This is a genomic window from Neobacillus sp. K501 (assembly GCF_053749995.1).
The window spans coordinates 57,672-100,609 of record NZ_JBSLYA010000013.1; the positions used below are offsets into that span (position 1 = coordinate 57,672).

Below are 42,938 nucleotides of genomic sequence, written 5' to 3' on the forward strand. Positions count from 1 at the left end.
ATGGCAGTATTGGCTGCATCGACCGTATAGGCTTCCCCATAAGGTGGTTTAGTGTAATGAGTGACTGGTTCGGCAACACTCCAATAAACAATCCCAATTCCCATACCAGCACCGAACAGCATCGCCAGCCAGGAAGCCGTGTTAAAATCCGGTCTATCCGTTTTTTTACCTAATCGAATATCTCCGTATTTAGAAAAAAGTAAATATACGGAGAAGATGACAAAGAAGAGGGTTGCACCTAGATAAACCCACCCGAGATAATCAATGGAACCGTTATAGATGATGTCCGTTACTTTAGCAAGATTATCTGTGAAAAAGACTCCCCAGATAATAAATATAAGTGTTAGTAATAATGAGATACTAAAAACACTGTTTCCAGTTTGTGTTTTGCTGCTCATATAAACCTCCTGCAAATTTTGTTTAAGGACCGATTACTTATCAAGGAGATGGTAGAGATATTCCCACTTGTCAGGGTCCAGCAACTCCTCCTGTGACACCGCTAAACCGCTTCCTAGGTAGACCGTTTCGCCCTTTATTGCCACGACCATTGCTTCTAATTCTTCATTGTTGCCGATCTTTTTATAAATGTCCCCTACGGATGGAAGTTGGTTACTATTCATTTGTTTTATATCATTATTGGGATTATCGTGTAAGTTTTCTGGTTCTGTATCTCCCGTATTTTGATAATCGATAGGATGGCTGTTAGGAGTACGCCCAGGTACCATTAATAAATACTCATTATGCTTAATTCCGTGAGAATTACTGGTAACGACTCCTTGTTTATCAACTGTTTCCACCACATCTATTTCATTTAACGAATAGGTATCCAAAGAATCAGGCATGGGATTATGAATTAATAGGAGATCCCCTTCTTCAGCCTTTCGATTCCCACTAAGCGTATAGGCCTTATGGTTAAAAATAAAACTGTCATGCTCCTTTGGTTTGTATTTTTCCACACTCGCAGCATTTGTTATATGCTGTGTTAAATCCCTTAGTCGTAAAAGATGGACCGATAGTTTATACATTGGTTTTATCCCGTATACCTTATGTAACTCGTTGTTATAATAAACAAATTGGCCTTTTCTTACTTGATATAGTTTCACGAAATGGTCCCCCTTCAAAACATAGATATACTCTTGTGTAATAGCCCATTGGATAACAATAGAATGATGGCAGACTGTATGATGGATCTCTTTTACTACTAGGTTGCCTTATTTTAGAAAAATCATAATACCGATAAATCTTTTTCTGAAATAATATTTTATGTTTCTCATAAATATATTGAATTATAATTTCAAAAAAGATATACTATTGGTGGAGTAACCGTTTTCAACGTAGAAAGGCCACAGGAGGTCATGAAGTATGAAAGAAAATCTGGAAATATTAACAACTGAATCTCGCAACGTGGATTCGATGCATATAGATACAGCTAGTCCGATGGAAATTTTACGCATTATGAACGAGCAAGATCAATTGGTAGCTTTAGCGGTTAACAAAGTTTTACCGGACGTAGAGGCTGCTGTCCAATATGTGGTTGCATCCTTTCAAAAGGGAGGGCGGTTGATTTATTTAGGCGCCGGTACTAGCGGCCGATTAGGCGTTTTAGATGCAGTAGAATGTCCGCCTACTTTTAGTACTAGTCATGAAATGGTTCAAGGACTTATGGCAGGTGGAGAGGGTGCCTTCCTTAAAGCTGTTGAAGGAGCAGAGGATGATCCTGAACTAGGTGTAGCTGACTTGAAGAATTTAGAACTGACCGAAAACGATACCGTTATTGGCATCGCGGCCAGCGGAAGAACCCCTTATGTGATTGGCGCGCTTCGCTATGCTCGAAGAATCGGAGCGAAAACCGTTGCTCTTTCATGTAATGAAAATGCGGCAATAAGTAAAGAAGCCGATCAAGCAATTGAGGTGATTGTCGGGCCTGAGGTTCTAACTGGTTCCACTCGATTAAAAGCGGGAACGGCACATAAAATGATTTTGAACATGATCTCGACATCAGCGATGATTCTAATCGGGAAGGCTTATGAGAATTTAATGGTCGATGTCCATGTAAGTAACTTGAAATTGAAAGAACGGGCCATTGGCATCATTCGTAAAATTACCGGAGTTTCCTATGAAGTGGCATTGGATACTTTAGAAAAGGCGGATTTACAAGTCAAAACAGCGATTGTCATGATTATGACGAATACATCGAAAGCGGCAGCAGAAAAACGATTAACCGAAGCAAATGGCTATGTAAAAAAAGCAATTCAATAAATGAAAGAAAAAGGTGGCATGGATATGGCAGCAGGCGGATTAAAAATGATTCAAAATATGCTTGAACAGCTTCCAGCATCTGAACGAAAGATTGCCCAATTTATTCTTGATAACCCTCAAAGTATCTTAAACAGCACGGTCAATGATATTGGGATTCAAGCAAAAACAAGTGGAGCAGCCGTTATTAGACTGTGTAAGTCGCTTGGTTTGACGGGTTTTCAAGATTTAAAAGTAAGAATAGCTGGTGATCTCGTGAAGCCGGTAGAACAAGGATATCGTGATATTGAACCAGACGAGTCCTTTTTCTCCATCGTTCAGAAGACAACAAGCAATAGTATTCAAAGCATCCGTGATTCTGAGGAAATCATCAATTATGAAGAATTGGAACGTGCTGTCCAAACCTTGGCACCAGCTAAGAATGTTCATTTTTTTGGAATTGGGGCTTCTAATATTATTGCAAAGGACTCTCAACAGAAATATCTTCGAATTCAAAAAAATGCAACCGCTTTTACAGATACTCATCTAGTTGCCACCTTAATTGCGAATGCTGATGAGGATGATGTTGTGTTTGGGATATCCCACTCAGGAGAAACACAAGAGGTAATCAATGTGATGGCTCTGGCAAAAGAGCGTGGTGTGAAAACAATAAGCTTAACGAAATATGGGCAATCCACTGTCTCCTCCTTAGCTGATATAAAATTATTCACTTCTTATTCAGCGGAGGCTCCCTTTCGGAGTGCAGCGACGTCTTCACGTCTTGCGCAATTATATATGATGGATATCTTATTTTTGTCGATGGCGACGGTTCAGTATGAGCAGACGATTGACTCCATTGATCGAACGAGAGAGGCCATTCGTTTTATCAAAGGGAGAAAATAACTTGTAAGGGGTGATGTGTGTTCCATATAGAACCTTGATGATGGGGAAATGAGTTCACTAGAAAAAAACAACAGAGAGAAGGAGAGTTGACATGGCGGGAGAGAATAAAATTTTAGCAGAAAAGATTCTTGAGCAATTAGGCGGACCAGCGAATATTAGCAATTACACACATTGTATGACAAGACTTCGTGTAACACCAAAGGATGATTCCATTGTCAATAAGTCTGCTATCAAGAAAATTGACGGGGTACTTGGAGTCGTTGAAGAAGAAACCCTTCAAATTATTCTTGGACCGGGGAAGGTCAATAAAGTAACAGAAGAGTTTGGTAAGCTAATAGAAGCATCAGGTGGAATCAATTTAAAAGAAAAAGCAGCAAGCACAAAGGCAGAAATCAACAAAAAGAATGCAACGCCATTTAAGTTGTTTTTACGTAAAATTGCCGGTATTTTCATCCCATTAATCCCTGCCCTTGTAGCATCCGGATTAATTACCGGGATTACAAAGGCAATCATCCAAGCTGGATGGCTCGCCGGTGATTCACAGCTTGCGACGATTCTATCTGTCATCGGTGGTGGATTATTCGGGTATCTCGGCATTTTAGTTGGTACGAATGCAGCGAAGGAATTTGGCGGTTCACCAGCACTCGGGGCAATTGCCGGTATTTTAATTATTAACCCAGCTGTTGCAGGGATTCATTTATTTGGTGAAGATTTACTCCCTGGCCGTGGCGGTTTAATAGGCGTTCTGTTTGCAGCTATCTTTATTGCTTTAGTAGAAAAACGAGTACGTAAGTTTGTTCCAACGTCTCTAGATCTTTTCATCACACCGACTGTGGCTTTATTGGTTACTGGTATTGTTACTTATCTTGTTTTTATGCCGCTTGGTGGTTTCGTTTCAGATATTATCACAAAAGGATTAACATCCTTACTTGATATGGGTGGAGTCGTTGCTGGATTTGTTCTTGGAGCAACCTTCCTTCCACTTGTTGTAACAGGCTTGCATCAAGGTTTAACACCTATCCATTTAGAGTTAATTAATACGATTGGTGATGACCCGCTTCTTCCAATCTTAGCAATGGGTGGAGCAGGTCAAGTAGGGGCTGCATTTGCCATCTACTTCAAAACAAAGAAAACACGTTTAAAAAGAGCGATTGCCGGTGGTCTTCCTGCAGGTATTCTTGGAATCGGTGAGCCGTTAATCTTCGGTGTTACCCTTCCGTTAGGCCGTCCGTTTTTAACAGCCTGTTTAGGTGCTGGTATTGGTGGAGCGTTCCAAGCAGCGTTTGGTATCGCAACAATTGCCATTGGAGTATCAGGATTGCCACTTGCGTTTCTGGTAGTCGCAGGTCAAGTACTTCTTTATTTAGCAGGTGTACTAATTGCTTATGCAGCAGGCTTCCTGTTCACCTATTTCTTTGGTTTCAAAGATGAGATGGCTGGTGAATTCGATTGATTGGTATTTCCTTCTATTTAAACGATCCTTTAGCGGAACAAAGGATTGCATTAGCAGGGAAAATGGGTGTGAAGCGGGCGTTTACCTCGCTTCACATTCCTGAGGAATCCGGGGATTTAGCCAGCCTTGCTAAAAAGCTGCTTCAAACGGCGAAGGAATATGGAATTGATGTTTATGCAGATGTGTCTTTAAGAACACCTGGTCACTTAGGCTTAGAAAGCTTATTTGATTTAAAATCCTTAGGGGTAATCGGTCTTAGACTTGATGATTTTTTTGAAAATGAACTAATTCTAAAGTTGGCTAAAGAGTTTAAGCTAGCGCTGAATGCGAGTATCTTGTTTGAGGAGGATATCCATGCGCTGATAGCAGGCGGTTTAGAACCAAGTCAATTACTGGGCTGGCATAATTTTTATCCAAGATGTGAAACAGGATTATCGGAATCTTTTTTTCAGATGCAGAATGAACTCTTTAGACGCTACGGAATTCCTATCAGTGCATATATCCCAGGAGATGGGGAAAAACGCGGCCCGCTGTTTGCGGGACTGCCAACCTTGGAGGATCATCGTGCAATGGATCCATTTACTGCGTCAATGAAGCTTTTCCATTCGGGTGTCGAAGATGTTTACGTTGGTGATCCAGAGGTTAGCGAGGATCTTCTTAAGAAATTAATCGATTTTGATGTTCATCATCTTGTATCGATACGAGTGAAAGGGAATTTGGAGGGTGAATTCAAGCTTCGCCCTGATTTTTCTCGTGATGTCCTCAGGTTCATGGATACAAGAAGTGCTGGTTCCATCCCTCCTGAGAACACCGGGGCTCGGCCGGTTGGTACGATTACCAGAGACAATGATCGTTATGGAAGGTACCGGGGAGAGGTGCAAATCGCATTGCGGGACTTGCCAGCGGATGAGCGGGTCAATGTGATTGGACATGTAGGGAATGAGGATATCCCTCTTCTTTCCTATTTTAGGCCTGGTCAAAAGATAAAGTTAATACAGAAATAATACGAACTGCCTCAATGAGTAATTGAGGCAGTTCGTTTTTTCATCCATGTCTACTTAAGATGAAATTTTTTGTACCAATCGACAAAATGGGTTAATCCGGTTTTGATAGATGTGGCAGGATAGAAGCCAATATCCTCTCGCAAATCAGTAATATCAGCATAGGTCTTCTTAACGTCGCCTGGCTGCATTGGTAAGAATTCAACCTGTGCCCGTTTGCCAATCAGTTCTTCTAAGGTTGCGATAAAGTCCATTAACTTTACGGGATGATGGTTGCCAATATTATAAATTTTATAAGGGGCAAGGCTCGTACTTGGATATGGAAGTTGGTTATTCCAGTGGCTGCTGGTTTTCGGTGGTTTATCTAGTAATCGGATGATTCCTTCAACGATGTCATCAATGTAGGTAAAGTCTCGACTCATATCCCCATGGTTATAGACCTTAATGGTATTCCCTTCGAAAATATTTTTCGTAAAAGAATAATACGCCATATCCGGTCTGCCCCAAGGGCCATACACAGTAAAAAAACGCAAACCAGTGGTTGGAAGCTGAAATAAATGACTATAGGTGTGGGCCATTAATTCATTCGCTTTCTTTGTTGCAGCGTAAAGACTTACTGGGTGATCAACGGTATCATCCGTCGAGAAAGGGGTTTTGGCATTTGCACCATAAACGGAGCTTGATGAGGCATAAATTAAATGCTTTACATGATAGTGCCGACAAGCCTCTATAATATTGATAAACCCTATTAGGTTGGAATGAACATAAGAATGTGGGTGATGAAGACTAAAACGAACACCCGCCTGAGCAGCTAAATTGATGACAATATCAATAGAATGATTGTCAAAAACTAAATTTAATGATTCTCCATCAGCTAAATCTATTTTATAGAATTGGAAATTAGTATTTTCATTCAAAATCTTCAACCGCTCTTTTTTGAGCTCGACATCATAATAGTCATTCAGATTATCAATACCTAGCACATCATAATCTAGGTCCAATAGACGTTGAGAAAGATGGAATCCAATAAATCCGGCAGCGCCTGTTACTAAAATCTTCATCTTCTTTTACCCGATCTTTCTCCATGCGCATGTTCTTTTTTCCGTTGATGCTCGCCTTTAGGGTTCTGGCCGTTTTTACGATTGTGCTCACCCTTTGAGCCGTGTCCTTTTTTACGATTATGCTCTCTTTTTTTGTCGTTCCCCTTTTTATACTCGTCTCCCTTTTTTCGACCCTTATCTTTCTTAGATTGATTCCCCTCATCTGCCACAGTGCCTGGAGTTGTTAATGGAATCGGCGTTTTTGTCCATTCAGCATGGATAGTAGGATCCATGGACTTTACATGTTCAAGAAAGGTGTCGAGGAAGCCCCTTTCGTATAGGTTTTGAAATAGTTCTAGAGGTCTTTCTTGTTCCCGGGAGAAGGAATAAACATGGTCCACCATTTTAAAGCCTTTATTAGTAACGATAATATGACGTAACGGAGCATCAATTTGCTTAAACCCTGAATTTTTTTGGGTTATCAGGATATCAAGTAATCTTCTTGAAATATCCTCTGATAAAGTTGATTGTTTTTTTAGAAAGGTATTCAAATCCGGCCCTAGCAAGTATTCCATTACTACATAATTTTGTCCGGTTTCAAAGACCTTTGGAATAAAAGATAGATTCTGGCTAGATAGCAAAACCTTTTTTTCCTGATCAGCATGCTCTGGTTTTCCATAGATCTTCACGCATTTGTTTTCCTCTATACGGTAGACAGCCCCTTGATGCCCTTTCCCAATTAAAGGTTGTGTAACAGCACTTTCGACTTTTACTCCTTGTCCAGAACCACCTGAAGTAACAGGGATATTTTGGTAGTCAAGACGGTTTTCTGTGAAGTACTTATCCCAGGCTGCGAAGGTTTCGGGTTCTAGACTTTTGACTTGGGCTAAAAATGACTGCTTTAAGAGGATGATGTTTAAATCTCTTAATAATTTTAGCGGGACTGGGTGAATTCTTTTGAAGGCATTTACGTGGTCAACGACTTTTAGTTCTTCATTTTCTAGGACGAAAATATGACGTAATGGGGCATCAATCATTGTGAAATTTGCTTTCTTTAACTCAGAGAGGATATTAAGCAGTTTTTTAGCGATTGAATCTGGGATGTAAGTGCAATTTCTCAAGTACTCTTTTAAAGTAGGAGCATTAAAATATTCCATGACGACATAGTTGGAGCCTGTTTTAAATACTTTCGGAAAAAAGGATAAATGTTGACCGGCTTTTAAAGCTTCTGCTTCCATGGATGCCTGCAGGGGATCGGAGTATATCTTGACACATTTATCCTCAGAAAGTTTAAAAACAGCACCTTGTGCCCCCATCCCAATTAAAGGGTAGCTAGTTGGGTTATCGATTTCTAAGGTTTTTAATCCTTTAGTTACTTGAATGGATCTAAAGTCTTCCATTCCCTTGTCTTTCTTTTTCTTATCCTTCATTTTTTTGTCTTTCATTTTCTGCTCCCCCCTAACAATTCCTCATAATATTTTGCCTGGAGTAGAAGCTGTTGAGCGGAATCAAAGGATTTCTCAACTTTTTGCCGGGCTGCAGCCGTGTAAGTTGCCCAAAGATGTCGATTGGTGAGCATGTATTCAAGCCCGGCTGCAAGCTCATCCACGTTGTTTTCTTGTACTAAAAACCCCTCCTGATTATGAGTGATCAACTCAGGGATGCCTGCATGATAGGTTGAGAGAACGGGTACTCCGAGGGCCATTGCTTCTTTAAGTGTATTCGGAATTCCCTCTACATCGCCATCTGAGGCTACCAGGCTTGCCGCACAAAATAAATCAGCATTGCTCATATGCTCGCGAACTTTATCTTTATGAAGATGATTTAATAACCGGAAGGAATCACCTAATTTCAGGCGAGTGGCTAGAGAAATAAGCTCTTGCTCTAGCTCCCCTTTTCCGATAATCGTCAGTGTCGCATGAGGAAATTTATCTTTTATTTTCTGAAAGGACTGCATTAAAATATGATGTCCCTTTTTTTCTACTAATCTGCCAACAGAAAGGATGTTTTGCGAATCCTTCATTACCGGTGGCCGGTATTGGTACTTACCTAGGTCAACCCCGCCATATAGCACTTTAATTTTTTCTGGAGGACAGCCCCAGGCGATGAGCCGATCGGCTAAATACTGACAAACTGGGAAGAAATACTCACCTTTGTTAAACAGCCTTTTCATGTTCGCTAAATAACCAACAGGCTGATTGGCTAAGGTGGCGTCTCTGCCGCGAATACTGGTCACTAGTGGAAGATTCGTCTCCTCTTTAAAAGGGAGTAATAGGATTCCTAATTGCCCGTGGTGGGCATGCAAGAGTGACACTTGATTTATTTCTACAAATTCCTTTGGGGAAAAAATTTCATTGAGATAATGGACTTTTTCATTAAGAAGTGATAGATCGGTCATGTACTTTGGCTGGCGGACCAAATGAATATAATCATAATTAGGAACATCCCGAATTTGAGAAATATATTGCGTTGGGTCAACTCTTAAATTTAAATGAATAGCTTTTGGCAAATTATTCTTCTCCTTTCGACATAATCATTGGATTTTCTATCCGTTTCAAAATAATTTATTCCAATTGGAAAGGAGGGGCTTGGACAATTCATAAAACAAATGAAAAATGGGACAAGTTTTATCATTTCGGAGTGATAAATGTTATGTTGGCTATATAAAAATATAGTGTTTTCATATGTAAATAGACCTTAAAGGTAGAGATTGAACAGTTTTGTTTGAAAACTGTTCAATCCCTACTTTTTTTGGGGATCATGAAAAATTTGTTAAGAATACTCTAATGCTTAGAACCTTTGTCGATTTGGAAAAACATTAAAGGATAATTCTGCCTATTTAGAGAAATTGTGGTATTGAAAATTTTAAAAAGATAGGTGGGAGAGATATGGGACCAGCACCCCATGATAAAGTGGAAAGTAAGGCAGTTCCATCAAGGAAAAACAACAGTATTCTTGAATGGGTAAAGTTTTTAGCAGGTGTGGTAGTCGTTTTTCTGGTGGTTTTTTATTGCATTGGAATTACAAAGGTAATCGGCCATTCGATGGATCCAACATTAAAGGATGGGAGTTTTTTATTTGTTAATAAACTCTCAACCTTTATTTCAGAACCTTCCTATGGAGATGTTGTAATCGTGAAGGAGGGCGACAGAAACATAGTTAAGCGTGTTATCGGAATGGCAGGTGATACGGTTGCGATTAAAGGCGGAGTCGTCTATGTCAATGATGAACCAATTACTGAGGACTACATCCTTGGAACTTCCAATGATATGGAGGTAATCACTGTTGCAAAAGGTGAACTCTTTATTCTTGGAGATAATAGGGCTCCAGGTGAGAGCTTAGACAGCCGTGATCCGAATATTGGCCCGATCTCAGAAGAGTTAATTGAAGGATATGCTGTTGTCTCATTGTATCCATTTTATACGATTAGCAAATAACAAGTTTGCTGCCCCTTTCAAAGGGGTTTTTTTATGGAAAAAGGCAGGATCGTGTAAATTCGAGAATTGTCCAGCTCCACCGCCTAGCTTAGGACACTACAACTTTTCCTGTTTGTTCTTTAAAAAGTTTGAAAATTGTTGAAAATTTGAGAATAACGGAGTAAAGTCTAATATAATGAACAAAACGAGTGCTTTATAACGAAAAACGGTCAAATTTGACTGTTTCTATTACATTCTATGTTCTATATAATGAACATATCAATCTGATAAATCTACTATTGAAAGGAGGGGAAATGATGCTTAAAAAGCTTTTGCTTACATTTTTATTGTTCCATACCGCAACAGTGGGATTAAACGTCGCATATGCAGAGGAACCAGTTATACATAATGACTTGCCTGCTGAAACGACAGAAAGTTTGACAGAGAATTCATTAGAAACTGTAGCAGAGGAAACGGCTGTTGTCGAAGATCAAAATCAATCAACAGACAATCCAAGTTATCAGGAAGAAATACCTGCTGAAAATGTCGATCAAGACCAATCGACCGATCAGAAAGTAACACAAGGTCAGGATGTTAAGGGCGATGCAGAGGAAGAACAAGATCAAACGGCTGATATCATTGTTTGCCAAGAACAAATGGTCAACGCATCTGTTTCCTGCGAAGACAAGATTGAAAATGATTCAGAGGAGCTGGCTGAGCAAAAACAGACGACAACTGTCGAAACTGGTCAAGCTCAAGATGTTGATTCAGTAGGAGCCGTTAAGGCGGAACAAAAGCAAGGCACTGAGATTGATTCTAAGCAAAGCCAAGAAGTTACTACACCTGAAGGGGACAGTGTTTCCCATAATCAGGGCACAAATGCCAAGACAAAGCAAACACAAACCGTTGTTACAGAGAACCCGGGAGATATTATTCAGGGTCAGCAATTAGAAGTTGTCGTTTCCCAAGCCCAAGAGCTATCCGAAAAGCAGGACAAGCAGAAACAGGAAACTGCAATAGCTGCGGATCAAACACAAGTAATCAGCACTTCCGGTTCATCCAAAATGGAACAGACTCAAACCGCAGAAGTGAAAGCCAATATGGTCGACGCTTTAAAGAACATAGTGGATGTTGGTATCAAAGTAACAAGCAGAAACTATCTTGAAGTTGTCAAAGACACAACGTCTAATGTAGTGAAATTCATTCAGGAAATTTTCGTCAATGATGAATTGGTGGATGTGATTGATGAATCCTACACACTTGATGGAAATGATACGGAAGTAAAAATGCAAAGATATGAGAAGCAGTATGACTGGGGCAGTCTTGTTGTTGGGAATTCTGCGTCGATTATCTTTAGTGAGTCATTGCAAAAATATACTTCAACCATGAGTAGTTTCCTTTCACTTGTGTTTGGTTTGGAGCGAACTAACGTACCAACACCTGAGAATCCAGACCCTGTGGATCCAACACCGGAAAACCCAGAGAATCCTACACCAGAAAACCCGGATCCAGAGAATCCACAGCAACCAGAAAATCCTACACCAGAGAACCCAAATCCGGAGAATCCACAGCAACCAGAAAATCCTACACCAGAGAACCCGAATCCAGAGAATCCACAACAACCAGATGAAAATCCTGTAACACCTGTAGATAATAATGGAGGAGAGAAAGGCAATACCACTACTCCGCCTCAAGTGCTAAAACCCGCTGATCCAGTCAAAGTACAACCCATTGCTGCTACTGGGGATGGAAACCAAATTCCTGACACAGCCACAAACAGTTACAATTACCTGTTGGCGGGATTGCTTCTAACTGCAGCTGGAGCCACTATATTCTTTAAAAGAAGAAGGATTTAACGAGAAATCCTTATGCAAGCGTTAATGTTGACGATGTCTCCATTAACGCTTTCTTGATTTTTAATAATTGTTCTTTTTAACGAACCAAAACGTTCTTGTAAAAATACGAAAAAATGAGGAAAAAGAAGAAAGTACGTAATAACGAACGAAAAACTGCTGTTATATGGAAAAAATGACCGATTTTCGGGTTTTAAAAACAGCGTAATCCTCTCGTATACTAACGGTGGAAGGATTTCCAAAATCAGTTAGTAAGGTGGAGGTAGGTAGTCGTATGAAAAATTACAAAGAGGTAAAAAACGTATTAAACTGGAAAAAAATATTGGGTGTAGGTGTTGTAGCAGGAACTATACTAGGTTCAACCTCTGCTTTTGCAGCACAGGGAGTTACACAAGATCAGAATGTAAATGATTTTAAATATCAAAACCATGCTGCTTTAGGTGCTTTGATTGGCCAAAATCAAGGTGCGGAGGATGTCTCCTTTGTAGGTCAAGGATATTCCGTTTTAGGCTCAAAGTGGTCTTCTCAAAGCCAAACGGCTTTAAAAGGAACCCTTCAGCTTCAAGGAGCAGCTGGTTTATTAATTGGTCAAAACCAAAGCTCTTTAAATGGCTCTAATCAACAACAAAATGTATACGTTGATAGAGGTTCGGATCAAGCCCAAACATCTGTTAATCTTGCAGGTCAATTACAAGGTGCATTAGGTTTATTGATTGGTCAAAACCAAAGCTCTGGTAATGGAGCTCTTCAATCGCAGCAAGCTGCAGGTAAGTGGAATGACCAATCTCAAACAGGTGTTAACACTAACCTTCAAGGTCAATTAGCTGGCGGAATCCTAATTGGCCAAAATCAAGGAGCAGCTAACTTAGGCCAACAGGACCAACAAACTGCTGGTGTAGGAAATGACCAATCTCAAAGCTTTGATAATACAAATCTTCAAGGTCAAGCAGCAATTGGTGCATTGATTGGTCAGTCTCAGGGAGTTGAGAATGTATCTGATCAAGGTCAGGTTTCAACTGGCTACTTTAATGATCAAAACCAAAGTGCTAGTACAACAACAGCTCAAGGCCAATTGGCAGCAGGTCTTCTAATCGGTCAAGAACAATCAGCAAGCAATGGTTCACAACAACTTGCAACAACTGATGGTTTTGCAAATGACCAAAACCAAGCGGTTGTTGGTGAAACAGCACAAGGTCAATTAGCGGCTGGTGCCTTAATCGGTCAATCTCAATCTTCTGATAATGCTACTGTCCAAGGTGCTACATCTTCAGGTGCATTTAATGACCAAACTCAAGTTTCAGGTTCTGGAACAGCTCAAGGTCAAGCAGCTGCTGGTGTAGGTGTATCTCAAGATCAAGCTTCTTCCAATGATACAACTCAAGTATCTGATGCGGATGGTTTTGCTAATGACGTAGTTCAAGTTGGAGTAAATGGAACTGAACAAGGTCAAGCGGGCGGTTCTGGTGCTGACCAATCCCAATCTGCTTCTAACGAAACTAGCCAAGGAGCAGCAACTGAAGGCGCATTCAATGACCAAGTGCAAGTAGCAGCAAATGGTACTTCTCAAGGTCAAGAAGGTGAAGATGCTACTCAATCTCAAGAGGCTTCAAACACTACTGATCAAGGTGCAGCTTCTGAAGGCGTGAACAATGATCAAGCTCAAGTGGCAGTAAATGGAACTGAGCAGTCACAATCTGGTGAGTGTGATGTCGATCAAGCACAATCTTCTGATAATACAACTTCTCAAGGAGCATCAGCAGCGGGCGTGAACAATGATCAAGCTCAAGTATCTGCTAATGAAACTGCTCAAACTCAAGCTGGTGTAGATGGTGCTAATCAATCTCAAACTGCTGCCACTGATACTACTCAGGGAGCTACTGCAGTTGGTGCTGGCAACGAGCAAGCTCAAGCAGCAGCAACAGAAACTCAACAAGTTCAAACTGGAGCTGGTGATGTCACTCAAACTCAAAACTCTAGCAATGCTACTAGCCAATTAGCATCTGCATTTGGCGCTGGCATTAGCCAAGGTCAATCTTCTAGCTCAACTGTTGTTCAATCACAATCTGCTAACTAATAGTATAAGAGAATTAGAATTCAGCTCCATCTGGTGTTCTGCTGGATGGAGCTTTCTGTTTGCCGATAGGAATGTATTACTTCCCTATCAGGCATAAGTACAACTGGGCAACCGCGCCTGCGCAAACGGTTTGGTGCTAGCCAAGTTTTCTTTAAAAATATGCAGAATACTAGCTTATATTAACTAGTAATCACGGGAGGGCAAGACGAGATGAAAAAGAAAATCGGTTCTTTATTAGCAGTTACAGCAATTGGTTTAGGTGTATTTGCAGGAGGAGCTTCTGCTGCATCAAATGCAGAACAATCTGGCCCTGGTACGGGTAGTAGTGTAGAAACAGGCACTGCCGTGAACGGACAAGGTGCTTTCACTGCCGGCTATCAATTCCAAGCTGGGAAAACTTCAGGAGACGCTACGTTTAGTCAAAGAATTAAGTCTAACTTAACTCTTACTAGCCCTGGTTCATCGACTACTGTAGAAAGTGAAACGGCTCAAGAAACATCTACTACACAACCAACCCATGTGGTCCAAAACCAAGTAGACCGTACTTCTGGTATTCAATATGAGAAGTCATTTAAAGGCGGTCCAACTCTTCAATTCCAACAGCTACAACGTACTTCTATTAACTATTCAGTTGGAGCTAAAACTGTTAATCCTTAATAAAGGATGAAAAGTCTATAATAAATATAATTTGGGAGGGATTCCGTATTCCTCTCTCTTTCTTGGTCTCTAGGGGGCAATGTATTGGTACGGCTATCAAATTTTTTACATAGAGCCTGAAGTACTGGTTGAAATCCGGTATTTCAGGCTTTTTTTAATTGAAAAGGTTAGATTTTCAATTGAATTGGAAATAATGTTTTAATGTTCAGATAGAGAGGAGAATTTAAACTGACTTATTATACAAAAAGAAGATTTATTTCGATCGGCAGTTTTGTTCTGGGGTTTGGTTTTATGGGGGCGATGGATGGGATCGTGTTCCACCAATTACTTCAGTGGCATAGCGTTGTGATGCAAACGAATCGTTCCGGACAAATTCTAAGTGATGGGTTATTTCATTTGGCTGTAACGATTACCCTGGTGGTGGGTGGTATTCTGTTATGGCTTGCCGGTAATCCTACTGATTTATCAAGGGGAATTCGGTCATTAGTGGGTGGTTTTTTCATCGGGTGCGGTATATTTAACCTAGTTGAAGGAATCATCAACCATCACCTTCTCCAGATTCACCGTGTGAAGCCAGGAGACCCTAATGCCCTATTCTATGATCTATCATTTCTAGCACTTGGTGGGTTATTGTTACTAATTGGTCTATTGATCAAACGGACAAAAGAAAATATACAGACGAGAGGTATGTGATGTATCGAGTAATCAGTTTTATCGTCATTTTTTCATTTGTTTCGATTATGTTGTATTTTCACTTTGAATATGGTCATCATCCTGCAACTACCACTCATACAGAGAGCCATTCTCATTCTTAAGTTGTCTATGTTATGATGTTGGCGGATAGGTAAAATAAAAAGGCGGTGTTTGATGATGACAGAAGCAGCTTCAGTGATTAAAAAGTTAAATTTTAAAAATCAGGGACAGCCAGTGCTTATTATGAATGCTCCTAAATCCTATGATAAAATAGAGGCCATTTTAGAAGGTGACGTTCATAAGCAGCCAGAATTGGAAGTCTATGATTTTGTCCAGGTTTTTGGGTCAAGCAATGATGAACTTCAAACGCAAGCAAGACAAGCAGTTAGTCATGTAAAGGAAGATGGCCTCCTCTGGCTATGTTATCCAAAGAAATCATCCAAAACGTATAAAGGCTCTGATTGTAGCCGAGAAACGGTGATGTATTTGCTAGCGGATGAAGGCTATGAGCCAGTTCGTCAGGTAGCGATTGATGAGGATTGGTCGGCCCTGCGCTTTCGAAGACCAGAAAAAATTAAAACCATGAAACGAAGTTTTGCGGTGACCGAAGAAGGTATAAAACGTACGGAGCAAAAATAGACTCAATTGGATTTGGGTCTTTTTTTTGCATACAAATGTGTTTACATGTATTCAATGTTGTATACGTTTGTTTACGATTATGTATACTTGTTTACTAATATGTATACATAATGTTTACAATAACGTTTACTTGTAAACAATCATGTACACATACCGTTATTACGCGATGTATACGTGATTGTAATCGTTGTATACAGGGATGTTTACTGCGATTACATAATGTTTACAATTTTACACTCTCATATCTTTTTACATTCTACCGTTGATGAATCTATTAATCTTCTTTATGCTTAACTTAGATAACTAGTTACATAACTTCATTGACTCCAAAATTAAGAGAATGAAAGGATGACCATTTTGAATAATACTAGAGTTGCAGCTGTTGACGTTGGAAATGATTCAATTAAGGCGATTTTTGGGAAATTAGACTACGAGCTCAATATCCCTAATATCATTGCTCGGGATGTTGAAGATCGACCCGTAATTGGGATAGAAGAATTGGATGATAAAAATCCTTTAGACGGGATTCATGTTAGAGTCCACTCCCCTGCCCTAAAAGAGAATAATGTTATTTATCGAGTAGGTAACTTAGCGACAAAAAGTAACAATGCCATGGAACTAGATCCTGGCAGCAGCAAGTCAGAGGAAGATCAAACACTCATTCTGCTTTTTACTGCATTAGCGTTGGATGCGGTTAAGGAAGAAAACAGAAAATTATTCCGCCAGACAAAAAACGTCATTGATGCTAACTATACGCTTGGAACAGGTCTCCCCCTTCGTGAAGTGAAGGAAGGAAAAGATGCCGGTTATCGCTCGAAATTAATTGGCTCTGTTCATCAGGTGGAATTCTTAGTGACTCCGAAGTACCAAGGGATGAAAATAAATATCAAATTTGATGAAGTCAAGGTTTATCCAGAAGGGTTTGCTGCCTATATTAACCTTGTTATGGATAATGATTTAAAAATCATTAATAAGGATTTAATCGATAAGCGGATTTTAATTCAGGATATTGGAGGTCTATCGACTGATATCGCTGTGATCAAAAATCGTAATGTCGATGACGATAAAGCTCAAGGCTTCAATCTTGGGGTGTCAGAATCACTAGAAGCGATTCGTGAGGAAATTCGGACGAAGCATGGTGTGGAGCTGGATAGCCGCCGCGATGTAGTCGAAATTATAACAAAGAAAAATGACCGTAATCATATAATGGTCAAGGGCAGCCGAACAAGTGTCCATGATATTACCGACCGGATTTTGCTTGATTTAGCAAAGAAACAATATCGCTTATTAAGAAATGTGTGGTCAAGAAATTCGCAAACAGAAATTTGCTATTTTGTTGGCGGAGGTGCTACGGTTTTAAAGGATTACCTTAAAACACTAAATAACAGCTTAGACGGTTTTAATATCGACTTCTTTGAAGATGAAAAAGAAAGTATTTGGATGATGGCCAATGCTTATTATAAATTAATTACAGATTTTGTAAGAAAAACAGAGCAACCAAAAGTGGAACAAAGTAAAAAGCCTGTTACCAATTAATAGGGTGATGAGATGAAAAAAACGGGTTCTAATGGAATTCAGCGGGGGCAGGCAATCTCCTTTCGTGTCCCTTCTGACACGCCTGACCATATCATGAAACAGCTGCAAAAAATGAAGGAAACAGAAAGAAGAAATTTTTCTAGTAAAATTGCAGAATTTGTAATGGAAGGAGTAGGACAATCCCAGGGTAAAGACCGGGAAACGGTGTCCATCCCCCTCCCCAAAAAGCTGACGAAGGCCCAGCGTGATTGGCTCAAATATGAGCATTCGGAAGCCATGCTAGGAAGTATCCTCTATCATTTGATCGCTGACCCTGTCCGTGCGACAACGTTATTGGCTAATTTAAATAGTAACGCATTGGATATTGATGAGGCATTATTTCTTCAAGAAGAAGTATTTCCTGAGAAACATGAGAAAGATGTTGATGAGATTGTCACTCAGCAAGTAGATGCCATTGAGGAAATAGCCACAACAATCGATTTATCGGATATGGAAGACGACCTTAGTGAATTTGATTGGGAAACTGCCAAGCAAAATCAACCGGCGATCGAGGAGACGAATGAGGAACTGGATGTCGAGGACCTTCTTGGCGGTTTCCTGGCCAATATGAATAAGTAAAACGTAAAAAATGGACCTGGCTTAGGGTCCATTTTTTGTGGAATTCAGGGCATAGGGAAAACTTTATTAGAAAAATATTATTAAAGTCGCTTTCTATTAATCGTCTTTAAAATTATAATAGATAGACGCAAAAATGAATTTAGCATTATAAAGGAGCATCTATATGAATAAATGGAAGAATTATCGTTTCCCCATCATTCTATTGTTGTCCATTTTTGTTGGGGCAATTGTTGGATTGGTGATGAAGGAGGAGGCTGTTGTTTTTCAACCAATTGGTGATGTGTTTTTGAATCTTTTATTCACCATCATCGTACCGCTGATATTCTTCACCATTTCCTCGTCCATTGCGAATATGAATGGGGCAAAAAGATTAGGGAAAATTATTGGCTGGATGTTTGGAACGTTTTTATTTACAGGACTTATAGCAGCTATTTATATGTTTTTTATTGTTAAAATCGTTAATCCTGGAGAAGGAGTTAAGCTGAAGTTAATCAAACCTGAAGGTAGTGAAGAGTTAAATCCAATTACTCAAATTGTTAAAACCTTTACTGTTCCAGACTTTGTTGAATTATTCTCACGAAGCAATATGCTTGCCTTGATTGTCATCTCCATTTTAATCGGCTTTGCCGCACAATCAATCGGTGAAAAAGGCAAGGTTTTTACTAGCTTTTTAATGTCAGGTTCTGAAGTGATGATGAAAGTGGTTTCCTTGATTATGTACATTGCTCCGCTTGGCTTGGGTGCTTATTTCGCTACCTTAGTCGGTCAGTACGGCCCGATTCTTTTAGGTTCGTATGTCAAAGCAGGAATTACTTATTATCTTGCTGCGATTGTCTATTTCTTTGTTGCGTTTACTATATACGCTTTTATGGCAGGGAAAGGGACAGGAATCAAGGTGTTTTGGCGTAATATGCTGGAGCCTACCATTACATCATTAGCTACCTGTTCCAGTGCTGCTTCGATTCCAGTTAATCTAGAGGCTTCGAAAAAAATAGGCATTAAAAAGGATATCCGAGATACGACGATTCCACTAGGAGCAGCACTCCATAAGGACGGCTCCGTCATTGGCGGCGTATTAAAAATTGTTTTCCTATTTGGCATTTTTGATATGCCTAACACTGGGGTTGGAACCTTTTTCTTAATCATTGGCGTTTCACTATTAGTTGGTGCTGTGATGGGCGCGATTCCAAGTGGTGGAATGATTGGCGAGATGTTGATCTTAAGTCTCTTTGGCTTCCCTCCTGAGGCTTTACCGATTATTGCGGCAATCAGCACATTAATTGATCCACCTGCTACGATGCTGAATGCAAGTGGAGATAATGTTGCAGGAATGATGGTTTCTCGTATGGTAGAGGGAAAAAACTGGTTGAAACAAACCGTATAAAAAGGGTGCTCATTCGTGAGCACCCCATTTCTTTATATAACACCTTGCGCAATCATTGCGTCAGCCACTTTTAAGAATCCCGCAATATTGGCACCAACAACGAGATTGCCTGGATAACCATATTCCTCAGCAGCTTTCACGCTGTTCTGATAGATATTGATCATGATTTGGTGTAATTTTGCATCCACCTCTTCAAAGGTCCAAGAAAGTCGAGCGCTATTTTGTGCCATTTCTAAGGCAGAAACCGCTACTCCGCCAGCATTTGCGGCTTTCCCAGGTGCAAATAAAATATCGTTCTGTAAGAATATCTCAATTGCCTTAAGGGTTGACGGCATATTAGCCCCTTCCCCTATGGCTTTGACGCCATTGGCGACTAGGACTCTTGCGGAGGTTTCATCAATCTCATTTTGCGTTGCACATGGTAAGGCGATATCACATGGAATTGACCAGATACCTGTGCACCCTTCAAAATACTGTGCTTCCGGATGCTCAAGAACATAGTCACTAATTCTTCGTCTTTCAACCTCTTTAATGCGCTTCACGGTATCAAGCTTAATGCCTGTAGGGTCATAAATATAGCCGTTCGAATCGCTGCATGCCACAACCCTTGCGCCAAATTGCATCGCTTTTTCTATTGCATAGATGGAAACATTGCCAGAACCAGAAACAACAACGGTGCTTCCTTCAAAGCTCATACCTTTGTCTGCGATCATTTCTTGTACAAAGTAAACAGTCCCATAGCCGGTAGCTTCTGTTCTAGTTAAACTTCCACCATAGCCAAGTCCTTTACCTGTCAATACTCCTGCCTCATAGGCACCACGGATTCGTTTGTACTGACCAAACATATAACCGATTTCTCTCGCCCCTACCCCAATATCCCCTGCTGGGACATCAATATCAGGGCCAATATGGCGGTAAAGCTCAATCATGAAGCTTTGGGTAAATCGCATAATCTCACCGTCTGATTTATCCTTCGGGTCAAAGTCTGATCCGCCTTTCCCGCCGCCGATTGGCTGTCCTGTCAGTGAATTCTTAAAGATTTGTTCAAATCCTAAAAATTTGATAATGCTGGCATTCACAGATGGGTGAAATCGAAGCCCGCCTTTATATGGTCCGATTGCACTGTTGAACTGGACACGGAATCCACGATTAACCTGTACTTTTCCTTTGTCATCTACCCATGGGACACGGAACGAGATCACACGCTCTGGTTCAACGATTCTTTCTAAAATGCTTTGTTCAATATACTTAGGATGTTTCGAAAAAACAGGAACAAGCGAATCAAAAATTTCTTTTACCGCCTGATGAAATTCAGATTCATGAGGATTACGGCTCATTACGGTTTCGTACACTTCATTCACATAATTAACCGCTATCTGTTGTTCTGTCTGTATTAACTCTTCTATTGTTTTCATAGGGTCCCCCAGTCTCATCAGTCGTTTATATAGTAAATTTAATTTTCTGACTATTTTATTTATTGCTAAAAAATATTTTATAATTAAAGAATAATCTAAGCAATATTAAAAATAGATAAGATTAATGCCGATATGAGATGAATGGCTAGAGGTGAGCAATTTGGAACTTAGACAGATCCACTATTTTATGGAAGTGGCGAAGCGTGAGCATGTAACAGAGGCAGCACATGCCCTCCATGTGGCACAATCAGCAGTCAGCAGGCAAATATTCAATTTAGAGGAGGAACTAGGTGTACGTTTATTCATTCGCGAAGGAAGAAATGTAAAGCTGACACCGGTCGGAAAAATGTTTCTTAATCAGATGCAGCAGGCAATGAAGGTGATTGATGCTGCGAAAAGGGAAATCGAAGAGTATTTAGATCCTGATCATGGGACAATTCGCATTGGCTTTCCAAGCAGTCTTGCTTCCTATATACTGCCTACTGCCATCTCCTCTTTTCGTGAAAGGTATCCGCAAGTGAAGTTCCAGTTGAAGCAAGGCTCTTACCGCAATTTAATTGATGGAGTAGTGAACGGTGAATTCGATATGGCGTTAATTGGACCAGTACCAAAACAGGAGAAAAAAGTTGAGGGTACCACCCTCTTTATTGATAATATTGTCGCGCTCATGCCTGAAAGTCATCCACTTGCTAATAGAAAATCGCTGAAGTTGGCGGAATTAAGGGAGGATTCCTTTGTCCTGTTTCCAGAGGAATATATTTTGCGTGAAATGATTGTCAATGCTTGCAGCCAGCTTGGTTTTCAGCCAACAGTATCCTTTGAAGGCGAAGATATTGATGCGATTAAAGGATTAGTTTCCGCCGGACTTGGTATCACTCTCATTCCGGAGATTACCTTGGTGGATCGGCTTCCTCGTTCGACGGTGAAAATTCCAATTATTGAACCCAATGTTACCCGCACGGTAGGTGTCATCATCCCGAGCGACCGCGAACTGCTTCCTACTGAGCGCCTTTTTTATGAGTTTCTCAAGGAGACGTTTACTAGATTAGATCGGTTTCAGATGTAGGAGACCGGAAATGATGGTTAGAAAAAGCTAACCCAGTGACAGGTTAGCTTTTGTTTTTATGCTCGTTGTTCAAATAATTTTACGATTTCAATTACAGTGTTTGTTGCTTTGATCATATTATCGACAGAAATAAACTCGTACTTGCCGTGGAAGTTTTCTCCGCCTGTAAATATATTTGGCGTTGGTAGACCCATATAGGAAAGCTGAGACCCGTCTGTGCCACCGCGGATTGGCTTGATAAGCGGTTTGATGTCCAGGTTTTCCATTGCCTGCTGAGCAATCTCAACAATTTCCATTACCGGCTTTATTTTTTCACCCATGTTGTAGTATTGGTCTTTTAATTCTATTAGGATACTGTCTTGGCCGTACTTGGTTTTTAAGTTATTGACGATGTTTTCCATCGTTGTTTTTCTGTTCTCGAATTTTTCTTTATCATGGTCTCTGATAATATAATTCAGCTTGGTTTGCTCCACCTCGCCATTGAAGGAAATAAGGTGGTAGAAGCCTTCATACCCTTCTGTGTGTTCCGGTGCTTCCTGAGCAGGCAGCTGGCTATGTAATTCCATCGCAATCTTCATCGAGTTGACCATTTTGTCTTTAGCTGATCCTGGATGAATATTGGTCCCGTTTACGGTGATTTTCGCCGAAGCGGCATTAAAGCTTTCGTATTCTAACTCCCCTAGCGGACCGCCGTCCACTGTGTAAGCATATTTGGCATTGAATCTTTGGACATCAAATTTATGTGGCCCCCTGCCGATTTCCTCATCCGGTGTGAACGCAACGCGGACCTTACCATGCTTGATTTCAGGATGCTGAATCAAATAAGCCATCGCCGTCATTATCTCCGCAATCCCCGCTTTGTTGTCAGCACCTAGAAGTGTGGTCCCATCCGTCGTGATGAGCGTGTGCCCTTTATATTCCGGAAGGCTCGGAAAATCCTTCGGTGACATCGTGACATTTTGATTGAGAGCGATTTCATTTCCATCATAGTTCTCAACAATTTGTGGCTTCACGTTGGTGCCAGTAAAATCAGTCGCCGTGTCAACATGGGCAAGAAATCCAATGGTCGGCACCTCTTTTTCCGTATTAGCAGGCAGAGTGGCCATCACATAGCCATTCTCATCGACCGCGACCTCTTCCATGCCAATTTGTTTGAGCTCCTCCACCAGCATATTCAAAAGCGTCCACTGCCCCGGAGTTGAAGGGCAAGTCTCACTGCTCTCATTCGACTGTGTATCCACTTTCACATATGAAGTAAATCTCTCAATGATCTCATTCTTCACCTTAGCAACACCCCTTAATTGGTTTTTACATGTTAAATATAGCACTTTATAGGGGTGGATACATCTTTTTGGAGTGAGATTAGGTGAATTGTTGGGTGGATGGGGTGAAATACTTGCGGATGGCGCAGAATACTTGCGGATAGCGCGAAATACTTGCGGATAGCACGAAATACTTGCGGATAGCGCAGAATACTTGCGGATGGCGCAGAATACTTGCGGATAGCGCGAAATACTTGCGGATAGCACGAAATACTTGCGGATGGCGCAGAATACGTGGGGATAGCACATTACTTATACTTTTTGAAATCCATAATATATTTACAATCTTTAAAAGTACCTTCTCTTGGCAAATTCATACTATTCAATATGCGATGGGCTGTATAGATGTCCACTTGCAAAAACTCCCGGCACTCCCGATTCGTAATGCTCCTTTTGAAAATCAAAAACCACTCCTCTAAATTTCGTATATGTGCCAAATTGTCGTTCACCCCGCAATGCGGACAGTGCCAGGAACGTGGTATCTTAATTAACCCTAGCTTGCCACATGTTCTACACCTTCCCCCTTTTTGGAAATCTCCAAATGATAGTTGATAGGACTCGCAAATGGGTTTTGGAATGTAGGGTCGATGGCTGTTTATCAGTTCTTCGGAAAGCCATTTAAAGGTTGACCCATCGAGTTTTTTCGATTGCATTGGCAGTCTTTTAACAAACGATGGGATCATATTAGGGAATAGAATCCTGGTTTTTGCTGGGGGAACGGCAACGATTTGTTTCGGATAGGCTAAAACCACAGCTCCGTATAGAGGGAGTTGGATACCTCGCCCCTTAAGCCATGCAGACAGGAGTTCGCAATTTCGCTCCAGTTGAACAACGGGACTTTCAAAGGAGTTTCTCTCACTATCCTCCTTCGTGCGAATCAATTGGGGAGGATTGTCCTTAAATTCTAACGTTCCGGCAATGTTTTTTGTTTCGAGAATGACGCCAAAATAGGGGGTCAAAACCGTGTGGTCTATTTGAAAGGTACTGTCTGAAGAAAGGAATAAATCGTGGAAAATATCGTTTTTAAAAGGAAAGGTATGTTGCTGAAGTACATCTGCTACTCTTTCCTCACCGCCAATTCCTGCCTCAATCGCCGCCTGCTTAGCAGATAAAACTGGAACAAGCGGATGTTGTGGAGATAGCCTCCCCTGAGCAGCAATCAAACCTTTTAATGTAAGTGAATCAGATCGTTCCTTCATATTTCACCTCCATAAAGTATCCTAGCACATCCCCCACCCACCGGATATGAATTTCATAAAATTGTAAAAAATATACCTTGTTCGCTATTGACCACATCAGTCAACAGGAGTACAATATCGTTGACTACCTTGGTCAACAGCTATCTTTTCATTAGAAAATAAAAAAGAAAGGGGCTGCCAGAATGTATTCGAAATTTCTCAACCTAGATGAAGAAAAACAAGATCGGATTATAAATGCAGCATTAAAAGAATTTGCCCAGAAAGGATATGATAATGCCTCGACCAATGAAATTGTAAAAGAAGCAGAGATTTCAAAGGGGCTGCTATTCCATTATTTTCAGAACAAAAAGCAATTATATTTCTTTTTGTTTGACTATTGCTATGAACTCATTGCAGAGGAATTTTACAAAAAAGCGGACTTATCGGAACCAGATTTTTTTAATCGAATTCGCCAAGCGGTCACCATTAAAACCGAACTTTTAGCAAAATATCCAGATATCTTTAAGTTCGTTCAAGAGTCATTTTTGGAAGAATCAGCTGAGCTAAAAGTAGAGTTTGAAAAAAGAAGACAGGAACTGACAAAAATCAATACCGAAAAAGTATATGAAGGTATAGATCTCTCACGTTTTAGAGAGGATGTCGATGTTCAAAAAGTCCTGAAAATCATTACGTGGACGTTTGAAAAAATAAGTGATGAAGCGTTGTACAAAGCTAGACTTTCACCAAATCATGAACTCGACTATGAAAAAATCCGTTTAGAAGCGGAAGCGTATTTTGATATTCTTATAAAATGTTTTTATAAAGGGGGCAATCAAGGATGAATGTAATTGAAATCAATAACTTGACGAAGACGTATGGCAAGGCAAGAGGGATTTCAGACATCAGCTTTAATGTAGAACAAGGTGAGATTTTCGGCTTTATCGGTCCGAATGGCGCCGGTAAGTCGACAACCATCCGTACCTTGCTGTCGCTCATCTATCCGACGAGCGGCAGTGCCAAGATATTTGGCAAGGATTGTATCCAGTTTGCTCCAGAAATTAAGAAGGAAATTGGCTACCTGCCTTCTGAAGTTTTTTACTATGACAATATGAAGGTGAAGGATCTCCTAAGCTATTCCGCTAGTTTTTATAAAAAGGATTGCCGTAAGAGAATCAAAGAGTTGGCGGAAATCATGGACTTAGATCTCAACAAAAAAATTGATGATCTTTCCTTAGGAAATAAAAAGAAGGTAGGAATTGTTCAAGGCCTGCTGCACGAGCCTAAGTTGATCATTCTCGATGAGCCGACAAGCGGTCTCGACCCGTTGATGCAGCAAAAATTCTTTGAATTGCTCGAAGATGAAAATAAAAAAGGCGCTACGATTCTATTTTCGTCCCATATCTTAACGGAGGTTCAACGTCTTTGTAACCGGGTTGCCATCATTAAAGAAGGCAAGCTTGTAGCGGTAGAAAAGATTAGTACATTAAAAGAAAATACGCATAAAAAATTCAAAATCGAGACAAACGCCCAGCTCACCCCTAACTATTTTGCCCTAACAGGTGTGAATCAGCTTGAGGTTAAGAATAACGTGACGAGCTTTATTTTTAGCGGAAATATTAATGACATCATGAAGAAGATTGCTGACATTGAAATTACGAATCTTTGGATTGAAGAGCCTGACCTTGAGGAGATCTTTATGCACTACTACGAAAAGGAGGCCTAGGAGACTATGAATATTTTGTTGCATGAATTGAGGGTATATCGGAAATCGACGATTATCTGGTCGATATCGTTAATCTTGATTGTCGTCCTGTTTATGTCTTTATTCCCATCGTTTTCAAAGGATACGGAAGAGTTTACGAAATTACTTGAAGGATATCCAGCGGCGGTTAGAGCTGCATTCGGAATTAACTTGGATAACTTTTTTTCAATTCTAGGATTCTATTGTTATGCGTTATCGTTCATCACTCTTTGCGGAGCAATTCAGGCGATGAATCTCGGTACGGGCATAATCAGCAAGGAAGTCCGTGAAAAAACAGCCGATTTCCTGCTTACGAAGCCAGTTACAAGGACGACAATTATCACTGCTAAGCTCGTGGCAGCCTTGATTTCAATCTTGATCACAAATCTCTTTTATTTGGCAGGAGCGCTCCTAACTGCCTATCAAGTAAAAACAGTAGATTTTAGTCTGAAAGTCTTTATCATGCTTTCGCTGACGGTTCTTTTTATTCAACTGATTTTCCTTGCGATAGGTGTCATCCTTTCGGTGGTGATCCCGAAGATTAAATCAGTACTAACCGTATCGCTTAGTACGGTCTTTGCCTTCTACTTCCTTGGAATGTTCAGTGCGACATCAGGTGATGAAGCGAAACGATATATTTCGCCGTTTAAATACTTTGATACTGCCTATATCATGGAAAATTCTAGCTATGAGACCCCCTTCCTGGTGGCAGGATTGGTCATTTTGATTCTAGCGATTGTGGCAAGCTATGTTATTTATCGAAAAAAGGACATCCACGCAGTCTAATGGAGGTGATTTAGTCATGAATATTTTTTTAAAAGAATTGAAGTCTCATAGAAAATCGCTGATTTTTTGGAGTATTGGTATGTTTCTGATGGTCGCATCTGGGATGGGCAAATATGTTAGTTTATCATCCTCAGGCCAATCGATGAATGAAATGTTAGCCGGGATGCCGAAATCAGTGCTGGCGATTCTCGGGATCGGTGATTTTGATATCTCAACGGCAAGTGGTTATTATGGATTATTGTTTATCTATTTATTATTAATGGCTACAATCCATGCTGCGATGCTCGGAGCAACGATTATTGCCAAAGAAGAACGAGATAAGACATCAGAGTTTTTATTTGTTAAGCCAGTATCAAGAATAACCGTCATTACTGCGAAGCTAGCAGCGGCCGTTTTGAATATCGTGATCTTAAACCTAGTTACCTTTGTTTCATCGATCGCACTTGTGGGAAAATACAGTGATGGGAAAGTGGAAACAGGAGATATTGCCCTGACAATGGTGGGAATGTTCATTTTACAGGTCTTGTTCTTAGTTACCGGAAGTGCCCTTGCGGCGGTCAAAAGGCATTCGAAGTCGGCTGCATCACTGGCTGCAGGGATTTTATTGCTTACGTATGTACTATCAGTGGCCATCGACTTAAATGAGGATATTGAAGGTTTGAAATATTTAACCCCATTTAAATATTTCGAGGCAAAAAATGTGATGAATGGCGGCGGGGTTGAGCTTATCTATGTGGTCTTGTCGGCAGCAATTATTGTAGCGTTTACTGCCTTAACTTATGTGTTTTATAAAAAGCGAGATCTGAATACCTGACAACTCCTTTTGATAATCTGGCAATAGTGTTAATATAAGAATGTCCAATTGTAAAAAGGAGGAATTAACATGGAATATAATACATTACCACCAAAAACATGCTCGGTTGAACGTTTAGTAACGATGGAAAGTGATGTGAAATTAGTCCTTTCCGGGAAAAAGACAGCAACTCGCCGTAATGGCCGCTATGCGGATCCTGGTGAAATCATGACACTTGAAGGACGTGATTTTGTCATCGAACGCGTTTATTCTCAGTCATTAGGAGAGTTAACCGACGATGATGCCCGCCGTGAGGGCTACTCAACGGTCGAAGAATATAAGCAATCAATTCTTGCTTACCATCCAGGAATGCCGTGGCTGCCGCAAATGCGTGTCTGGGTTCATGAATTCCGGGAAGCTGAATAATCACTTGTTAAAGCATAAGTCCTTTCGATAAAGGATTTATGCTTTTTTTGCTATAATATCCCTATTGAAATGACAGGCTGGGGTGCAGGTGCATGCAATTTTTAACAAAGTACATAAAAAAGTATTGGAAGTCGTTTAGTCTAGCGGTACTATTTTTAACCTTTGAAGCAGTAAGTGATTTGCTGATGCCGACAATTATGGCGAAAATCATTGATGTCGGTGTCGCAGGGAAAGACCTAGATTACGTGTTGAAAATGGGCGGATTGATGCTGTTAATTACCTTGTTTGGTGCCATTTCTGCCTCAACAAGAAGTATGATGGCAAGTCATGTTTCCCAAAGCTTTGGCGCGGAGTTACGAGTCGATTTATTTAAAAAAATTCAATCGCTCTCCTTCAAAAATATTGATCAATTTGAACGTGCTTCCCTTGTCACAAGACTGACCAATGATGTCACCCAAGTGCAAAATTTTTCGAACGGATTAATGCGGATTTTTGTAAAAGCCCCCCTATTAGCGATTGGCGGCTTAATCATGGCAACACGATTGAATCTTCACCTTGCCGTTGTCTTGGCAGTGGTTGTTCCGATTGTTGCCTTGTTTATTGTTTTAAATTTACGTTTAGGATTTCCGCGTTTCGCCAAGGTGCAAAACGCACTTGATCGGGTGAACGGTGTCATGCGTGAGTATTTATCCGGTGTCCGTGTGGTCAAAGCATTTAATCGATTTGATGTCGAGGTGAATAAATTTGAGCAAGCGAATGAGGAATTCAAAGATCGCTCCGTGGCCGCAGCACGGTTAATGGCCGTTTTTAGCCCGGCGATCATGCTGACGGTGAACCTTGGCATTGTTGTTGTTCTTTGGCTCGGCGGTTATGGCGTGGATAATGGAACTGTTCAGGTCGGCCATATTATCGCTTTTATTAACTATATGACACAAATTCTCTTCTCACTGATGATGATTTCGATGGTGTTTACGATGTTTGTTCGTGCGAGAATTTCTGCGGTAAGGATTGGCGAGGTATTTGCTCTCGAGGATTCAGTAACATGGAAGGAAGAGGAATCTGTCGCACCTGCTGTCAAAGGTAGAATTGATTTTGAACATGTTGATTTTTCCTATGAAGGCACAAGTGGCGAGCCGGTATTGAAAAATATCCACTTTAGCTGTCTGCCAGGGGAAATGGTAGGAATCATTGGATCTACAGGTTCTGGAAAAAGCACGTTAGTTAGCTTGATCCCACGCTTTTATGAGGTTAGTTCCGGGACGATTAAGGTGGATGGTGAGGATATTCGAAATGTCTCCCCGAAACGATTAAGGGAAAAGATTGCCATCGTCCCTCAGAAGAACATTCTATTTACAGGAACAGTGGCTGAAAATATTAAATGGGGTAAAGAAGATGCGGAGGAAAAGGAGATTATCGCTGCAGCGGAAAGGGCATGTGCCGATGAGTTTATTTCAGCTTCTCCAGAAGGCTATCAAACAAGAATGGGTCAGGGCGGGGTAAATTTTTCCGGTGGCGAGAAGCAGCGGCTGTCCATTGCTCGCGCGTTAATAAAAAAGCCGGAAATCTTAATCCTAGATGATAGTACCAGTGCTGTCGATGTCGCCACAGAGGCGCGAATCAAGGCAAGCTTAAAGAAATATGCTGAAGGGTTGACTTGCCTCTTGATTGCCCAACGGATTACATCAATCATCGATGCCGATAAAATTATTGTTCTCGACCATGGTGAAGTCGTGGGAATCGGAAAGCATGAGGAATTAATCAGAAACTGTACGGTTTACCGGGAAATCTATCAGTCTCAAATTGGCAAGGAGGTGCTCTAATGGCGTCGGAATCATCACAAAACACACCACCACCTATGCCAGGCCCGCAAGTTCGACCTGGAGGATTTGGTCATGGCCGGAGAGGCCCGGTAGTAAAGCCAAAGAATTTCAAGGAGACAATGAAACGATTATGGCAGTACGTTGATAAGGAAAGGAACAGACTAATTGTTGTATTTCTCTTTATCCTCGTTAGTGCGGTGCTGGCATTACTGGCCCCTTATTTAATCGGGAAGGCGATTGACGCGATCCATCTGCAAGGGATCGATTTCAACTTTCTGAGCGTGATGGTATTTATTCTGATGGCTGCTTATTTGTTGGATGCCGTGATGAATTTTTTACAGGGCTGGTTGATGGCAGGTATTTCGCAGCGAATTGTTAAGAGATTGAGGGATGCCCTTTTTAAAAAATTGCAAAAGCTGCCGATTGCCTTTTTTGATCAGCGGACACATGGAGAGCTGATGAGTAGGCTCGCCAATGATGTGGATAATGTCAGTAATTCGATTTCTCAGTCGATTACGCAATTAATGTCCGGGATCATTGTAATTGCCGGTTCTTTGATCATGATGCTGGTGTTAAGCCCGATATTAACATTAGCCAGCTTAGTCACTGTCCCGCTCGTCTTTTTGCTGACGCGAACGATCGCAAAAAGGACTAGTGTATTATTCAAAGCCCAGCAGGTTCAATTGGGAAAATTAAATGGTCAACTTGAAGAAACGATCTCTGGGATTGAAGTGGTAAAGGCGTTTAATCATGAGGAAAAGGTGATCGCCGAGTTTGAAGCGGTCAATGAAAAGCTGCGTGAGGTCGGCCTTAAGGCGCAAATCTGGTCGGGATTTTTAATGCCGATTATCAACGTCATCAATAATTTAGGATTTGCAATTGTGGCTGTTGTCGGGGGAATCCTTGCGGTAAAAGGAATGATGACGGTGGGAGCGATTGCCAGCTTTATTACCTATTCGCGGCAGTTTGTCCGCCCACTCAATGACCTTGCGCAAATTTTTAATATCCTTCAATCCGGTGTTGCAGGAGCGGAGCGGGTGTTCGAAGTCATCGATGAGCCAGAGGAAACGGCCGATCAGCCTGGAGCTATTCCGCTTGCAAAGCCCAAAGGACATGTCGTGTTTGAAAATGTCAGCTTCGGCTATCGGGAGGATGTCCCGATTTTAAAAAATGTCAGTTTTGAAGCGGAGATTGGCAGCAGTACCGCCTTAGTTGGACCTACCGGAGCAGGGAAAACAACGATCGTGAATTTACTAACTCGATTTTACGATGTGACAGGAGGCAGAATTCTGTTAGATGGGCGCGATATTAGGGAATACACTCGTGACAGCTTAAGAAGCAGCTTCGGCTTTGTGCTGCAAGATACCTATTTGTTTTCTGGAACGATTAAAGACAATATCAAGTATGGTAAACCAGAGGCAACGGATGATGAAGTTATTTCAGCAGCAAGGATGGCCAATGCCGATACGTTTATTAATCGTCTGCCGCGCGGGCTTGAAACGAAACTATCGGAGAATGGCGGTAACTTAAGTCAGGGTCAGCGCCAGTTACTGGCGATTGCCAGAGTAATCCTTGCCAAGCCTGCGGTTCTGATCCTGGATGAGGCGACCAGCAGTATTGATACTCGGACAGAGCGGCATATTCAAGCAGCATTGCTTCACTTAATGGAGGGACGAACCAGCTTTATCATCGCTCACCGTTTAAATACGATTCGCGATGCCGACACGATCATGGTCATCGACAACGGCCAAATCATCGAACACGGAAACCACGATACCTTAATGGAACAGCAAGGAAGGTACTATCAGATGTTTGATAATCAATTTAAAAACGTAGAAATCGCAGCGGAATGAGAGAGGATGCAGGGGCATTCTCCTTTTTTAGTGACAAGTGTAAAGACAGTTGTTAAAATACTATAGGGAATTATGATTTTCTTTTTATACCTAAAAAGCTAGTAATGGGGAATAATTCTACTAACTGGCATTTATACAGGAGGAATAGAATGGAAAAACAGATGGCGGCTCCAAACAGGAAACTGCTTTGGATTGCCGGAACGGGCTGGATGTTTGATGCAATGGATGTAGGGATGCTTTCCTTCATTATTGCCGCATTAAAAGTGGAATGGGATTTAACAGCTCAGCAGATGGGCTGGATTGGCAGTATCCAATCGATTGGGATGGCTGTTGGTGCCCTGATTTTTGGGGTAATGGCAGACAGAATCGGGCGTAAAAATGTTTTTATTATTACTTTATTATTATTTTCTCTCGGCAGTGGTGTTTCGGCTTTGGCGACAGGCTTATTTATGTTCCTTGTGCTAAGGTTTTTCATTGGAATGGGATTAGGCGGCGAGCTTCCAGTAGCGTCAACCCTTGTGTCTGAAAGTGTTCCAGCAGAAAAAAGAGGCCGCGTCGTTGTTTTGCTAGAAAGTTTTTGGGCGGCGGGCTGGTTAATTGCTGCAATTATTTCCTATTTCGTGATTCCGAAATTTGGCTGGCAGATTGCCCTGCTATTAAGCGCTGCACCGGCGCTTTACGCTCTTTATTTACGCATCAACTTGCCGGATTCACCACGATATGAAGCGGTGAAAAAGACAAAGAAAATATCTGTCATGGAAAGCTTGGCTGCATTATGGTCGAATGAACATCGTCGTCAAACCATCATGCTCTGGATCGTTTGGTTTTGTGTCGTCTTTTCTTATTATGGAATGTTCTTATGGCTGCCAAGTGTTATGGTCATGAAAGGCTTTAGTTTAATCAAGAGCTTCCAGTATGTCTTAATTATGACACTTGCCCAATTGCCAGGTTATTTTACGGCAGCATGGTGCATTGAACGATTTGGGCGGAAGTTTGTCCTTATTGTCTATTTACTTGGAACTGCGATTAGTGCCTATTTATTCGGTAATGCTGATACAGAGGCATTTTTAATGATTTTTGGAATTTTATTATCGTTCTTTAATTTAGGTGCTTGGGGCGGTTTATATGCTTACACGCCAGAACAGTACCCGACGGTGATTCGTGGTACCGGATCAGGAATGGCAGCATCCTTTGGGCGTGTTGGCGGAGTACTCGGGCCATTATTGGTTGGTTACTGGGTCACACAAGAAATGGCGATTGGGACGATTTTTACAATCTTTTGTATCTCCGTTCTTCTTGCTGTATTTGCTGTTCTCTTTTTAGGAAAAGAAACAAAAAATCAAGAATTAGAATAATTTTTATGAGTGAGAGATTTCTATTCCGAAATCTCTCTTTTATTTTTTAGTACAGTATAATTTTACTTTATTAGAGAGTTAAAAATTCCTTGATTCTCTTAATAATATCCTATCTGAATAGTGGTAAGTAGCATTATTTGGGTTTTTACAGAATTATATTGAAATAATTCGTCGAAAGACTAGACGAATAGAAAAATATCTTGTACAATGTTTTCAGAATATTATCTCTTTTGGGAACAGTGGGATAATTGAGAGCAGTACAGGGGAGACAACAAAATAGGGGGGTATATGTGTGAGAAAGAAAAAATTGGCGGGACTTTTTATGTCGCTCATGGTAGCGGCAGGCGTGATGGCGGGATGTAATTCATCGTCAAGCACGGGCGGAGGCGGAAAAGATAGCGAAACGATTAAAATCGGGGCGAATCTTGAGCTTTCTGGCGGTGTAGCATCTTATGGTCAATCGATTGAAGAGGGTCTTGATTTGGCTTTAGAAGAAATCAACAAAGAAGGAATTGACGGTAAGAAACTCGAGCTTGTAAAAGTAGACAATAAATCTGAAGCATCAGAAGCAACAAATGGCGCGATTAAGCTGATCAGCCAAGATAAGGTATCAGCAATCATCGGTGCGGCAACAAGTGGAAATACATTAGCACAAGTAGAACTTGCTCAGAAAAATAAAACACCTTTAATTACACCAACTGGTACCAATCCAACAGTAACCTTGAAAGATGGCGTCTTAAATGACTACGTTTTCCGTACTTGCTTCATCGACCCATTCCAAGGAACTGTAGCCGCGAACTTTGCTGCTAATGATCTTAAAGTTAAAAATGCGGCGATTATCATCGATAGCTCTAGTGACTATGCAAAAGGCCTAGCTGCTGCCTTCCAAAAATCTTTTGAAAAGAGCGGCGGGAAAATCGTTGCGGAAGAAGCATATATCGCTAAGGATACAGATTTCAACGCAATTCTAACAAATATTAAGGCAAAAAACCCAGAATTCGTATTCCTTCCAGGGTATTATGAAGAAGTTGGTTTAATCATTAAGCAAGCTCGTGCACTTGGAATTGAAGTTCCATTCATGGGCGGCGACGGTTGGGACTCTCCTAAACTAGTAGAAATTGCAGGAAATGATCCATTAAACAATACGTTCATTACTAACCACTACTCTTCTGGTGACTCTGATAAGAAGGTACAAGATTTCGTAAAAGCATTCCAAGATAAGTATGATGGAAAATCTCCAGATGCATTTAACGCTTTAGGTTACGATTCTTTATACTTCCTTGCTGATGCGATTAAGCGTGCCGGAAGCTCTGAACCAGCAAAAATTCAAAAAGCACTTGAAGAAACAGACGGACTTTCTTTAGTATCTGGTACTTTAAAGCTTGATGAAAATCATGACCCTGTTAAATCTGCCGTTATCCTTGAGTACAAAGACGGCAAGCAAGAATTTAACACAAAAGTAAATCCGTAATTTTATAGAGGCAAACAGAATAGGGAGTTGTTAGGACTCCCTATTCATACTTATTAGATATAGTAATATTTTCCTATTTTTGGGAGGAGACTTGGTCATGGAATTTTTACAGCAGCTTGTTAACGGAGTGTCTTTGGGTAGTATTTATGCACTGATTGCCCTTGGTTACACGATGGTATACGGCATTGTTAAACTTATCAATTTTGCCCATGGAGATGTCTTCATGGTCGGTGCATTTATTGGCTTTTATTCGATTACCGTACTAGATTTAGGATTTTTCCCATCCTTGCTGACCTCGATGGCTACTTGTGCGCTTTTAGGTGTTTTAATTGAACGGATTGCCTATAAGCCACTAAGAAATGCCACAAGAATTGCCGCTTTGATCACGGCTATTGGGGTTTCTTTATTGATTGAATATGGTGTGATTTATGTTCGCGGAGCACAGCCAGAGGCTTATCCAAGCGATATCATCCCTACGAAGAGTTTAGAATTACTTGGAGTAAAAATAAGCAGTCAGTCCTTGCTTATTTTAGGAACTTCGGTTGTTTTAATGATTTTGTTGCAATTTATCGTTCATAAAACAAAGATTGGGAAAGCGATGCGTGCAGTTTCGTACGACATGGATGCTGCCCGTTTGATGGGAATTAACGTCAACAATACAATTTCTGCTACCTTCGCAATTGGATCAGCTCTTGCAGGTGCAGCAGGTGTAGCATTTGGTATGTATTATACAAAAATTGAACCATTAATGGGGATTATCCCTGGTCTTAAGGCCTTCGTTGCGGCCGTGCTTGGTGGTATCGGTATCATTCCTGGTGCCATGGTTGGCGGACTTTTATTGGGTGTCATTGAGTCACTTGTCAGTGCAGCTGGCTTTTCGTTATGGAGAGATGGCGTTGCGTTTGTCGTTTTGATTTTAATTTTGATTTTCCGTCCTGCCGGTTTATTCGGTAAAAATGTCAGGGAAAAGGTTTAGGGGGTCTATGGCGATGAAAATTCTCAATCAAGCTAAAGGTTTTTGGACCTCAATCGTTTTGGCTATTGTCTTAGGAATTGTCGTGCAGTTTTTAATTACGGGTGAAATGATCAACTTCTTTTATGTCAACACTTTGTACTTTATTGGGATTAACATTATTTTGGCCGTAAGCTTACATTTAATTATTGGGATTACTGGTCAGTTTTCAATTGGACATGCAGGCTTCCTGGCAGTTGGAGCATATGCTTCCGCTATTGTCACCATGAAGCTAGAGCTTCCTTTCGCATTAGGGATCGTCGCAGGTGGTGTGGCTGCCGCACTGGCGGGTCTGATTATCGGGATCCCTACATTAAGGCTAAAAGGGGATTATCTTGCGATTGCAACTCTAGGTTTTGGTGAAATTGTTAGGATTGTCTTTTTAAATATTGATTATGTTGGCGGAGCCAGCGGAATGACAGTTACACAGATGACCACTTGGCCTTGGTTGTTTGGCGGTGTGTTATTAACGATTCTTGTGATTCGCAACTTTACAAATTCCACTCATGGCCGTGCTTGTATTTCTGTTAGGGAAAATGAAATTGCAGCAGACGCTATGGGGATTAATACGACGTATTATAAGGTTATCGCTTTTGTGATCGGCTCGTTTTTTGCCGGGATTGCTGGTGCCTTATACGCTCACAACTTTTTCATTATCCAGCCAACAAACTTCGGGTTCTTAAAGTCATTTGATATTTTAATCTTTGTTGTACTTGGCGGTTTAGGTAGTATGTCCGGTGCGGTCATTGCTGCCATTTTGCTAACGATTATTTCTACGTTCCTGCAAAGCTATCCTGAAGTTCGGATGATCATCTACAGCTTAGTCCTGATCATTATGATGCTGTACCGTCCACAGGGATTATTAGGTACGAGAGAATTGACCTCATTCTTTAAGATCGGAAAATCGACTAAAGGAGGAGTTAAAGATGACAGCAAACACACCGTTGCTTAAAGTTAATAGTGTCGGTATCCGCTTTGGCGGTTTGAAGGCAGTTTCTGACGTAAACGTCGAGTTAAGGCAAGGAGAACTTGTCGGACTGATTGGACCAAATGGTGCTGGGAAGACAACGTTTTTCAACCTGTTAACTGGTGTTTATGTTCCGACAGAAGGATCGATTGAATTAGACGGAGACAAATTAAATGGTTTAGCTCCATTTAAAATTACGAAAAAAGGAATCAGCCGTACGTTCCAAAACATTCGTTTATTTAGTGAACTATCGGTTCTCGATAATGTAAAGGTTGCTTACCATTCGCTTGCAAAGCATTCGATCATGAGTTCCATCTTCCGCCTCCCTTCTCACTTTTCAGAGGAAAAGTATATGGAAGAGAAAGCGATTGAGTTTTTAAAAATTTTCAATTTAGATTCATTCATGCATGAGAAAGCGAAGAACTTGCCGTACGGTCAGCAGCGCCGCTTGGAAATTGCCAGGGCGCTGGCGGCAAATCCAAAATTATTGCTGCTAGACGAGCCAGCTGCCGGAATGAATCCACAAGAAACAGAAGAATTGATGAATTTGATCGCGTTAATCCGAAAGAAATTTGATTTAACGATTCTTTTAATCGAACATGATATGGGCTTAGTCATGGGTGTTTGCGAACGGATTTATGTTCTCGACCATGGCCAATTGATTGCCGATGGAACTCCTGAACAAATCAGAAACAATCCTAAAGTCATCGAAGCGTATCTTGGGGAGGAGGTTTCATAATGCTGAAAATTGATGATATTAACGTGTACTACGGCAATATTCATGCATTAAAGGGTGTTTCTTTGGAGATTAATCAAGGTGAAATTGTTACCCTAATTGGTGCCAATGGTGCCGGTAAAAGTACTTTATTAAAAACGATCTCAGGCCTGCTTAAGCCTAAAAGCGGTGATCTTATATTTGAAGGTAAATCCATTTCTGGCAAGGTGGCACAGTCGATTGTGAAGCAAGGTTTATCCCATGTTCCCGAGGGACGCCGCGTATTTGCTAACATGTCAGTGGAGGAGAATCTTGAATTAGGTGCTTACTTGCGGAAGGATAAACAAGGGATTCGTGAGGATTTCGAAAAGGTTTATCAGTTGTTCCCACGTTTGCATGAGCGCCGCAAACAGCTTTCCGGGACATTATCAGGTGGTGAGCAGCAAATGCTTGCCATGGGACGAGCGTTAATGGCAAGACCAAAGCTGCTGCTGTTGGATGAGCCTTCGATGGGGCTGGCCCCGCTGTTAGTAAAAACGATTTTCCGGATTATTGAGGAAATCAACCAAACGGGGACAACGATTCTATTGGTTGAACAGAATGCCAATATGGCCTTGTCGATCGCAGATCGTGCCTACGTTATAGAAACTGGAAAAATCGTCATCTCCGGTTCTTCCGAAGAACTCAATCAAAGCGATCAGATCCGCATGGCTTATCTGGGCGGACATTAATAAAAAAAGACGTGTGGGCTCACACGTCTTTTTCCTATTCTATTGCTTTCTGACGCTTTGGCTCGAGTTTAAATTGGTGACGGAGCTGTGGTCGGAGTGCATGTTTGATTTTACTTACATATTCCTCATAAAGCTGCTCTAATCCAACATGTGCCAGCGAGAAGAAGTTCGCGTAATTCTTTTGCACATCCCACTTCAGTTCATTTTTACCACAAATACTATATTTATTTAATTCTTCAATTTCCTCTTGGATTTTTGCTAATTCCACTTGCTGCTTATCTTCAGGAAGCGAAAGAACATAATCAATCTTTTCAATATAAGCCTTGGATTTCTCAATTTTCCCTTTAATTTCCGTATAGCCTGCTTGATCAATCAGCCCATACTTTAATTTCATCTCGTTTAGTTTTTGTGCCGCATCATAAGTAGAGTTCACAATGTCATCGCGTGTCATCTGCTTCGTTTCATAGCTGAGCATATGCTTCCATGACGGCTGAGTGATCGCCTTGCGGTGGTCTTCAAGTGTATGACAGAATTTTTTAAAACCATGAAGCTCTGGATTTTCAAATGCTGCACTCGCTGGGTCTAGGAAAGGTGCAAGCGGTGCGACAAAGTAAAACAGCCTCGGATCCTTGTTACATGCTAAGTGAATTTTTTCACAAAAATCAATGTTTTCAATAGCACTCTGGTATGTTTGGCCAGGAATACCCGTCATAAAAAATAAATCGATTTTTTTTGCGCCATGCTTTAAGGCAAAATTAAGCGTTTCGAAAACTTTTGGGTTCGTACAATTGAATTTGGAATTATAACGTCTGATTTTTTCATCATGCGTTTCCAATGTAATTTCAATGCTGTATTTTGGACAGCTATCATTCATCATTTGAAAGAATTCTTCACCCGCATATTGGAAGAGTTCAAAGACAATTTCATTTTTTAGATTCAGCTTCTTCAAACGGCTGAAGAACTCCTTCACATACTCACGGCCACCCTGGCGCAGGTCATGAAGAATAAAGATCGGTGCCCGGCTAAAGCGTGAAATAAATTGAATGTCATCGACCAGCTTTTCTGGTGAGCGTAAGGCAAGCGAGCTTCGACCACAGTTTTGATCGTAGGCATCCTTTGAGCCTCCGCAAATGAGACAGTTTTGCGAACAGCCTCTTGCGGTTAACAGGGCTGTATTGGGATATTGCAGCCAGCCCTTATAGGGCAGCGGGTCAAGGAAGTTTTTATATTTAAACACCGAGCGGATCGTATAGCGATAGCCTGGAACATCGATATCATTTAAATCCTCTGGCACATATGTAATCGAATTATAGCCAATTTCTGTCCCTTTTTTCCAGGTCAAGTTTGGGATATCAACATAATGGGTATTGCCTGTCTCTAATTTATTCATCCAAAGCAGCATTAGCTTTTCGGTAGAATCACCGCGCATCACAAAATCAATGAACGGATACTGGATTAACTCTTTATGATAATAGGTTGCAGATAGTCCGCCGAAAATGATGGGTTTATCAGGATGGAGCTTTTTGACGATTTTAGCCAATTCAATACTGCCATGGGCATGCGGCAGCCAGTGAAGGTCAATTCCGAAGGCGCGCGTCTTGATTTTTCTAAGCTTCGCTTCCACATCAAATTTCTCACTCATTAGCATCCGGTTAGCAATATTGATGATCTTAACCCGAAGTCCGTAGCGCTCAAGATAGTCAGCAATACTCGTTAACCCGATTGGGTACATTTCAAACACTGGTGATGACGGGACTACATCGCTTATCGGACCTGCAAGCAGGGAATTTTTTCGAAAATCATAAACACTTGGTGCATGTAATAAGACTAAATCATATTTCATAGGTGTCATCCTTTGCTAGTTTTATTAGATTCGGACAATGGTTGATATATGTGAATAACTTCACAAATAAATAAACTTCTATAGTGGGTAATAAGCTGTTTCCCCTTAATAAAAGGATTCCTTTGGATAATTTAAGTTTACTATATATCGAGGTTGATAGAGTGACAAACGGGTGACAACAATATGGAGATTCCGTGTTAAACCTACGGGTATAGTTATAAGCAGCTTTAACCCAATTCGGGCTGTTAACATACTGTAAAAGGAACGCATAATAAAGGAGGAATATGTTCGTGTATTATTATGGTTATCCGAATCATTACAGTATGTATCCTGTTTATGATGAACGCCAATTTCCATTTATGCCGCCGCCATTCGGTGGAGGTGGCGGGCAGCCTGGATTTCCGCCATTCGGTGGCGGTGGACAACAAGGTTTCCCGCCCTTTGGAGGCGGAGGCCAGCAGTTTCCACCATTTGGCGGAGGCGGAGGGCAGCAAGCAGGAGCTCCTTCCACCCCACCACCGTCGTACACTCCACAAGAATCACCGCAATTATATGCCGTGGATCCTGGAGCCATCAGGGGCTGTTTGTACCGATTTACCTATGTTTGGCTAAATAATGGAAATAGCTTCTGGTTCTATCCGACCTATGTCGGCCGAACCTCAGTTGCTGGCTATCGCTGGCGCGGGTTCCGTTGGGAGTACTTCGGAATTGATCTAAATAGAATTCGCTCATTTAGATGCTCTTAAGAGAGAGGGGAGTGCTTCTTTAAGCAGCTCCCCTCTTTTTAGATGGAAAAATTGTTATAATAAATGGAAAAAAGGATGATTTAGTGTGGCACAGGTGAAGACCAATGCGATTCGAATCCTTGATTCGAAGAAGATCGCCTATGAAATACTTACATATGAAAATAAAGACGGGAAAATTGATGGGGTTTCTGTTGCTGAAAAAATTGGCCGAAATCCGCAGGAGGTCTATAAAACTCTCGTTGCACAAGGGGCAAGTAGAAATATTTATGTCTTTGTCATCCCGGTTGAGGATGAGCTCGATTTAAAAAAAGCCGCGAAAGCAGCTGGTGAAAAGAAGGTAGAAATGATACCCGTGAAGGATATCCAAAAATGGACAGGCTATATTCGCGGTGGGTGCTCCCCGGTTGGGATGAAAAAAGAGTATCAAACTTTTATTGATGAAAGCTCTGGAATCCATGCGAACATCATTGTTAGTGCAGGAAAAATCGGTGTGCAAATGGTTGTGAAGCCCGAAGATTTAATCGCAGTTACGAATGGAGAAACAATCGATTTAGTAAAGTGAACCTAGGCATTCACCTATAGTGGGATGCCGGCATATGATAGGATGTGAAAAAGTCACTACTAAGGGGTGGATAAAGTGGCAGGAAAAATCTTAAATTACTATGCTGGCGGAAATACAGCTAGGGGATTTCATAGTCTATATGATTCAAATCTCCAAGGTCTTGACCGTGTTTATATCCTAAAAGGCGGCCCAGGTACAGGAAAATCCTCGCTGATGAAAAAGATTGGCCATGAGTGGGCTGAAAAAGGGTTAGATATTGAATTTTTACATTGCTCATCTGACACGAGCTCAATTGATGGAGTGTTAATTCCCGCTTTGAAGGTGGGTATTGTCGACGGGACAGCTCCTCATGTCATTGAACCAAAAGCACCTGGCGCAATCGAACAATATATCAATCTTGGGGAAGCCTGGGATGTGCGGATCTTGGCGGAGCATAAAAAAGCTATCCAAAAACTAACCAATCAGATCAATCATGCTTATAAACAAGCATATGCAACCTTTAAGCAAGCGCTGGATATTCATGATGACTGGGAAAAAATTTATATTGATAACATGGATTTTGAAAAGGCAGACCAGCTAACGAATAAACTCATTCAGTCCTTCTTTGGAAAAATGAAATTAAACAAGAATTCAGATGTCCGCCATCGCTTTTTAGGAGCGGCAACACCAGCGGGTGCTGTTGATTTTGTTCCGAATTTAACCGAGGATATTGTGAAGCGTTACTTTATAAAAGGGCGTCCGGGATCTGGTAAGTCGACGATGTTGAAAAAAATCGCTGCGGCTGCGGAAGCAAGAGGTTTTGATGCCGAGGTTTATCATTGCGGCTTCGATCCTAACAGCCTTGACATGGTGATTTTACGCGAATTAGGCATTGCGATTTTTGATAGTACGGCACCGCATGAATATTTCCCAAGCCGTGCAGGCGATGAAATTATTGATATGTATGAACAGCTGATTACACCGGGGACAGACGAAATATATGAGGATAAAATAGCCCCGATTGCTGCTGGATATAAAGCAAAAATGAAGGAAGCCATTTCTTATTTAACTCATGCTAAAGAGTACCATGACGAGCTGGAAGCCATTTATGTTTCCGCTATGAATTTCTCTATTGTGGAGAACATTCAAAATAAAATTGCTGAGGAAATAAGAGAATTGGCTGCAGTTAATAGCCAATAATAAAGTGGAAAGACTGTCCCTAATAGGGGCAGTTTTTGGTTTTCAGGATGACAAATTACCTCAGGGAGATAATAATAATAAATCTGGATAGAAAGAGTGAAGAAAAATGAATGATAATTCAAAGCTTGAAACGTCTGAAGCAAATATAAAACTAAACAAGCAGCTTGAGGATGGAAAGACCCATGCCCCTATACTCGGGTCTGAAGCGGAAAAAGCAAACATAGAATTGCAGGAGCAATTTAGCGCTGATAGTGAACAGAAAGATCTTAGAACTTCACCGACTGCAATTGTAACTCCTCAATAAAAAAAAGAAGCCGGCATTTTGATTCTGTACTGCACCCCAAAAGTTAGAGTGAAATCTAACTTTTGGGGTGTATTTTTATGGCTAAATATAGTGAAGAATTTAAGTTAATGTTGGTAAAAGAGTACCAAGAAGGAAAATTGGGATACAGTTT

41 protein-coding genes (1 of these 41 only partly in view) are annotated in these 42,938 nt (G+C 41.0%); 32 read left to right on the forward strand and 9 right to left on the reverse strand.

Annotated features, from left to right (window positions below):
• A protein-coding gene (locus ACWM35_RS22410; RefSeq protein WP_454821118.1) for a glycine betaine uptake BCCT transporter crosses the window boundary here: on the reverse strand, window positions 1-398 show its 5' end (the start). It extends 1,132 nt beyond the left edge of the window; the window shows 398 of its 1,530 coding nt (coding positions 1-398); its start codon is at window positions 396-398; its stop codon lies off the left edge, out of view.
• A gap of 33 nt (window positions 399-431) precedes the next feature.
• On the reverse strand, window positions 432-1,103 hold the full coding sequence (locus ACWM35_RS22415; RefSeq protein ID WP_454821119.1) for a hypothetical protein: 672 nt from the start codon (window positions 1,101-1,103) through the stop codon (window positions 432-434).
• 259 nt (window positions 1,104-1,362) lie between these two features.
• Between ACWM35_RS22415 and murQ the strand changes: the two genes are divergently transcribed.
• The 4 genes from murQ to ACWM35_RS22435 all read left to right on the forward strand — a co-directional run bounded on the left by murQ (window position 1,363) and on the right by ACWM35_RS22435 (window position 5,595).
• Window positions 1,363-2,259 carry an N-acetylmuramic acid 6-phosphate etherase gene (murQ, locus tag ACWM35_RS22420; RefSeq protein ID WP_454821120.1) on the forward strand — a complete coding sequence of 299 codons (897 nt, stop codon included), beginning with the start codon at window positions 1,363-1,365 and terminating at the stop codon, window positions 2,257-2,259.
• Between the two features lie 24 nt (window positions 2,260-2,283).
• Window positions 2,284-3,138 carry a MurR/RpiR family transcriptional regulator gene (locus tag ACWM35_RS22425; protein ID WP_454821121.1) on the forward strand — a complete coding sequence of 285 codons (855 nt, stop codon included), beginning with the start codon at window positions 2,284-2,286 and terminating at the stop codon, window positions 3,136-3,138.
• 91 nt (window positions 3,139-3,229) lie between these two features.
• Complete coding sequence (locus ACWM35_RS22430; protein WP_454821122.1) at window positions 3,230-4,591, forward strand: PTS transporter subunit EIIC; 1,362 nt, start codon at window positions 3,230-3,232, stop codon at window positions 4,589-4,591.
• Window positions 4,588-5,595, forward strand: coding sequence for a MupG family TIM beta-alpha barrel fold protein (locus tag ACWM35_RS22435; protein ID WP_454821123.1), 1,008 nt, complete (start codon window positions 4,588-4,590; stop codon window positions 5,593-5,595). The genes ACWM35_RS22430 and ACWM35_RS22435 overlap by 4 nt, the downstream gene beginning before the upstream one ends.
• A 50-nt stretch (window positions 5,596-5,645) precedes the next feature.
• Here ACWM35_RS22435 and ACWM35_RS22440 read toward each other — a convergent pair whose 3' ends face one another.
• Genes ACWM35_RS22440 through ACWM35_RS22450 form a run of 3 tightly spaced genes read right to left on the reverse strand, consistent with a single transcriptional unit; the run spans window position 5,646 to window position 9,141 of the window.
• On the reverse strand, window positions 5,646-6,653 hold the full coding sequence (locus ACWM35_RS22440; protein ID WP_454821124.1) for an NAD-dependent epimerase: 1,008 nt from the start codon (window positions 6,651-6,653) through the stop codon (window positions 5,646-5,648).
• Complete coding sequence (locus ACWM35_RS22445) at window positions 6,650-8,077, reverse strand: hypothetical protein (protein WP_454821126.1); 1,428 nt, start codon at window positions 8,075-8,077, stop codon at window positions 6,650-6,652. The genes ACWM35_RS22440 and ACWM35_RS22445 overlap by 4 nt, the downstream gene beginning before the upstream one ends.
• Window positions 8,074-9,141 (reverse strand): glycosyltransferase, encoded by a 1,068-nt coding sequence (locus ACWM35_RS22450; RefSeq protein ID WP_454821127.1) that lies wholly within the window; start codon window positions 9,139-9,141, stop codon window positions 8,074-8,076. The genes ACWM35_RS22445 and ACWM35_RS22450 overlap by 4 nt, the downstream gene beginning before the upstream one ends.
• Window positions 9,142-9,520: 379 nt before the next feature.
• Between ACWM35_RS22450 and lepB the strand changes: the two genes are divergently transcribed.
• From lepB to ACWM35_RS22500, 10 genes are all read left to right on the forward strand, one after another.
• Complete coding sequence (gene lepB, locus ACWM35_RS22455; protein WP_454821128.1) at window positions 9,521-10,069, forward strand: signal peptidase I; 549 nt, start codon at window positions 9,521-9,523, stop codon at window positions 10,067-10,069.
• 296 nt (window positions 10,070-10,365) lie between these two features.
• The gene (locus ACWM35_RS22460) at window positions 10,366-11,904 is read left to right on the forward strand and encodes an LPXTG cell wall anchor domain-containing protein (RefSeq protein WP_454821129.1); all 1,539 of its coding nucleotides are present in this window, start codon (window positions 10,366-10,368) and stop codon (window positions 11,902-11,904) included.
• A gap of 271 nt (window positions 11,905-12,175) precedes the next feature.
• The gene (locus ACWM35_RS22465) at window positions 12,176-13,975 is read left to right on the forward strand and encodes a hypothetical protein (protein ID WP_454821130.1); all 1,800 of its coding nucleotides are present in this window, start codon (window positions 12,176-12,178) and stop codon (window positions 13,973-13,975) included.
• 210 nt (window positions 13,976-14,185) lie between these two features.
• Window positions 14,186-14,632: a hypothetical protein gene (locus ACWM35_RS22470; RefSeq protein ID WP_454821131.1), complete on the forward strand. Its 447-nt coding sequence runs from the start codon at window positions 14,186-14,188 to the stop codon at window positions 14,630-14,632.
• 276 nt (window positions 14,633-14,908) lie between these two features.
• Complete coding sequence (locus ACWM35_RS22475; RefSeq protein ID WP_454821160.1) at window positions 14,909-15,325, forward strand: DUF2243 domain-containing protein; 417 nt, start codon at window positions 14,909-14,911, stop codon at window positions 15,323-15,325.
• On the forward strand, window positions 15,325-15,447 hold the full coding sequence (locus tag ACWM35_RS22480) for a hypothetical protein (protein ID WP_454821132.1): 123 nt from the start codon (window positions 15,325-15,327) through the stop codon (window positions 15,445-15,447). Before ACWM35_RS22475 ends, ACWM35_RS22480 begins: the two co-directional genes overlap by 1 nt.
• Before the next feature lie 55 nt (window positions 15,448-15,502).
• Window positions 15,503-15,964, forward strand: coding sequence for a DUF3052 domain-containing protein (locus ACWM35_RS22485; RefSeq protein ID WP_454821161.1), 462 nt, complete (start codon window positions 15,503-15,505; stop codon window positions 15,962-15,964).
• A gap of 357 nt (window positions 15,965-16,321) precedes the next feature.
• The gene (locus ACWM35_RS22490) at window positions 16,322-17,500 is read left to right on the forward strand and encodes an Alp7A family actin-like protein (RefSeq protein WP_454821133.1); all 1,179 of its coding nucleotides are present in this window, start codon (window positions 16,322-16,324) and stop codon (window positions 17,498-17,500) included.
• A gap of 12 nt (window positions 17,501-17,512) precedes the next feature.
• Window positions 17,513-18,118, forward strand: a complete 606-nt coding sequence (locus tag ACWM35_RS22495) for a hypothetical protein (protein ID WP_454821134.1) — start codon at window positions 17,513-17,515, stop codon at window positions 18,116-18,118.
• A 163-nt stretch (window positions 18,119-18,281) separates the two neighbouring features.
• Window positions 18,282-19,502 carry a dicarboxylate/amino acid:cation symporter gene (locus tag ACWM35_RS22500; RefSeq protein WP_454821135.1) on the forward strand — a complete coding sequence of 407 codons (1,221 nt, stop codon included), beginning with the start codon at window positions 18,282-18,284 and terminating at the stop codon, window positions 19,500-19,502.
• Between the two features lie 32 nt (window positions 19,503-19,534).
• Here the strand turns inward: ACWM35_RS22500 and gdhA are convergent, their stop codons facing one another.
• On the reverse strand, window positions 19,535-20,917 hold the full coding sequence (gene gdhA, locus ACWM35_RS22505) for an NADP-specific glutamate dehydrogenase (protein ID WP_454821136.1): 1,383 nt from the start codon (window positions 20,915-20,917) through the stop codon (window positions 19,535-19,537).
• 160 nt (window positions 20,918-21,077) lie between these two features.
• Between gdhA and ACWM35_RS22510 the strand changes: the two genes are divergently transcribed.
• Window positions 21,078-21,983 carry a LysR family transcriptional regulator gene (locus ACWM35_RS22510; RefSeq protein WP_454821137.1) on the forward strand — a complete coding sequence of 302 codons (906 nt, stop codon included), beginning with the start codon at window positions 21,078-21,080 and terminating at the stop codon, window positions 21,981-21,983.
• 56 nt (window positions 21,984-22,039) lie between these two features.
• Here ACWM35_RS22510 and pepT read toward each other — a convergent pair whose 3' ends face one another.
• Entirely contained in the window at window positions 22,040-23,266 is a 1,227-nt protein-coding gene (gene pepT, locus ACWM35_RS22515) for a peptidase T (RefSeq protein WP_454821138.1), read from the reverse strand.
• Window positions 23,267-23,553: 287 nt separating this feature from the next.
• On the reverse strand, window positions 23,554-24,504 hold the full coding sequence (locus ACWM35_RS22520; protein WP_454821140.1) for a nuclease-related domain-containing protein: 951 nt from the start codon (window positions 24,502-24,504) through the stop codon (window positions 23,554-23,556).
• Window positions 24,505-24,686: 182 nt separating this feature from the next.
• Here ACWM35_RS22520 and ACWM35_RS22525 point away from each other — a divergent pair, with 182 nt between their 5' ends.
• The 13 genes from ACWM35_RS22525 (at window position 24,687) to ACWM35_RS22585 (ending at window position 38,153) form a co-directional block, all read left to right on the forward strand.
• Complete coding sequence (locus ACWM35_RS22525; protein ID WP_454821141.1) at window positions 24,687-25,325, forward strand: TetR/AcrR family transcriptional regulator; 639 nt, start codon at window positions 24,687-24,689, stop codon at window positions 25,323-25,325.
• Window positions 25,322-26,206 (forward strand): ABC transporter ATP-binding protein, encoded by an 885-nt coding sequence (locus ACWM35_RS22530; protein WP_454821142.1) that lies wholly within the window; start codon window positions 25,322-25,324, stop codon window positions 26,204-26,206. The genes ACWM35_RS22525 and ACWM35_RS22530 overlap by 4 nt, the downstream gene beginning before the upstream one ends.
• Window positions 26,207-26,212: 6 nt before the next feature.
• The gene (locus tag ACWM35_RS22535; RefSeq protein ID WP_454821143.1) at window positions 26,213-27,010 is read left to right on the forward strand and encodes an ABC transporter permease subunit; all 798 of its coding nucleotides are present in this window, start codon (window positions 26,213-26,215) and stop codon (window positions 27,008-27,010) included.
• Window positions 27,011-27,026: 16 nt separating this feature from the next.
• Entirely contained in the window at window positions 27,027-27,824 is a 798-nt protein-coding gene (locus ACWM35_RS22540) for an ABC transporter permease subunit (RefSeq protein ID WP_454821144.1), read from the forward strand.
• Between the two features lie 69 nt (window positions 27,825-27,893).
• Window positions 27,894-28,229, forward strand: coding sequence for an ASCH domain-containing protein (locus ACWM35_RS22545; protein ID WP_454821145.1), 336 nt, complete (start codon window positions 27,894-27,896; stop codon window positions 28,227-28,229).
• A 92-nt stretch (window positions 28,230-28,321) separates the two neighbouring features.
• Window positions 28,322-30,049 carry an ABC transporter ATP-binding protein gene (locus tag ACWM35_RS22550; protein ID WP_454821146.1) on the forward strand — a complete coding sequence of 576 codons (1,728 nt, stop codon included), beginning with the start codon at window positions 28,322-28,324 and terminating at the stop codon, window positions 30,047-30,049.
• Entirely contained in the window at window positions 30,049-31,902 is a 1,854-nt protein-coding gene (locus tag ACWM35_RS22555; RefSeq protein ID WP_454821147.1) for an ABC transporter ATP-binding protein, read from the forward strand. Before ACWM35_RS22550 ends, ACWM35_RS22555 begins: the two co-directional genes overlap by 1 nt.
• Window positions 31,903-32,006: 104 nt before the next feature.
• Entirely contained in the window at window positions 32,007-33,257 is a 1,251-nt protein-coding gene (locus ACWM35_RS22560) for an MFS transporter (RefSeq protein ID WP_454821148.1), read from the forward strand.
• A 292-nt stretch (window positions 33,258-33,549) separates the two neighbouring features.
• Window positions 33,550-34,728, forward strand: coding sequence for an ABC transporter substrate-binding protein (locus ACWM35_RS22565; protein ID WP_454821149.1), 1,179 nt, complete (start codon window positions 33,550-33,552; stop codon window positions 34,726-34,728).
• 97 nt (window positions 34,729-34,825) lie between these two features.
• Window positions 34,826-35,704, forward strand: a complete 879-nt coding sequence (locus tag ACWM35_RS22570) for a branched-chain amino acid ABC transporter permease (RefSeq protein ID WP_454821150.1) — start codon at window positions 34,826-34,828, stop codon at window positions 35,702-35,704.
• 13 nt (window positions 35,705-35,717) lie between these two features.
• Window positions 35,718-36,692, forward strand: coding sequence for a branched-chain amino acid ABC transporter permease (locus ACWM35_RS22575; RefSeq protein WP_454821151.1), 975 nt, complete (start codon window positions 35,718-35,720; stop codon window positions 36,690-36,692).
• The gene (locus ACWM35_RS22580) at window positions 36,667-37,446 is read left to right on the forward strand and encodes an ABC transporter ATP-binding protein (RefSeq protein ID WP_454821152.1); all 780 of its coding nucleotides are present in this window, start codon (window positions 36,667-36,669) and stop codon (window positions 37,444-37,446) included. Before ACWM35_RS22575 ends, ACWM35_RS22580 begins: the two co-directional genes overlap by 26 nt.
• Entirely contained in the window at window positions 37,446-38,153 is a 708-nt protein-coding gene (locus tag ACWM35_RS22585) for an ABC transporter ATP-binding protein (protein WP_454821153.1), read from the forward strand. The genes ACWM35_RS22580 and ACWM35_RS22585 overlap by 1 nt, the downstream gene beginning before the upstream one ends.
• 34 nt (window positions 38,154-38,187) lie before the next feature.
• Here ACWM35_RS22585 and ACWM35_RS22590 read toward each other — a convergent pair whose 3' ends face one another.
• A complete protein-coding gene (locus tag ACWM35_RS22590) occupies window positions 38,188-39,996 on the reverse strand; it encodes a TIGR04190 family B12-binding domain/radical SAM domain protein (RefSeq protein WP_454821154.1) in 1,809 nt (602 codons plus the stop codon).
• 284 nt (window positions 39,997-40,280) lie between these two features.
• On the opposite strand from ACWM35_RS22590, the gene ACWM35_RS22595 reads away from it, so the two are divergent.
• The 4 genes from ACWM35_RS22595 (at window position 40,281) to ACWM35_RS22610 (ending at window position 42,787) form a co-directional block, all read left to right on the forward strand.
• Window positions 40,281-40,742, forward strand: a complete 462-nt coding sequence (locus tag ACWM35_RS22595) for a hypothetical protein (protein ID WP_454821155.1) — start codon at window positions 40,281-40,283, stop codon at window positions 40,740-40,742.
• 85 nt (window positions 40,743-40,827) lie between these two features.
• A complete protein-coding gene (ybaK, locus tag ACWM35_RS22600) occupies window positions 40,828-41,304 on the forward strand; it encodes a Cys-tRNA(Pro) deacylase (protein ID WP_454821156.1) in 477 nt (158 codons plus the stop codon).
• A gap of 75 nt (window positions 41,305-41,379) precedes the next feature.
• A complete protein-coding gene (locus ACWM35_RS22605; protein WP_454821157.1) occupies window positions 41,380-42,483 on the forward strand; it encodes a PRK06851 family protein in 1,104 nt (367 codons plus the stop codon).
• A gap of 106 nt (window positions 42,484-42,589) precedes the next feature.
• The gene (locus ACWM35_RS22610) at window positions 42,590-42,787 is read left to right on the forward strand and encodes a hypothetical protein (RefSeq protein ID WP_454821158.1); all 198 of its coding nucleotides are present in this window, start codon (window positions 42,590-42,592) and stop codon (window positions 42,785-42,787) included.
• Window positions 42,788-42,938 lie beyond the last annotated feature (151 nt).

Bases quoted from the DNA above. Each gene is read 5' to 3' on its own strand.
- murQ (WP_454821120.1), top strand. From the start codon at position 1,363: ATGAAAGAAAATCTGGAAATATTAACAACTGAATCTCGCAACGTGGAT.
- ACWM35_RS22425 (WP_454821121.1), top strand. From the start codon at position 2,284: ATGGCAGCAGGCGGATTAAAAATGATTCAAAATATGCTTGAACAGCTT.
- ACWM35_RS22430 (WP_454821122.1), top strand. From the start codon at position 3,230: ATGGCGGGAGAGAATAAAATTTTAGCAGAAAAGATTCTTGAGCAATTA.
- ACWM35_RS22440 (WP_454821124.1), bottom strand. From the start codon at position 6,653: ATGAAGATTTTAGTAACAGGCGCTGCCGGATTTATTGGATTCCATCTT.
- ACWM35_RS22445 (WP_454821126.1), bottom strand. From the start codon at position 8,077: ATGAAAGACAAAAAAATGAAGGATAAGAAAAAGAAAGACAAGGGAATG.
- lepB (WP_454821128.1), top strand. From the start codon at position 9,521: ATGGGACCAGCACCCCATGATAAAGTGGAAAGTAAGGCAGTTCCATCA.
- ACWM35_RS22460 (WP_454821129.1), top strand. From the start codon at position 10,366: ATGCTTAAAAAGCTTTTGCTTACATTTTTATTGTTCCATACCGCAACA.
- ACWM35_RS22465 (WP_454821130.1), top strand. From the start codon at position 12,176: ATGAAAAATTACAAAGAGGTAAAAAACGTATTAAACTGGAAAAAAATA.
- ACWM35_RS22470 (WP_454821131.1), top strand. From the start codon at position 14,186: ATGAAAAAGAAAATCGGTTCTTTATTAGCAGTTACAGCAATTGGTTTA.
- ACWM35_RS22480 (WP_454821132.1), top strand. From the start codon at position 15,325: ATGTATCGAGTAATCAGTTTTATCGTCATTTTTTCATTTGTTTCGATT.
- ACWM35_RS22485 (WP_454821161.1), top strand. From the start codon at position 15,503: ATGACAGAAGCAGCTTCAGTGATTAAAAAGTTAAATTTTAAAAATCAG.
- ACWM35_RS22495 (WP_454821134.1), top strand. From the start codon at position 17,513: ATGAAAAAAACGGGTTCTAATGGAATTCAGCGGGGGCAGGCAATCTCC.
- ACWM35_RS22500 (WP_454821135.1), top strand. From the start codon at position 18,282: ATGAATAAATGGAAGAATTATCGTTTCCCCATCATTCTATTGTTGTCC.
- gdhA (WP_454821136.1), bottom strand. From the start codon at position 20,917: ATGAAAACAATAGAAGAGTTAATACAGACAGAACAACAGATAGCGGTT.
- ACWM35_RS22520 (WP_454821140.1), bottom strand. From the start codon at position 24,504: ATGAAGGAACGATCTGATTCACTTACATTAAAAGGTTTGATTGCTGCT.
- ACWM35_RS22525 (WP_454821141.1), top strand. From the start codon at position 24,687: ATGTATTCGAAATTTCTCAACCTAGATGAAGAAAAACAAGATCGGATT.
- ACWM35_RS22530 (WP_454821142.1), top strand. From the start codon at position 25,322: ATGAATGTAATTGAAATCAATAACTTGACGAAGACGTATGGCAAGGCA.
- ACWM35_RS22535 (WP_454821143.1), top strand. From the start codon at position 26,213: ATGAATATTTTGTTGCATGAATTGAGGGTATATCGGAAATCGACGATT.
- ACWM35_RS22540 (WP_454821144.1), top strand. From the start codon at position 27,027: ATGAATATTTTTTTAAAAGAATTGAAGTCTCATAGAAAATCGCTGATT.
- ACWM35_RS22545 (WP_454821145.1), top strand. From the start codon at position 27,894: ATGGAATATAATACATTACCACCAAAAACATGCTCGGTTGAACGTTTA.
- ACWM35_RS22550 (WP_454821146.1), top strand. From the start codon at position 28,322: ATGCAATTTTTAACAAAGTACATAAAAAAGTATTGGAAGTCGTTTAGT.
- ACWM35_RS22555 (WP_454821147.1), top strand. From the start codon at position 30,049: ATGGCGTCGGAATCATCACAAAACACACCACCACCTATGCCAGGCCCG.
- ACWM35_RS22560 (WP_454821148.1), top strand. From the start codon at position 32,007: ATGGGGAATAATTCTACTAACTGGCATTTATACAGGAGGAATAGAATG.
- ACWM35_RS22570 (WP_454821150.1), top strand. From the start codon at position 34,826: ATGGAATTTTTACAGCAGCTTGTTAACGGAGTGTCTTTGGGTAGTATT.
- ACWM35_RS22575 (WP_454821151.1), top strand. From the start codon at position 35,718: ATGAAAATTCTCAATCAAGCTAAAGGTTTTTGGACCTCAATCGTTTTG.
- ACWM35_RS22580 (WP_454821152.1), top strand. From the start codon at position 36,667: ATGACAGCAAACACACCGTTGCTTAAAGTTAATAGTGTCGGTATCCGC.
- ACWM35_RS22585 (WP_454821153.1), top strand. From the start codon at position 37,446: ATGCTGAAAATTGATGATATTAACGTGTACTACGGCAATATTCATGCA.
- ACWM35_RS22590 (WP_454821154.1), bottom strand. From the start codon at position 39,996: ATGAAATATGATTTAGTCTTATTACATGCACCAAGTGTTTATGATTTT.
- ACWM35_RS22595 (WP_454821155.1), top strand. From the start codon at position 40,281: ATGTTCGTGTATTATTATGGTTATCCGAATCATTACAGTATGTATCCT.
- ACWM35_RS22610 (WP_454821158.1), top strand. From the start codon at position 42,590: ATGAATGATAATTCAAAGCTTGAAACGTCTGAAGCAAATATAAAACTA.